Annotated in this window: 62 protein-coding genes (2 of these 62 cut by a window edge); 26 read left to right on the top strand and 36 right to left on the bottom strand. The window is 43.9% G+C overall.

Translation table 11 applies throughout. The features are described from left to right. The 3 genes from pflA to B9Y67_RS01230 form a co-directional block, all read left to right on the top strand. Positions 1–107, top strand: the 3' end of a protein-coding gene (gene pflA, locus B9Y67_RS01240; protein ID WP_085504985.1) for a pyruvate formate-lyase-activating protein. It extends 625 nt beyond the left edge of the window; 107 of the gene's 732 nt are visible here — the last part of the coding sequence; the start codon falls outside the window, past its left edge; its stop codon occupies positions 105–107. A gap of 155 nt (positions 108–262) precedes the next feature. Further along, positions 263–1,216: an ABC transporter ATP-binding protein gene (locus B9Y67_RS01235; protein WP_085504984.1), complete on the top strand. Its 954-nt coding sequence runs from the start codon at positions 263–265 to the stop codon at positions 1,214–1,216. Then, positions 1,213–1,989, top strand: coding sequence for an ABC transporter (locus B9Y67_RS01230; protein WP_085504983.1), 777 nt, complete (start codon positions 1,213–1,215; stop codon positions 1,987–1,989). The genes B9Y67_RS01235 and B9Y67_RS01230 overlap by 4 nt, the downstream gene beginning before the upstream one ends. A gap of 165 nt (positions 1,990–2,154) precedes the next feature. Here the strand turns inward: B9Y67_RS01230 and B9Y67_RS01225 are convergent, their stop codons facing one another. The 4 genes from B9Y67_RS01225 to B9Y67_RS01210 form a co-directional block, all read right to left on the bottom strand. Next, positions 2,155–2,256: a putative holin-like toxin gene (locus B9Y67_RS01225; RefSeq protein ID WP_084315779.1), complete on the bottom strand. Its 102-nt coding sequence runs from the start codon at positions 2,254–2,256 to the stop codon at positions 2,155–2,157. Between the two features lie 111 nt (positions 2,257–2,367). Then, positions 2,368–3,519 (bottom strand): trans-sulfuration enzyme family protein, encoded by a 1,152-nt coding sequence (locus tag B9Y67_RS01220; protein WP_085504982.1) that lies wholly within the window; start codon positions 3,517–3,519, stop codon positions 2,368–2,370. Between the two features lie 271 nt (positions 3,520–3,790). Continuing rightward, positions 3,791–4,153 carry an NUDIX hydrolase gene (locus B9Y67_RS01215; protein WP_085504981.1) on the bottom strand — a complete coding sequence of 121 codons (363 nt, stop codon included), beginning with the start codon at positions 4,151–4,153 and terminating at the stop codon, positions 3,791–3,793. 15 nt (positions 4,154–4,168) lie between these two features. Then, entirely contained in the window at positions 4,169–4,384 is a 216-nt protein-coding gene (locus tag B9Y67_RS01210) for an NUDIX hydrolase (RefSeq protein WP_085504980.1), read from the bottom strand. Between the two features lie 98 nt (positions 4,385–4,482). Here B9Y67_RS01210 and B9Y67_RS01205 point away from each other — a divergent pair, with 98 nt between their 5' ends. Continuing rightward, positions 4,483–4,665: a hypothetical protein gene (locus B9Y67_RS01205; protein ID WP_085504979.1), complete on the top strand. Its 183-nt coding sequence runs from the start codon at positions 4,483–4,485 to the stop codon at positions 4,663–4,665. 27 nt (positions 4,666–4,692) lie between these two features. On the opposite strand, the gene B9Y67_RS01200 is transcribed toward B9Y67_RS01205, so the two are convergent. From B9Y67_RS01200 to B9Y67_RS01185, 4 genes are all read right to left on the bottom strand, one after another. Then, complete coding sequence (locus B9Y67_RS01200) at positions 4,693–5,604, bottom strand: MBL fold metallo-hydrolase (protein WP_085504978.1); 912 nt, start codon at positions 5,602–5,604, stop codon at positions 4,693–4,695. A 206-nt stretch (positions 5,605–5,810) separates the two neighbouring features. Next, positions 5,811–6,608: an alpha/beta fold hydrolase gene (locus B9Y67_RS01195; protein ID WP_176223880.1), complete on the bottom strand. Its 798-nt coding sequence runs from the start codon at positions 6,606–6,608 to the stop codon at positions 5,811–5,813. 68 nt (positions 6,609–6,676) lie between these two features. Further along, a complete protein-coding gene (locus B9Y67_RS01190) occupies positions 6,677–7,480 on the bottom strand; it encodes a DUF2935 domain-containing protein (RefSeq protein ID WP_085504976.1) in 804 nt (267 codons plus the stop codon). A 212-nt stretch (positions 7,481–7,692) separates the two neighbouring features. Further along, positions 7,693–8,328: a DUF421 domain-containing protein gene (locus B9Y67_RS01185; protein ID WP_085504975.1), complete on the bottom strand. Its 636-nt coding sequence runs from the start codon at positions 8,326–8,328 to the stop codon at positions 7,693–7,695. 136 nt (positions 8,329–8,464) lie between these two features. On the opposite strand from B9Y67_RS01185, the gene B9Y67_RS01180 reads away from it, so the two are divergent. Together B9Y67_RS01180 and B9Y67_RS01175 are read left to right on the top strand one after the other, a co-directional pair. Continuing rightward, the gene (locus tag B9Y67_RS01180; RefSeq protein WP_085504974.1) at positions 8,465–9,052 is read left to right on the top strand and encodes a YitT family protein; all 588 of its coding nucleotides are present in this window, start codon (positions 8,465–8,467) and stop codon (positions 9,050–9,052) included. A 69-nt stretch (positions 9,053–9,121) separates the two neighbouring features. Continuing rightward, positions 9,122–9,850 carry an amidohydrolase family protein gene (locus B9Y67_RS01175; protein WP_085504973.1) on the top strand — a complete coding sequence of 243 codons (729 nt, stop codon included), beginning with the start codon at positions 9,122–9,124 and terminating at the stop codon, positions 9,848–9,850. 154 nt (positions 9,851–10,004) lie between these two features. Here the strand turns inward: B9Y67_RS01175 and B9Y67_RS01170 are convergent, their stop codons facing one another. Continuing rightward, entirely contained in the window at positions 10,005–10,805 is an 801-nt protein-coding gene (locus tag B9Y67_RS01170; protein ID WP_085504972.1) for an SDR family NAD(P)-dependent oxidoreductase, read from the bottom strand. A gap of 161 nt (positions 10,806–10,966) precedes the next feature. Here B9Y67_RS01170 and B9Y67_RS01165 point away from each other — a divergent pair, with 161 nt between their 5' ends. Beyond that, positions 10,967–11,497, top strand: a complete 531-nt coding sequence (locus B9Y67_RS01165) for a DUF420 domain-containing protein (RefSeq protein WP_254901658.1) — start codon at positions 10,967–10,969, stop codon at positions 11,495–11,497. A 657-nt stretch (positions 11,498–12,154) separates the two neighbouring features. Here B9Y67_RS01165 and B9Y67_RS01160 read toward each other — a convergent pair. Continuing rightward, on the bottom strand, positions 12,155–13,066 hold the full coding sequence (locus B9Y67_RS01160) for a DUF1002 domain-containing protein (RefSeq protein WP_085504970.1): 912 nt from the start codon (positions 13,064–13,066) through the stop codon (positions 12,155–12,157). 186 nt (positions 13,067–13,252) lie between these two features. Beyond that, complete coding sequence (locus B9Y67_RS01155; RefSeq protein ID WP_085504969.1) at positions 13,253–14,143, bottom strand: LysR family transcriptional regulator; 891 nt, start codon at positions 14,141–14,143, stop codon at positions 13,253–13,255. A 116-nt stretch (positions 14,144–14,259) separates the two neighbouring features. On the opposite strand from B9Y67_RS01155, the gene B9Y67_RS01150 reads away from it, so the two are divergent. From B9Y67_RS01150 to B9Y67_RS01140, 3 genes are all read left to right on the top strand, one after another. Then, a complete protein-coding gene (locus B9Y67_RS01150) occupies positions 14,260–15,255 on the top strand; it encodes a YeiH family protein (RefSeq protein WP_085504968.1) in 996 nt (331 codons plus the stop codon). Positions 15,256–15,354: 99 nt separating this feature from the next. Further along, positions 15,355–15,846, top strand: coding sequence for a hypothetical protein (locus B9Y67_RS01145; RefSeq protein WP_085504967.1), 492 nt, complete (start codon positions 15,355–15,357; stop codon positions 15,844–15,846). Positions 15,847–15,965: 119 nt separating this feature from the next. Then, entirely contained in the window at positions 15,966–16,490 is a 525-nt protein-coding gene (locus B9Y67_RS01140; RefSeq protein ID WP_085504966.1) for a type 1 glutamine amidotransferase domain-containing protein, read from the top strand. A 95-nt stretch (positions 16,491–16,585) separates the two neighbouring features. On the opposite strand, the gene B9Y67_RS01135 is transcribed toward B9Y67_RS01140, so the two are convergent. Then, the gene (locus B9Y67_RS01135) at positions 16,586–17,743 is read right to left on the bottom strand and encodes an acyl-CoA dehydrogenase family protein (RefSeq protein ID WP_085504965.1); all 1,158 of its coding nucleotides are present in this window, start codon (positions 17,741–17,743) and stop codon (positions 16,586–16,588) included. Positions 17,744–17,946: 203 nt separating this feature from the next. On the opposite strand from B9Y67_RS01135, the gene B9Y67_RS01130 reads away from it, so the two are divergent. Continuing rightward, positions 17,947–18,672 (top strand): YqcI/YcgG family protein, encoded by a 726-nt coding sequence (locus tag B9Y67_RS01130; RefSeq protein ID WP_085504964.1) that lies wholly within the window; start codon positions 17,947–17,949, stop codon positions 18,670–18,672. Between the two features lie 142 nt (positions 18,673–18,814). Further along, the gene (locus tag B9Y67_RS01125) at positions 18,815–19,234 is read left to right on the top strand and encodes a VOC family protein (protein WP_085504963.1); all 420 of its coding nucleotides are present in this window, start codon (positions 18,815–18,817) and stop codon (positions 19,232–19,234) included. A gap of 253 nt (positions 19,235–19,487) precedes the next feature. On the opposite strand, the gene B9Y67_RS01120 is transcribed toward B9Y67_RS01125, so the two are convergent. After that, positions 19,488–20,504, bottom strand: a complete 1,017-nt coding sequence (locus B9Y67_RS01120; RefSeq protein WP_085504962.1) for an STAS domain-containing protein — start codon at positions 20,502–20,504, stop codon at positions 19,488–19,490. Between the two features lie 248 nt (positions 20,505–20,752). Here B9Y67_RS01120 and B9Y67_RS01115 point away from each other — a divergent pair, with 248 nt between their 5' ends. From B9Y67_RS01115 to B9Y67_RS01105, 3 genes are all read left to right on the top strand, one after another. Further along, on the top strand, positions 20,753–20,860 hold the full coding sequence (locus B9Y67_RS01115; protein WP_085504961.1) for a YjcZ family sporulation protein: 108 nt from the start codon (positions 20,753–20,755) through the stop codon (positions 20,858–20,860). Positions 20,861–20,989: 129 nt separating this feature from the next. Then, positions 20,990–21,238: a hypothetical protein gene (locus tag B9Y67_RS01110; RefSeq protein WP_085504960.1), complete on the top strand. Its 249-nt coding sequence runs from the start codon at positions 20,990–20,992 to the stop codon at positions 21,236–21,238. Between the two features lie 111 nt (positions 21,239–21,349). Then, positions 21,350–21,979 carry a LysE family transporter gene (locus tag B9Y67_RS01105; protein ID WP_085505101.1) on the top strand — a complete coding sequence of 210 codons (630 nt, stop codon included), beginning with the start codon at positions 21,350–21,352 and terminating at the stop codon, positions 21,977–21,979. Positions 21,980–22,011: 32 nt separating this feature from the next. Here the strand turns inward: B9Y67_RS01105 and B9Y67_RS01100 are convergent, their stop codons facing one another. Further along, a complete protein-coding gene (locus B9Y67_RS01100) occupies positions 22,012–23,373 on the bottom strand; it encodes an amino acid permease (protein WP_085504959.1) in 1,362 nt (453 codons plus the stop codon). A gap of 128 nt (positions 23,374–23,501) precedes the next feature. Between B9Y67_RS01100 and B9Y67_RS01095 the strand changes: the two genes are divergently transcribed. Together B9Y67_RS01095 and B9Y67_RS20530 are read left to right on the top strand one after the other, a co-directional pair. Further along, a complete protein-coding gene (locus B9Y67_RS01095; protein WP_085504958.1) occupies positions 23,502–24,635 on the top strand; it encodes a zinc-dependent alcohol dehydrogenase in 1,134 nt (377 codons plus the stop codon). Positions 24,636–24,669: 34 nt separating this feature from the next. Beyond that, a complete protein-coding gene (locus B9Y67_RS20530) occupies positions 24,670–24,843 on the top strand; it encodes a hypothetical protein (protein ID WP_176223879.1) in 174 nt (57 codons plus the stop codon). 27 nt (positions 24,844–24,870) lie between these two features. Here B9Y67_RS20530 and B9Y67_RS01090 read toward each other — a convergent pair whose 3' ends face one another. From B9Y67_RS01090 to B9Y67_RS20520, 3 genes are all read right to left on the bottom strand, one after another. Beyond that, positions 24,871–25,800 (bottom strand): ComEC/Rec2 family competence protein, encoded by a 930-nt coding sequence (locus B9Y67_RS01090; protein WP_176223878.1) that lies wholly within the window; start codon positions 25,798–25,800, stop codon positions 24,871–24,873. 357 nt (positions 25,801–26,157) lie between these two features. Beyond that, positions 26,158–26,295 carry a hypothetical protein gene (locus B9Y67_RS20525; RefSeq protein ID WP_176223877.1) on the bottom strand — a complete coding sequence of 46 codons (138 nt, stop codon included), beginning with the start codon at positions 26,293–26,295 and terminating at the stop codon, positions 26,158–26,160. A gap of 319 nt (positions 26,296–26,614) precedes the next feature. Continuing rightward, on the bottom strand, positions 26,615–26,755 hold the full coding sequence (locus B9Y67_RS20520) for a hypothetical protein (RefSeq protein ID WP_157620104.1): 141 nt from the start codon (positions 26,753–26,755) through the stop codon (positions 26,615–26,617). Between the two features lie 314 nt (positions 26,756–27,069). Here B9Y67_RS20520 and B9Y67_RS01085 point away from each other — a divergent pair, with 314 nt between their 5' ends. Next, complete coding sequence (locus tag B9Y67_RS01085) at positions 27,070–27,696, top strand: flavodoxin family protein (protein ID WP_085504956.1); 627 nt, start codon at positions 27,070–27,072, stop codon at positions 27,694–27,696. Between the two features lie 322 nt (positions 27,697–28,018). On the opposite strand, the gene B9Y67_RS01080 is transcribed toward B9Y67_RS01085, so the two are convergent. The 4 genes from B9Y67_RS01080 to B9Y67_RS01065 all read right to left on the bottom strand — a co-directional run bounded on the left by B9Y67_RS01080 (position 28,019) and on the right by B9Y67_RS01065 (position 35,595). Next, a complete protein-coding gene (locus tag B9Y67_RS01080; protein WP_085504955.1) occupies positions 28,019–29,164 on the bottom strand; it encodes a glycerate kinase family protein in 1,146 nt (381 codons plus the stop codon). Positions 29,165–29,179: 15 nt separating this feature from the next. After that, on the bottom strand, positions 29,180–30,874 hold the full coding sequence (locus B9Y67_RS01075; protein ID WP_085504954.1) for an alpha-amylase family glycosyl hydrolase: 1,695 nt from the start codon (positions 30,872–30,874) through the stop codon (positions 29,180–29,182). Positions 30,875–30,891: 17 nt separating this feature from the next. Next, positions 30,892–33,543, bottom strand: coding sequence for a glycoside hydrolase family 38 N-terminal domain-containing protein (locus B9Y67_RS01070; RefSeq protein WP_085504953.1), 2,652 nt, complete (start codon positions 33,541–33,543; stop codon positions 30,892–30,894). A 69-nt stretch (positions 33,544–33,612) separates the two neighbouring features. After that, on the bottom strand, positions 33,613–35,595 hold the full coding sequence (locus B9Y67_RS01065; protein WP_085504952.1) for a fructose-specific PTS transporter subunit EIIC: 1,983 nt from the start codon (positions 35,593–35,595) through the stop codon (positions 33,613–33,615). Positions 35,596–35,782: 187 nt separating this feature from the next. Here B9Y67_RS01065 and B9Y67_RS01060 point away from each other — a divergent pair, with 187 nt between their 5' ends. Continuing rightward, positions 35,783–36,538, top strand: coding sequence for a MurR/RpiR family transcriptional regulator (locus B9Y67_RS01060; protein WP_085504951.1), 756 nt, complete (start codon positions 35,783–35,785; stop codon positions 36,536–36,538). Positions 36,539–36,615: 77 nt separating this feature from the next. Here the strand turns inward: B9Y67_RS01060 and B9Y67_RS01055 are convergent, their stop codons facing one another. After that, positions 36,616–37,515, bottom strand: a complete 900-nt coding sequence (locus B9Y67_RS01055) for a formate/nitrite transporter family protein (protein ID WP_369668730.1) — start codon at positions 37,513–37,515, stop codon at positions 36,616–36,618. 138 nt (positions 37,516–37,653) lie between these two features. Here B9Y67_RS01055 and B9Y67_RS01050 point away from each other — a divergent pair, with 138 nt between their 5' ends. Both B9Y67_RS01050 and B9Y67_RS01045 read left to right on the top strand, forming a co-directional pair. Next, entirely contained in the window at positions 37,654–38,115 is a 462-nt protein-coding gene (locus B9Y67_RS01050; RefSeq protein WP_085504949.1) for a LysM peptidoglycan-binding domain-containing protein, read from the top strand. Between the two features lie 24 nt (positions 38,116–38,139). Next, complete coding sequence (locus B9Y67_RS01045; protein WP_085504948.1) at positions 38,140–39,327, top strand: cation:proton antiporter; 1,188 nt, start codon at positions 38,140–38,142, stop codon at positions 39,325–39,327. A gap of 81 nt (positions 39,328–39,408) precedes the next feature. Here the strand turns inward: B9Y67_RS01045 and B9Y67_RS01040 are convergent, their stop codons facing one another. The 14 genes from B9Y67_RS01040 to B9Y67_RS00975 all read right to left on the bottom strand — a co-directional run bounded on the left by B9Y67_RS01040 (position 39,409) and on the right by B9Y67_RS00975 (position 51,606). Next, positions 39,409–40,629, bottom strand: coding sequence for an MFS transporter (locus B9Y67_RS01040; protein ID WP_085504947.1), 1,221 nt, complete (start codon positions 40,627–40,629; stop codon positions 39,409–39,411). A gap of 226 nt (positions 40,630–40,855) precedes the next feature. Next, complete coding sequence (gene mscL / locus B9Y67_RS01035; protein ID WP_176223886.1) at positions 40,856–41,353, bottom strand: large conductance mechanosensitive channel protein MscL; 498 nt, start codon at positions 41,351–41,353, stop codon at positions 40,856–40,858. A gap of 120 nt (positions 41,354–41,473) precedes the next feature. Further along, positions 41,474–43,123, bottom strand: a complete 1,650-nt coding sequence (locus tag B9Y67_RS01030) for a PAS domain-containing sensor histidine kinase (protein WP_085505099.1) — start codon at positions 43,121–43,123, stop codon at positions 41,474–41,476. Positions 43,124–43,222: 99 nt separating this feature from the next. After that, positions 43,223–43,672, bottom strand: coding sequence for a GAF domain-containing protein (locus B9Y67_RS01025; protein ID WP_085504946.1), 450 nt, complete (start codon positions 43,670–43,672; stop codon positions 43,223–43,225). A 12-nt stretch (positions 43,673–43,684) separates the two neighbouring features. Then, on the bottom strand, positions 43,685–44,341 hold the full coding sequence (locus tag B9Y67_RS01020) for a response regulator (protein WP_085504945.1): 657 nt from the start codon (positions 44,339–44,341) through the stop codon (positions 43,685–43,687). 13 nt (positions 44,342–44,354) lie between these two features. Continuing rightward, positions 44,355–45,011, bottom strand: a complete 657-nt coding sequence (locus B9Y67_RS01015) for a sensor histidine kinase (protein ID WP_085504944.1) — start codon at positions 45,009–45,011, stop codon at positions 44,355–44,357. Positions 45,012–45,030: 19 nt separating this feature from the next. Beyond that, positions 45,031–46,539, bottom strand: coding sequence for a nitrate/nitrite transporter (locus tag B9Y67_RS01010; RefSeq protein ID WP_085504943.1), 1,509 nt, complete (start codon positions 46,537–46,539; stop codon positions 45,031–45,033). Continuing rightward, the gene (locus B9Y67_RS01005; RefSeq protein ID WP_085504942.1) at positions 46,536–46,820 is read right to left on the bottom strand and encodes a hypothetical protein; all 285 of its coding nucleotides are present in this window, start codon (positions 46,818–46,820) and stop codon (positions 46,536–46,538) included. The genes B9Y67_RS01010 and B9Y67_RS01005 overlap by 4 nt, the downstream gene beginning before the upstream one ends. Continuing rightward, entirely contained in the window at positions 46,807–47,121 is a 315-nt protein-coding gene (locus B9Y67_RS01000) for a hypothetical protein (protein WP_085504941.1), read from the bottom strand. The genes B9Y67_RS01005 and B9Y67_RS01000 overlap by 14 nt, the downstream gene beginning before the upstream one ends. Next, positions 47,099–47,320, bottom strand: coding sequence for a hypothetical protein (locus B9Y67_RS00995; RefSeq protein ID WP_062438665.1), 222 nt, complete (start codon positions 47,318–47,320; stop codon positions 47,099–47,101). Before B9Y67_RS00995 ends, B9Y67_RS01000 begins: the two co-directional genes overlap by 23 nt. Next, entirely contained in the window at positions 47,310–47,834 is a 525-nt protein-coding gene (locus tag B9Y67_RS00990; protein ID WP_085504940.1) for a QcrA and Rieske domain-containing protein, read from the bottom strand. Before B9Y67_RS00990 ends, B9Y67_RS00995 begins: the two co-directional genes overlap by 11 nt. A gap of 12 nt (positions 47,835–47,846) precedes the next feature. Continuing rightward, positions 47,847–48,407 (bottom strand): 4Fe-4S dicluster domain-containing protein, encoded by a 561-nt coding sequence (locus tag B9Y67_RS00985; RefSeq protein WP_062438659.1) that lies wholly within the window; start codon positions 48,405–48,407, stop codon positions 47,847–47,849. Further along, a complete protein-coding gene (locus B9Y67_RS00980; RefSeq protein WP_085504939.1) occupies positions 48,408–50,576 on the bottom strand; it encodes a molybdopterin oxidoreductase family protein in 2,169 nt (722 codons plus the stop codon). Continuing rightward, positions 50,563–51,606, bottom strand: a complete 1,044-nt coding sequence (locus tag B9Y67_RS00975; RefSeq protein ID WP_176223885.1) for a hypothetical protein — start codon at positions 51,604–51,606, stop codon at positions 50,563–50,565. Before B9Y67_RS00975 ends, B9Y67_RS00980 begins: the two co-directional genes overlap by 14 nt. Positions 51,607–52,663: 1,057 nt before the next feature. Between B9Y67_RS00975 and B9Y67_RS00970 the strand changes: the two genes are divergently transcribed. The 5 genes from B9Y67_RS00970 to B9Y67_RS00950 all read left to right on the top strand — a co-directional run. After that, positions 52,664–53,962 (top strand): homoserine dehydrogenase, encoded by a 1,299-nt coding sequence (locus B9Y67_RS00970; RefSeq protein WP_085504937.1) that lies wholly within the window; start codon positions 52,664–52,666, stop codon positions 53,960–53,962. Beyond that, entirely contained in the window at positions 53,962–55,023 is a 1,062-nt protein-coding gene (thrC, locus tag B9Y67_RS00965) for a threonine synthase (RefSeq protein ID WP_085504936.1), read from the top strand. Before B9Y67_RS00970 ends, thrC begins: the two co-directional genes overlap by 1 nt. Continuing rightward, entirely contained in the window at positions 55,020–55,946 is a 927-nt protein-coding gene (thrB, locus tag B9Y67_RS00960; RefSeq protein WP_085504935.1) for a homoserine kinase, read from the top strand. The genes thrC and thrB overlap by 4 nt, the downstream gene beginning before the upstream one ends. Before the next feature lie 120 nt (positions 55,947–56,066). Continuing rightward, complete coding sequence (locus tag B9Y67_RS00955) at positions 56,067–56,546, top strand: glutathione peroxidase (protein WP_085504934.1); 480 nt, start codon at positions 56,067–56,069, stop codon at positions 56,544–56,546. 110 nt (positions 56,547–56,656) lie between these two features. Further along, a protein-coding gene (locus B9Y67_RS00950) for a flavin monoamine oxidase family protein (protein ID WP_085504933.1) crosses the window boundary here: on the top strand, positions 56,657–57,272 show its beginning. 854 nt of this gene lie beyond the right edge of the window; only the first 616 of its 1,470 coding nucleotides appear in the window; it begins with the start codon at positions 56,657–56,659; its stop codon lies off the right edge, out of view.

The raw sequence follows: 57,272 nt of genomic DNA, 5'->3' as shown, positions 1-57,272 counted from the left end.
ACAAATGGGAACACCTCGGGTTAGAGTATCCCCTCGAAGGCTATCGTCCCCCTTCCGAGCAAGAAATGGAACAGGCAGAACATATCTTACAACCCGCTTCCTTTTGAGGAAGCGGGTTTTTTTCATGACCAAGTATCAGGATCAAAAATACGATCATTGCCCCCTCCGTCTAGAGACCGATGCCATTTACCTTAAATGATTGATGTGATTTCCTTACAATTCTATATAATTTACATTAGAGGATTTGGAAGGAGCTGGATAAATGGATAGTATCATCAAGGTAGATGGCATACGAAAAATCTATGAAATGCGGAAAACGAAAGAAACCTTTGTTGCGGTAGATGAAGTTTCTTTTGAGGTGAAAAAAGGAGAAATCCTGGGTCTGCTCGGACCTAACGGTGCTGGGAAGACCACGACGATCAAGACGATCTGCGGACTGCTTGTCCCGGATGAAGGAACCGTCACTATTAATGGATTTGACAGTGTGAAAAAGCGCAATAAAGCTCTCCGTCATATCAGCGCTGTTCTGGAAGGTAATCGGAACCTCTACTGGCGAATGACTGTCGAGGAAAATCTTGAATACTTTGCAGGCAACCGCGGCATGTCAAAAAAAGCGATGAAGCCGCACATCGATAAATTGCTAGAGCAATTCCGTTTGAAAGAGAAGAGGCAAGAATTAGTCAACAAGCTGTCCCGCGGTATGCAGCAGAAGCTGGCAATCGCAGTAGCTATGCTGGCAGATACCGATGTCATTCTGCTGGATGAGCCGACTTTAGGACTGGATGTCGAAACCGGCTACGAAGTCCGGGAAATCCTGCGGTCAATCGCTAAACAAGAAGGCAAAACCATTATTATCAGCACCCACGATATGCCTGTGGTGCAGGATTTATGTGAGCGTACGGTTATCATTAACAACGGAAGGGTAATTGCAGATGAACATGTAGATCATCTCCTACAATTATTCAAAACAAGCGCTTACCAAATCAACTTGAAAGAACCGCTAACAGAAGAGCAGCAGGAGATGCTTAAGTTTGAGTTCCCAATGCACTCCTGGAAGGGGCTGGACTTACAGGTCAGCCTGGAAGAAGAACAGGAAATCTACGCTTTTATGGACATCCTGAAACGAAACCATACACCGATCGATACCATCAGCCGGACAGAAGTAAATTTTGAAAAAGTATTTATGCAGCTGGTCAAAGAGGAGGCTGCCTCATGACAACACTTTGGAATGTCATTCGCGTTAATACCAAAAAAGAATATATTGAGATGAAGCGATATTTCGCTAATACGCTGAGCCTGCTGCTGACCTTCTACATTATCTTTCTTGCGATGTTCTTCGGCATCCAGGTCATCGGTGACCCGGCAGAAGCAGGTACGAACACCCAATTCATCATCGTTAATTATATTTTCTGGTACTTCGCGATGATGACACTGCAATCGATTGGCTGGACCGTCTCGGATGAAGCGATGCGAGGGACGCTGGAACAGTTATATATGTCGCCTATGGGGGCATGGCGAATTTTACTCTCCCGGTTATCGGGGATGATATTCATCCATTTCCTGATTGTCATTTTATTGTTGTTTTTATCCATGCTCACCACTGGGGAGTGGCTGAACTTGAATCCAGCAGCAACTATCCCTATCCTGTTGTTAACGATTGCCAGTATGATCGGAGTGGGTTTCATGATCGCTGGAATGTCGATTATTTTCAAGCAGATTAGTGCATTTTTGCAAATCCTTCAATTCATCATCATGGGATTGACCTTCGTACCATTATCTGTCGCTCCATACCTCATTGCTGCTCCTTTTGTAAAAGGTGTTGATATGACGAGACAGATTATGATACTGAACTATACACTGGCTGATTTTTCAGCATCCGATTATACTTGGCTGATTGCAAATGCCATTATTTACGGAGTAATCGGCGTATCCGTCTACCTTGCCTGCGAAAGGTATGCGATGAAGAAAGGACTTCTCGGACATTATTGATTTAAAAAACTCTCAGTTGTGGTATGATGTATATAGATAATCATACAATAAAAAATAGCCGCAGCATTTGCTGCGGCCATGGATACACGCCCCCTCCGGGGGATCAGCTATCCACTACAGGAATAGGCCTCTCCCCTTCTACTTTGGCCGAGTGAATAGGGAGGTCTATTTTTTATTGATCATTTGCATGATCAATGCGAGCAAAGCGATCAAAAACGTGCCGAAAGACCAGATGACGGTCAACACTTCGTATATGCTCGTAGGCATCACCCCCCTTCCTGACAGATGGGGGCAGCCGATCCTCCCTAAAAGGACGTGCTCCACTTCAAATTATATCACGAGTCCTGATGAGAAATTTTCACCAACTTTAATCAGGACTTATGCCTCATTCAACGATTCCTCAATTGCTTCACCCAGCTGTGTCAGAATATCCTTAGCTCCTTCGATTCCAATCGAAATCCGGACGACGCGCTCATTAATACCGATTTTCTCCCGTTGCTCCTCCGTCAATGCCCGATGAGATGTTCCTTTTGGATAGGACACCGTTGTTTCCACACCTGCTAAGGAAGGTACAATTTTAATCCAGCCCAAGGATTTATAAAAACGATCCATATCGCATCGCTCATTCAATTCAATCGTAATAATAGCTCCATTTCCTTTTTCAGAAACGTAAGCAGGATAATATACATGTTTGATATCTGCATGATTGCGCAGGCTTTCCGCTACATAATCCGCGTTCTCCGATTGCTGCTTCATGCGAAGAGCCAATGTTTTCAAGCCGCGCTGACCAAGCCATGCTTCGAATGGACTCAGGTTGGCACCGAGTGCTACCATCTTTCCTCTCGCTTTTTCAATCAGTTCTTCTGTTCCGACAAGCACACCAGCTGATACATCACTGTGTCCGCCAATATATTTAGTCGCGCTATGAACGACTAAATCTACTCCTTCTTCGTATGGGTGGAGCAAGTATGGTGTTGCGAAAGTGTTATCGATCATCGTTTTCAACTGATACCGTTCTGCAATATCTACCAGGGCCTTGATGTTTTCGACGCGCAAAAATGGATTCGTAACCGATTCACTGTAAAGGAGCTTCGTATTATCCTGAATAGCTCCTTTCACTTCTTCCAGGTTATCAAATGAGGCGAGCGTTACTTCAATGCCGAATGTTTTCAATTCCTGAGTAAGTAACTGGTAGGTGCCTCCATAAGTGTCTTCGGCAGCGACAATATGCTCTCCATGCCCGACTGCCGCCAGAATGCCGCATAGTATGGCAGACATTCCAGAGGATGAAGCCATGCCTGTTGGTGCACCTTCTAACTGGGCGACGGCATGGCCCAGCTCGTCTGTGTTCGGGTTCCCGTTTCTTGTATAAAGATACGGAGCCTTCCCTTCAAAATAACCCTCCAAATCTTCCAGGTTTTCAAAAGTATAGGCCGAAGTTTGATAGATAGGTGTTGCCTTACTATTTATTTTGTCTGCATCCTGCTTAAGGCTGCTATGTACAACCTTTGTTTCAAATGATTTACTCATAGAATCTCTGCTCCCTTCGATATTAGAAAAGCCTGGCTTAGCGCCAGACCATTAGCGTCTTCTTGAAGTGTTAGAAAAACTTAGCCCCATGGCCTTATGGCGAAAGCCTAAGCGTTCCTTATACTTTGATCCTTTAACAAGGTTAAACTTTCTAAAGTGTAAAAAACCCCTTCCTAAGAAGAGGCTTATCGATTCTTTCGTTGAGGGTCTCCCCCTCCATAAGCACGCACTTTTTTGAATAGTTCGATTATATCCTCAACTCGAAAACCTGTCAAAAAGCAAATAAATTCCGGGTGGTTTTTATAATAAAAGAAAAATAACCTTGCGAGTGCGGACAGAAATCATCCAAACTGATTGTTTTTTCCAGATCGCTTAGTAAGTAGCGCCCCTTCTTACTTTCCCCTTGCAAAATCTCTTCAAAGCTCTCCAGGCTAAGCCGCATGATGTCAGATACTTCTTCTGTCACCTGAAAGTCCGGGAGCCTTTCCAGTGGATAGAAGTATACATGGCAAAACTCCCGATCGGTCATTGTTCCCGTATGTATTTCTTCCTGAAAGCAGCCTTGATATTGTAAGTCACTCGCTGCCAGCTCTATACCCAACTCTTCGTCAATTTCCCTGAGGCCTGCTTCCAAGATGGATTCATTCGATTAAATATGGCCCGCTGCGGTTATATCCAGCTTATCAGGAAAATCTTTCTTATCTTTTGATCGATGTTGGAAATAGATATAAGGCTCACCTGCGTCCACTTCTACAAACCAGCACTGGAAGGTATGATGCCAAAGTCCTTTCGTGTGTACCTTCTCCCTCTCTTCGACCCCGATCTCATTGCCTTCTCCGTCGAATACTGTCAACTGTTCCGCCATCACAACCCCGCTTTCAGCAACTATGCCAGATGTTTAGTTTGTTCATTCCGATGGAATAATAATTAATGATACCACATTTTAAAAAGGAGGTGGTCCTTATGGCAGACCGACAACAAAAGAGAGCTAAAGTGCACACCTCCAATGAGCAGGCTGAGGTTTTCACTAAAGGCGTATCCTTCTCTAAAGCATTTCTTCCCCCAAAGAAGGAACGGGAAGAGCATCCGACAGAGGGAGAAATGATGACCGGCAACCATGAAGTAGAAAATGAAGAAAAAAAGTAGCGCACAACTATAGCTGTGCGCTTTGTTTTATTGCAGTGATACTCCTTTGTCTGTATCGATGATAATATCCTTATCCTTCAGTCTGTTAAGGTGGTTAGAAATTAGCTGAATATAAAATAATAAATTTTCATCCACATTCCCATTATTAAATTGCAGTGCAAGGTCATAGCAGGATTTCGAACCATCTTTTAAGCAAGTAATGATTTTTTGATCAATATCAACGATGGTAGCAATCGCTTGTTCAATAGCTTCAAGATGATGATCCATAATCGGACCATGGCTGGGGAAAACTTCTTTAATATCTTTTTGTCTCAATGCATCGAGCGTAAACAAATACTGCTGCAAATCAATGATTTTTGTTGGGGGGCCATTTTCAATCAGCACGTCCCCACCGTATAAAACCTGAGAACCAGGATCATACAAAGAAATATGATCAAAGCTGTGACCAGGTGTTTCAAGCACTTCTAAATACTCTCCCCCCACCTCTATCACATCCCCGTGCTTCACATGTTGGGTAATGGAAAGATGTTCCGCATGGGCAAAGTCAATCTCATCCATCGACGCTTTCGTTAGCAGCTCTTCGGTAAATTGATCTGGAAGCTGAGGACGAATTCCTTCCAGCTGTTCGTACAATGTGGGCTCTTTTTTAGCTGGATATCCGGCAAATACCTGGCAATTAAGTTCATTGGCATGGCTCAGTAAAGCCCCTATGTGATCCATATCCCGGTGAGTTAGAATAATTTGATCGATATCTGTCAGTTTTATTCCAATTTCCTTTAACGCCGTTATAAGACTGGCTTGAGAATCTGATGATGGGTGTCCTGCATCAATTAACGTGACTTTTTCTTTCTTTATCACATATACAAACACGTCGCCTGGAACAGGCTGCGGGACTCTAATTCGAAATACTCCTTCTTTCACTTCCTCCACGTTGCGCATCTCGTACCCCTCCGAATTTTCCGAATATTATCACTTCTTTCATTTTAGCACAGAATTTACTGATATTGGATAAGAAGTTTGCAGGAAAAATCGACAGAAATCACTACCAAAGTCCTCCATTTATGAGAAATAAAATTAACTTTGTTAAAACACAAAAAAGACTGGCGAAATAATTTCGACAGTCTCCATTCCTCTTTTAGTAATAATCAATTGATATTCCCAGCTTGATGATAAGAATTTTTAGCTAAGGTGTCCTGTATGAAGGAGTGCAAATGATGATTGAATGTGTGCCAATGTTTGGTCGGCAATTGATGGGTAGCTTTTTCGATATGGACCAGAAGAACATCCTTGCATTGATGATAGTAGTGACTATGCTGGCGGATCCATTTGACACGGGATCCATACATCAGCAATATCGGGCAGTCTATATTGCTTAAGCGCTCCGAGCAATCGTAATGAAAAGATTCCTCATAAAAATCATACCAGCTCTTCAAATCAGCTTTTGTCATCTGTCCACTTATCGTCTGCTGGACGTTTGTATCTAAAAAGTGAGACCTGGCCAAAATCCGTATCAAAGAATCAGGACTTGTGGTGAGCCATTTCATCCCAATCCGGTATTCCATCTTTAATAGGCTCGCAGCTACTTTTGGATATCCCCCGGATAACACCAGTGCCCGTGTCCGTTCCGGGTAGGCTAAGGCAAACTCCTGAGCCACCCCACCGCCCGCGGAATACCCGCAAATGACAGCTTGACGAGTTCCGGTATGATCGAGAAGGGCTTTGATTTCCGCTGCATAACGTTCCATGGTAACTGGTTCTTTAGCTATGGAAGAATCCCCATGCCCGCTTAAATCAGGGATTAAAAGCCTGTATTGGCTGCTCAACGTATGCTGGTAGGTAAAAACCATTCGCCCCATACCTGGTGGATGGATCAATACGAGCGGAATACCTTTCCCTATATCTTCGTAATAAATCGTACAGGAGTCATATGTGAATTGTGGCATATACATTCCTACTTTTCTTCATGGTTATCAACACATGCCTTAGCTTATCCGTTTATCCTGATATTTACTCAGGTAACGACACGAGGTTTTGCCGGGTCACAGGAAGGATACTCTTCAGCTGTCGATTCCGCTACCTTAAAGAGATAATAGCACTCTTCCCGGAACATGTGATCAGCCATCAGAGCTGTGAATGTACCCAATGCCTGCTCTGATAATTCCATTTCTTCGAGTTCTTTTAAAAAGGTCTGAAACAATTTCATTTCGATTTTTGTTTCGTTGTTAAACCGAGATAATGCCGGGAATGATTCCAAGTTAGCTCTAAGATAGCCAGTCATTTCCACCGACTTCAGATATAAATCATTGAACGTTTGACGAAAGGTATCGCTTTGTTTTTTAATGTGCTGTTCCGTGGCATCCATACTGTCATTAATCGCCCCAGCATGACCAGATGCGTCCAAAAGCCATAACATGTGGTGATGAAGTTCATGAAAAATAGGCGGTACCTCACCTTTTCCCAAATATCCAATAACAAGTAAGTATTCCTCTAGTTCATTTACCATGTGATTAATAAACGTAGGCGGTAAATGAATTCCTATTTCTCCTTCAAGTAATCTTCGGATGATTGACAGCTTATATTGCCTGAAACTCCGAACATGCTCTCCCGCCTGCCGGGTAAATTCCTGTGCTTGACTCTTTGACAAATTCCTTAATTTGACTGCCATACCATCGAATATTTGAATAAACGCTTTCGCTCTTTCTATATCTTCCTTTTCTGAAGGATAAAGCGAATCACGAATGAATCGGGCATGATCTCCTAATATCTGCAGCCAGAATGAATGTTCAAATCGAGCAGCTTCTAAGTATGTCCTCAAAAAAACCCCTCCTGAGAGATAGTCCTATTCATATCTATTCAGGCAGGGGAGATTTTATTTTGAGATAAGAAGTATAAATTTTAGTTGGCTAGCTTCAGCGCCCAGACACTCGCGACATAAGCAACCCGTCTTGCGAAAGGAAAGGACACCTTCCTCCAGCCGTTTTGCTTATGCGTGTCGTGTCTTTCAGGGCGCTTGCGCTTTTCTTATGTTTATTGAAGCTGTTGTGGCGGTTCATCGGTATGCCCTTGCTGGGATACCTCGGAAAAAATATCTTCTTGCTGCATGGCAGGTGCCGAGTTGTTTGCGATGTGGGGGCTCTGAGTTCCTAGCTGGGACAGCTGCTGTTTCAGTGCCATCAATTCAAGCCTAAGATTATTCATGTCCTCTTTTGTCGCTGGCTGTTTCTGCTGTTTCAATTCAAAGCCCAGTTGACCATTCGGCTCAATCGTTGCATAGGCAACATCATTAATATTGGTGACACTGTTCTGACGCAGCTTCATTTCCAATTGATCAACAGTCAATCGGAGCTTTTTCAGCCGGTCGACTTGCAGCTCTCCATTCTCGATCACCACTTTCGAGCTCCCCGTTATGAACTTTTCTAATGGGTTCGCTTTCACTTGTACATACTCCATCACTAATAACGTCAATACCAGTATGAGACCGACAACCAACGTCGTCCAAATGTTCTTTCCAACAATCGGCTGTACGAGCAATGAACCAATCCCAATCATGATGACAACTTGGGCAAGTGTCATCTGTGAAATAGATTTTCGTCCGGCTACTCTCAAAAGCAGGGTACCACCGACAACCACAATAATTGCCTTCCATATTAAGTTAAAGTCCATCTATCATTCCCCCATATCTGATCATTTCATTACTAGTTAGTTTGTGCAGAACCACTGCCTGTCATTCTTTTATCGTAAGTAGCAGACGGACGCATATATATATAATAAACCTGTCCACAATGAAGGAGGCACCATCATGAAAGAACTGATCAAGAAAGGGATCGTAATAATTATTGGTAGTGCCTGCCTGGCATTCGGCATCAACTTTTTTCTTGTCCCGGATCATGTGCTTGATGGTGGTGTCATTGGAATCGGACTGATCTTTCATTATTTATGGGGGCTGGAAACCGGCTTGACCATTTTGTTCATAAGTATCCCCATCTTTTTGATTGCCTGGTTCAAATATCGCAATTACTTCTATAACAGTCTGCATGGTTTGCTGATATCTTCTTTCTTTATCGATCTGTTTTATTGGCTTCGGCATTTTCATTTATCCTTGGACCCTGCCATCAGCTCTATGATCGGGGGAGCTTTTGTCGGGGGCGGTATCGGCCTGATGCTTCGTTATCAGACGAGCACGGGAGGTACTGACCTGCTGGCCCAGATGCTGGCTGATTTTCTAAAAATCAATGTGGGGATTGCTATTTTTGCGATTGATCTTGGGGTTATTTTATCAGGGGGATTGCTTTTCTCTTCGCAGACGCTGCTGCTTTCTGCCATTACCATTCTTGTGGTGGCCATGACTACGATGCTCTTTACCACGCGTATGACCCTGAAAAATTGACTGTGGTAAAATAAGAGGGGCTTACACTTAAGAGAGGATGGTGCTCTTATTCGTATTTTTGATGCACACATGCATATTATCGACCCTCGCTTCCCTTTAACAGAAAACCAAGGATATGCCCCGGACCCATTTACTTGCGAAGACTATCTGGAACGAACAAAACAATGGAATATAGCAGGAGGCGCAATTGTCTCAGGTTCCTTTCAGGGTTATGGTCAAAGCTATTTAAAAGATGCCCTTTCCAAACTTGGAAAAGGGTTCGTCGGCGTAACTCAGCTGCCTGAAAATGTTACGGATGTAGAAATACTGAACTTAGATGCTGCAGGAATTAAAGCTGTTCGTTTCAATGTTAAACGCGGTGGCATCGACACTCTGACTCATTTGGATACTTTTGCAAAACGAATATATGAGTTGGCAGGATGGCATGTGGAGATGTATATAGAAGCCAAATTACTTATGGAGATGGAAGATACCATCAAACGACTCCCTGCCGTCTCCATTGACCATTTAGGACTTACAACAGCGGGATTTGACACCTTGCTGAAGCTTGTGGAGCATGGTGTAAGAATCAAAGCTTCTGGATTTGGCAGAGTAGATATGAATGTGGCTGAAGCCATCCAAGCGATCGTCCGTGTAAACCCTGATGCGCTCATGTTTGGCACCGATCTGCCATCCACACGCGCCCCACGGCCCTTCCTAGACACGGATATCGAACTAATCCAGGAAACCGTTGGAGATGAAATTGCCGAGAAAGTATTATATTCCAATGCCGCTCAATGGTATGGAAAGAAAGACTGAACAAACGTTTGATCAAGCCATAAAGGAATAGCCTGGCAGCTCCAGGCTTTATTCCTTTATGGAGTGAAATTCCTGTTTTGTGCGCGAATTATTAGAAAAGAGCGCGAAAACTTGTCTAACAGGCGCGATAAACTTAAATCTTGCGCTTTAGCTATTATCTCATGACACTGCCACCGGATATTTTCACCGATTCACCGACGATATTTTCGGCTGCATCACTGAGTAAAAAGACGATAATATTGGCGACCTCTTCCGCTTTCGTAATTCTTCCTGATGGAATTCCTTCTTCTACTACTTTCATTTGCTCTTCAAAGCTTCGGCCTTCACGCTCCCCTTTTTTCCTGATAGCATTGAGACCCATGGAAGTATCAACAAAGCCTGGGCAAACCGCATTGACGCGAATGTTGTCTTCGATTGCTTCATGAGCAAATGCCTGGGTGAATCCTGTTATCGCAAACTTTGAAGCACTATAAGCTGAATTGCCCTTGGTACCTCTCAGCCCTGACAAAGAAGATAAATTAACGACGGCTCCTGATTCCGCTTCTCGCATATTTTCAAATACGCGTTGTGTCAAAAGTACGGTTGCCGTGTAATTAAGCTCCATAATCTTTCTTAAGTCTTCCTCAGAAAGGTCTTTCACCGGCCCTCCCCCACCGATTCCGGCAGAGTTTACGAGCCCATCAATTGTTCCGTTTGCCCCAACTGCCGCTTCTACTAACTTCGAACGATCTTCTTCACTCGTCAGGTCAGCTTGTTGGACAAACACTTTCGCATCGCTTGAAATCTCCTGGCAGGCTTGTCTCAGCTCCTCCAGTTTTTCTTCCTTACGACCGGTTATAGTAACAGCAGCGCCAGAGCTTACCGCTGCCTTGGCTGTTTCGTAACCAATACCGCCAGTCGCTCCAGTCACTAAAATATGTCTTCCCTGCAAAGCATCTTCTTTGAAAACAAACATGATTACCCCTCCATTTTGATTCTATGATAATGCTTACCCTTTCTAAAGCTACTATTAACACAGTGAAAATTCATAAAATAGTAAGATTTTAAATGATGATTGTTGAGATACACTTCGATATACTAAGGGTTGGATTACATTTTAGAGATGGGGAATATAAAGTGAATATTAATAAAGAATTCAACTACGTGCCATGGGTTATAGGTTTGTCAATCGCTATCAACTTAATTGTCGTAGCTCTGTTGTTTTTACCGAAAATAGATGGTGGTACAAGTTTTGATATAACATTGCTTCCTCTGCTTAATGCCCTTCTGAATTCGTTTACGTTCGTATTTTTATTAGCAGCCTTGTTCATGATTTTACGAAAAAATGTTACCTGGCATAAGCGGTTCATTTTCGCCGCATTTACTACTACCGCTTTATTCCTGGTATCCTATTTGACTTATCATTCCATGGCCTCTTCCACTTCTTATGGTGGTGAAGGAGTACTGCAGATGATTTATTACTTTATCCTGATCACTCATATCGTACTGGCTGCCGTAATTGTACCGTTAGCCTTGCTTACTTTGTTCCGGGGGCTTGCCATGAAAGTGGACAAACACCGGAAAATCGCCAGATGGACCATGCCGCTCTGGTTGTATGTCAGCCTCACAGGAGTCATCGTCTATTTGATGATCTCCCCTTATTATTAATTTGATTCAGTTGCACACTATGTTTACTCAACAAAACGGCCGAAAAGTCGAAGACTTGATTTCGAGATAATTTGGGTCCGTTGCCGAATCAGGAGTAAGGGCGGCTGGGAAACAGTTCGCTTTCCTGTGGGGGAGCCGCCGAGCCTCCTCGGTCGTTTCACTCCCTGCGGGGTCTCGTCTGGATCCTTCTCCCACGGGAGTCTCACCGTTTCCCCGCCACCCAGCTATCAAGAAGGTTAACGAACCCATGTATTACCCGGAACAGTGTTCCATACCCCCAAGGTCCCTTTAAGTGTGATGAGGCATAAAGCTCACTTTTTACTCATTTTATAGTCTTCAGTGCTGACCTGTTTCCGTTACACATAAAAACGCAAGGAGGTCCGGGAAATTGCGAGACTCCTATGGGATGAAAATGAGCGGTGAGATCCCGCAAGGCGAAGCCTGAGGAAGCTCACCACATGCCCATGGAAAGCGAGTGATTTCCCGGACCTCCACACCGTTACTACCGTAACGGAAACAATATATCTTGAAACTGAGTCTTCAACAAAAGGGAGCTTTATGCGAAAATCACAGTGTAATTTTACAGAGCTATTAATTTAGAAAACTTAATGCATTAAGAAAAGCTTAGGGGGATTTCCCTAAGCTTTTCTTATAACCTTATCCAAATAGACTATTGAAGAATTTAGCTAAAGCCTGGATGATACTTTGCAGGAATGTGGATACTTTATCCCAGAAACCTTTATCTCCGAGTAAATCTTTTACACTGGAAGTGATATCCTCCAGCTGTTTCTGGACTTGATCAAAGTTAATATTTAATGCCCGCATTTTCTCGAACAAGTTAATCAACAGCTGACGGTCTTCTTCGCTTAACTCGATATTCAAAGAGCTTAGCTTGTCATTGACAATCTGCTCGATTTCTTCTTTAGTAGCAGGATTCCTATCTGCCATTTCCTGTTTGATCTCGGTTAACAATTGACTGACCTTTTCTTTATCGACACCTGATTTTTCAGCCAGCTCTGTCGCTACATCCAACTCTTCACTTGCAACCTCCATCCGGTCTTCATCAAGCTTGACACCCTTAGAATCATAGGCTTTATAAATTCCAGTGAGAGCCGAATGGCCGCTAACTTTTACCGGGGAAGCAACATCAACAATCGCATCCTCCACGCCGGCCGTCAACAAGGCATTGGCATACATCTCTTTTGTTACTTCAGTAATATTGTCAGGAGTAACAATATTGACCTCAAGTCCTTCTCCTTGTTCCTGCGGGGTAATCTTCACAGAAGAAAACATCCGGGAATTTGGATTGCCATTAATATAATTAGCTATGTCCTGGCCGTCTACATAAAACTCATCCACATTCTCTCGGTTTTCTACTTGTAATAGCTCTCTAACTTCGTCTTCCTGTTCATCTGTCAAGGTTTCTCCATATACTACAATCGGAACGCCAAGTTTCTCGTTGATTCCTTCATCATTATTACCATTGGTAGAAGCAGAGGTAACTGATGCCAGACCTGTACCTGTCCAAACCATCAATGCCAACAATAATATCGCTATTCGTTTTATCATCATTTCTTCTCCTTATTTTTTAAAATTGATCAGAGGTGATCTTCCACACCCATCCTATATTGTACTGATTTTTATAGATAATAGAATCAGCCTTGAGACTTATGATCCTTTCTTTATATTTGAACTGCTTCCATTTCTTACGGATATAAGAGCAAAAAGATTCACTATCTATATGAAGAAAATGACTCAAATGCTGGTGGAATACTTTTCTTTTAATGCTTTCATAAATACTTCGACATTTTTTGATAACTCTTCTTCATCCGATGTGACACAGGAGAAATAACGGTTTGGCATTTGTATGAACGGAAGGCGGATCATTAAATCTTCTCCGAATTTATTATCAATAATGGAACGTGAGATGAACGATAGTCCGAGTCCATGCTGAACTGCTTGCACGACGCCATGATTGCTGCCGATCGTTATTAATTTCCTGACATCGATGCTATAAGCACGGATAACGGCATCCATAATGTCACGAGTACCGGACCCCTCTTCCCGTCCAACCCAGGTAAGCCCTTGCAAGTCACTGAATTGAAGGGTATCTTTTTCGCGGATGGGATGATCAGGGGGAGCAATCAATACCATTTCGTCTTCTAAGAAAGGGAATGCGCGTAATTCCTTGTGCTTCACTTGCCCTTCAACAAGGCCTATATCAAATTCATGCAATAATACCGAGCGATTGATTGTCTCTGTATTATCGATATATACGTTCAACTCAATATTAGGATGTACTTGATCAAATTCTTTCAATAAGGCAGGAAGAATATATTCACCAACCGTATAACTGGCTCCAATGGTGAGAGAGCCTGTCAATTGGTTATGGTAGGCAAATACCTCTTCTTTTGTTTTTTCTACGATACCAGCTATTTGCTTTGCCCGCTGGTATACAAGCTCTCCAGTAGGCGTCACATGAAAGTGCTTAGGGGAACGATCAATTAATTTTGTCTGGAACAGTTCTTCAAGATTCTTGATATGCAGGCTGACACTTGGCTGCGAAATCATCCTTGTTTTAGCGGCCTTTGTGAAGCTTTTACCTTCTACAACAGCAATAAAAGTCCTTAACGCCTCTAAATCCATGCTCTTCACCTACTATAAATATTTTTAATGATTAACATTATTAAATTATATTTTACTAATAATAAGCCGTGACGTATAGTGATTTTAACACTAATAATAATCAGGAGCGTGCGGTTATGTCCACACAAGGTGGTAATCTATATTGGCTTATGGGGGTTTTGTTTACGGCATTGATTGCTGGGGTTGGTTTCTTGCTTGCGATGATACCTGGGCTGTCCATAATCGGCCCACTGGCTGCCGCCATCATTGTCGCCGTCTTTTACCGTCAGTTTTTTGGCTACCCGGAAAAGATACGTCACGGCATCCAGTTTTCTGCTAAAAAACTGCTAAGGCTGGCTATCATTCTATTTGGATTAAAGTTGAATATGAATGTCATCTTCCAGGATGGCCTGCCTCTCTTGATCAGAGATGTGGCGGTTATCATTTTCGCCATCGGGGTGACATTACTATTTGCAAAACTGTTCCGTGCCGATTATTCCCTCTCCTTACTGCTCGGTGTCGGTACGGGTGTGTGTGGTGCTTCTGCCATTGCAGCCGTTTCACCGATACTGAAAGCCAAAGCTGAAGACACTGCGATCAGTGCAGGAATCATTTCTTTGATTGGAACGATTTTCGCTATCGGTTATACCCTGATCGGGCCAATTCTCCCGATTGATGCGGCCACATATGGCTCTTGGGCAGGAATCAGCCTGCATGAAGTTGCCCATGTGGCACTCGCGGCTGCACCAGCAGGGGAAGATGGCCTTGCGATGGCTCTGATTGGAAAATTAGGGCGTGTCCTCCTGCTGGTACCGCTCAGCTTTCTGTTTATTTATATCATGCGAAAAAAAGGAAACCAGAATTCCGATGAAAAGGTGGCTTTTCCTTGGTTCTTGCTCGGATTCATCGCTACCAGTCTGTTAGGCAGTTATGTCCTTGGCGTATATATACCAATAAACGAAGCCGTACTCACCTTCATCTCTACAGCTACCACATTCATTCTTACCATGGCGATGGTTGGATTAGGACTGAATGTCAGCCTGGCTGCCCTCCGTTCGAAAGCACTTAAGCCAATGCTGGCTATGACCATTACCTCGCTGCTTCTATCCGGAATAACTCTGCTGATATTATAATGGCAATACATCCGGCCTATGCAGATTAAGCAAAAATACACTGTTTGTATCTCCTCCTTGTTGGGAATACTTGCTAACAAAACAAAGGAGGAGTTACTCTTGAAAGAATTTCACTTATTAAGTTTTATGGTAGCAGCCGGTATCCTTTTGGCAGGCTGTGGCACATCAGGAAATGATGATACGATTGAACCAGAAGATACGAACGATCCCGGTTCTTCTCAAGAGGAATCAGACCAAGCTGAAGAAGAAGCTAAAGAATCTTCAGGGGATACCAGCGATGCTATAGACTTAAAGGATGGCGTTGATCTCGTGATTGGTACAGTAGAGGAATTAAGCACCACAGTAGAAGAGTCCCCTGACGATACAGCTAAAATCAATGAAACAGGAAAAACATTGGAAGAGGATTGGGATAGAATCGAGAAACAAGTGGAAGAAAATTATGAAGAAGACTATAAGAACATCGAGGAAAGTCTTTACCCATTAATTGACGAAGCCCAGGCTGATGAGCCAGATACCGATAAAATAAAGGAACTGGCCCAGGAAACCCAGGATAAACTGGAAGAATTCAATAACAAACTGGAAACTTCCTAATCCACAAAAGCTGTTTCTCCCACCAGGAGGGAAACAGCTTTTTTATGGGTATCTTTCGAAAAATAGTACAGCTGTCTGTTACACTGACAATAGGTTTCAAAAGAAGAGGAGGCACCTACATGCGCTTAGAGAATAAAAAAGTGATTGCACTTGTCAGTGATGAGTTTGAGGACCTGGAACTGTGGTACCCGGTCCTTCGCCTGAGAGAAGAAGGAGCGACTGTACACATTGTCGGAAAAGAGGCAAACAAACAGTACACCGGAAAATATGGGGTACCTGTTGAGTCAGACTATGCGTTCAGCGATATATCACCAGAGGACTATGACGGCATCCTTGTACCTGGCGGCTGGTCGCCGGATAAGCTGCGGAGATATGAGGAAGTTCTGCAATTTGTCCGCCATATGGACGAGCATGAAAAAACAATCGGGCAGATTTGCCACGCCGGCTGGGTATTGATTTCTGCAGGTATCCTGGAAGGACGAAATGTAACGAGTACGCCTGGCATTAAGGACGATATGATGAATGCCGGAGCTAATTGGTCAGATGAAGCAGTTGTAGAGGACGGCCATATCATTTCCGCACGCCGCCCTCCAGACTTGCCTCCGTATGCGAAAGCATTTGCAGACCACCTTGCCAAAGGATAGAAAGGCTACAGGAGGGAGCTGTAAATTCAGCTTCCTCCTGTTAGTATTTAGCCCTCATCCTTACAATATCCCTTTTTAACTGATCACCTTAATTATTAATCGAACGCTTGATCAGCAAGCATGTTGAAAACAGCATCATCCATCGGAGGGTTATGCAGTCCGGCACGGACATCCCGGTAATACTTTTCAAATGAATAGTGTTTGGAAAGCCCCCGGCCGCCGGCAATTCTCATAGCAAGGTCAACAACTTCGTTTGCTGTGTTAGTTGCTGTCACTTTCACTGCCGCCAGTTCTGCCTGGAGCTGTTTCCTATTTTCCGGTTCCTGGTCCCACTTCTCGGCGATGGCGTACATAAAATAGCGTGCGTGCATCAGTTTCCATTCTATCTCTCCGATTTTTTGCTTGATATGGGGAACCTCAGCAATCGGGTGATCAAGACTGTTCGGTTGAAATTCTTTGGCAAACTTGATTGCATCATTGCGGGCAGCAATTGCAATCCCTAAATAACAGGCAGGAATGTGCAATAACCAGCCTTTAGGGACAGTGGACTTTTGGCTGGCACGTTCCACGAGCCGATCCTCCTTCACCGATACGTTATCCAGGACAAGGTCGTCACTTCCGGTACCTCTCATGCCAAGTGTATCCCATGTGTGGTCCACGCTGACCCCTTTCCTTCCTTGCTCAATCAAAAACCAGCCGACCTCGTTCAGTTCTTCCACATACGCCGAGACAATATAATAATCTAAAGAATCCGCCATTGTCGTAAACGTCTTTCTCCCATTAATGATATAACGGTCCCCATTACGTACCGCACGTGTTTCCGGCATCCCGCCTCGTGTCGGGCTTCCTGTTGCCGGCTCTGAGGCAGCCCGGTTCAACACTTTCTGCTCTGCAGCGATTTCAGCCGCTACCTCTTCAAACATCTTTGAATCCCACAACTGTTCATCTCTTAGTTCCATCAGGATTCCGAGATGCCATCCCACCGACAAAGCGACCGATCCATCACCTGCTGCCAGCCTCTCCTGCATTAGTACAAATTCGTATAGCGACAGGTTTTCTCCACCAAGTCGATCTGGAAGCGACAAAGAAAAATAGTTTTCCTTCTTCAGGTCAGCTAAGTTTTGTTTAGAAAACGATGCTTCCTGATCAGACACTGTGCTACGTTTCTTTACTTTTTCAGCTAAAGTATCTGCCTTTGTGTATAATCGATGCTGACGATTATTTTTAATCAGAGGTTGATATAATTTTTTCATCCACTCACCCTAACAATCCAATATTAATTAAAAGCTTACTAGAACAGTCGGAATTATGCGAATGATTTACTAAACTCATTCTTTCTTTACCATTCCATCCTTCTCATAATTCATCTGGTCCAAAAAGTACCAGGGCATTATTTGTTTTCGTTTTAGTCAGATAGGGAAAATGTTAGTCAATGTACTGGAAAGGAGTCACGAGTATGAACAACAACAGCTACCTGTTAAAGAAAGAAGAGATGAATGATCGTACGATTGTACCGGATTGGCTTCCAAAAGAATATGAAACATTCCATAAAATTGTTACTGACAAGACATTCCCTTGCTACTTCGGAATGGGAGCAGAAAAAAAAGGAGAGCTTCGCTACTCATTTCTGAACCATGATGATTGGTCCCATCTCCCCAATACAGTAGAGGATTTCCTGAAATTATTCGAAGAACCTCCATTTATCCGACATGGTTTCTTCTTATTTGTAGAACCGGAGCAAGAAGGAAAGTCGATTGAATATTATCGTGAATATTTCTGGGACATATTGAATTATTTAAATGACAACGACAAAGAACCTTGGCCGGTCGATTATCCTACTGACCCGGATCATCACTTATGGGCCTTCTCATTTTCAAGAGAACCATTCTTCGTTTTTGGAAATTCACCTGCCTACAAACAAAGAAAAACACGGAATTTAGGAAACTCTCTCGTACTCGGCTTCCAGCCACGAAAAATCTTCGAAGGCCTGGAAGGAACCAGCAAAGGAGGAATCATGTCCCGTGAAAAAGTGCGGGAACGAGTAGAAAATTGGGATCAATTACCGAAACATCCGGATATCAGCCACTATGGCGACCCCACCCACCACGAATGGAAACAATACTTCATCGGGGATGATGTAAAACCTATCACCGGTAAATGTCCATTCCACCAAAACAAATAAAACCACACAGACGCCTGGCTTTCAGGCGTCTTATTTTGTTCTTAAAGAAAATTCAACTTTATAACTCACTTTAAAAAGCAGGAAATCCTGTCTTTTCAGCGAAATTAATTTATAATCCAATCCTTCCAAAGGAGATGTTCATTTGTTTAAAATCAGTAGTATCTTCATTCCTGTATCGAACCTTAAGGAATCAATGAGATGGTATCAAGAAAACTTAGGAGCCATATTCGTGGATAGCTGGGATTTTGGAGGTCGCGGGGCCGGATTCATTTTTGAAAAAGGAGATGCCCAGATGGGACTCGTTGAAGTGGAAACCCCCCAGCCCACGGAATTCGAAGTAGTAAAAGGAAAAAAGAACAGCTACTATAACTTTCTTGCAGATGATATCCACCAGGCTCACCAAATGCTATATCAAAAAGGGGTCGTTGTCAGCAAAATTGAAGACTTTGGCGGGATGACGGCTTTTGAATTCTTAGACCCTGACGGTAACCCTTTCAGTGTGGTCAACGAAGTGGAAGGTTCTAAGTTTCATAAAACTAACCTTGAAAAGCTGAAACAATAAATCACCAGCATTTAAAAGAGTCAAATATAAAAATCGCCCCTCATCCGAGGAGCGATTGTTTTATTACATCGTCGTTCTTTTGCTTCTACGTTTGTTCATGAACTTTCGAATCATTGGATAGATGATTGGTGCATATTTGATAAATCTTCTGATAAGTCTACCCATTATTTTCACCTCATTTTGATTGATTTCGTGCTTGTTCTTTGCTTACCCGGCCAAAGCGGAAATCAAACAAAAGGTGATTTTAGCTCACTTAAACGATTCGCCGTCCATTCTGGGCAAGAGCATAATGGATGCCGTGCTGTAAGTTCTGAAAACATTCGAATTTGGATAAATCAATTTCTGTTTGAGAGATGATCCTCCCTAATTCTGCAGAGATGCCGACAATAATTACTTTCGTACCAATTAAACTCGCTGCGGTACCCATCTTCTCAATCAAACTTGCCGTGTATTTGGTAAGGTCGTTATCCAGTCCGGTCAAGTCCAGGACCAAATAGGATGCTTTATGCTCCGGCAGGTTTGTGAGTGTCTTTGTAATCAGCTCGTCCGCCCGCTCCTCGTCATAACGGCCCAGCAAAGGAACAACTACGATACCTTCCAATACTGGAATGATAGGAGAAGATAAGGTTTTGACCAGCTCTTTCAAATCCCGTGTCTTATCTTCGACCAGTCCTTCCAGGTACACAATTTGCTCCGCTTCTTTCCGGCGGGCTAAATCATGGATATTATGCTCGATGTCCACTTCTGCCGGGAAGTACTCGATAAGTGTACAATCGTGCCCTTCTAATTGAGAATACTGTACTTCATACCACATGGTCCTTCCAAAAAGTCCACTGAATATCCCCGCATAATGAGCGGGAAGAAAAGAACCTCGCTTTTCTTTCCCTTGTGCTTTATTGATTTTATGCTCCCAATCATTGGTCAGTCTGACTTCCAATGTTAGGTTTTCTTTATCAACATTTTCTATAAGGGCCTTCCCCCAGCCAGCTGATGCATATGTATTCGGCAATATTTCTGCCACTTGGTCAATTCCTACCTCTTTCCTGTTAAAGTAGTCACCTACTACAGAGCCCTGACGGAAGCCTGTACTCTCCATAACTAAATTTGCAGCTTCTTCCCCTGATACTTCTTCAATCGTATCAAAAAAAGACTTCATCGCGGAGGAAATCCAAAAAAGAACGGCATCCTCGTTTTCAAATAGAAAGCGTCCTTCTTCCAGCTCCCAGGAAAAACCCAGACCGCCGACGTTGATATTAGGCTTTTTTTCCAAACTGCATCCCCCTTCGTTTTTCTAGATGGTGTCTGCTTCTTTTATACTGCCTCTATCATACCTTTTTTTTCACTCAAATGATTCCCTATTGGCTAGATTCCACAAATTTCTTAACTTTCGATTGATCCCTGCAGTTATTCAAACGTTTGACCAAACTAGTTACTTTTGACAAAAAATCACCAAAAACAGGCATATACCCAGTACATTCATCGTATTTCAACATATACAAATAGAAAGGAGGTGCTTTTATGAGTAAAGGCTACGGCGGCGGTTTCGCGTTATTAGTCGTACTATTCATTCTATTGATCATTATTGGAGCATCCTACGTAGGAGGAGGCAGAGGCTGGGGTTATTAATCCCCTCCCCCTGTTGAAAGGAAAGTCCATGCGGTAAATCCGTGTGGGCTTTTGGCTTTTATAGGATACATATACCGGGGATAAAACAATAACGATCAGACAAATTAATATCAAAAAGGAGGATAAGACATGAACGATCAACGAGATTTTCATTCTGTCATGAATCAGCTTAACCAGGCAAAGCGAGCAGTAGAAAGAGCTCAGGAAGATCAAAGCGGCTTTACAGAAGCACAGCAGCAGGTGAAACAGGCAGAGGAAATGCTGCATGAAGCAACGCAGAACCCTTCCGCATTCAGAGGGATTGGCAATCATGAAATGCAGCGGGCTTCTGATTTATTGCGTTTAATCGAAGAAACCAATCAGGCGAATAACCGATAACTCTATCAGCACATCGTACAAGGACGATGTGCTTTTTATTTTTGTCCTACTCCTCGATGCACATGCATACACATGGTACAAGCTATGACCTACGGAAGAGGAGTGAAAATGTTGGGTGTTTTTTTCAGTTATATTTTTCTTGGTTTATCACTAGCAGCACCGCTTGGCCCGCTCAATGCTGCTCAAATTAATCAAGGAATCAAAAATGGTTTTGTGCATTCCTGGCTCATCGGGCTGGGAGCAATTGTTGCTGAAATTTGCTTTATCACCGCTGTCTTTTTTGGTGTGGTCCATTTTTTAGAAATTCCCTTCATGAAAACATTCTTATGGTCATTCGGTGCCTTTGTCCTCCTGTATACAGGATTTGAAAGCATCGCCAGCTCCCAAACGATTGAAATGGATAATAGCCGCCAGAAAGATTCCTTAGCTAAAACATTCTCCACCGGTTTTTTGATCGCTATTACAAATCCATTATCGATTCTATTCTGGCTTGGAATTTACGGATCCATATTAGCAAACACCATTAACCGATACGACCAGATTCACTTGGTTTTATATGGTGGTGCCATTTTATTAGGATTGATGCTATGGGATGTTACCATGGCAATCATTTCGAGTGGATTCAGACGAGCACTCACCCCCCGCACACTAAAACGCATTTCCGTCCTCTCCGGGTTAAGCTTGGTTGGATTTGCTTTTTATTTTGCTATGAAGGCCGTTAAAATGTTATTTCACATTTAAGCGAAACACCTCGCCTTCTTTATCTTCAAAGGCTATTGCGAATAAGTGACTAAAGTAGTATGGGAACCAAAATAGATCAGGAAGGCTCTTCCTTCCATTTTTTTCTCATCAACGAGCGCGATTACGACTAAAAATAACAGACTGATGAAAAAACCGATCCTGCTTGATCCATCTATTAATGTCCCACTGACGGCTGCCGCAATCAATAGAAACCCCATCCATCGCTTAATTTTTGCGGGACCAGGCAAGTCCATTAATTTATTATAAGAAAACAAAATGAATATCCAAGTATAAAGCAGCATCAAACCGGCAGCTGTTGTCAAATATTCATATACTTTTTCAGGCAGCAGCAAAGCGACCACAATGGAAGCGATGAGGCCAGTAATAGTTAAGACCAAGGCATGGTATGGAACGCCTCGTTTTCCGGTTTTGGCAAAAAAAGCAGGGGCATCTTTATCCTCGGCAAGTGTGGAAAGAATAGTGGTAATGGCGTATAACGATGCAACCATCGTTGAAAATCCCCCTATAATTAAGGCACCATTGAACACATGCGGAACAAAAGCCAAATCATACTTAGCTAAAGCGGTAATGAACGGGCTCTCATCGGGATTGAATTTGTCCCAGGAAACGAGGAAAACCGCTAACCCCAAAGACGCCACATAAATAACGGCAAGCAGTACAAGCATCACCTTTCCCGATTTCGGAGCTTCCTTGGGCTCTTTCAATTCGTTTGCCATAATACCCATGACTTCGATTCCGCCGAAAGCATAAAAGGCATAAATCAACGCTGCCCATAAACCCGTCACACCCGCTGGAAACAAACCTTCTCCACTCCATTCAAAAGTACGCTCTGGCCTTCCTCCATCCAGTGTCCCAGTCACCGCTAACACCGCTATGATAATGAACATGACAATTGCCGCTGTCTTGACGACTGCAAAAATATTCTCAAACCGTTCAAACCCGGAAACCCCGGTAATGATAACCCCAATGCCAAGAACGCCGAAGATAGCTGATAATAGCCATAACGGCATACCTGGAAACCAATACTTAGAAAAGATAGCCAGCGCCGTCAGCTGACTCCCCATAATCAGTAGTTCAGAGGTCCAGTATACCCAGCCAGTACTGAAGCCCGCCCACCTGCCATAAGCTTTCTTGGCATAGGTACGAAAAGAACCCTTTTCTGGATGCTCTGCCGTCATCCTTGCCAGGGCATCATATACAATATATGTCCCTGCAGCAGCCAGTAGAAAAGTAAAAATAGCTGCAGGACCTCCTTGCTTGATTGCTAAAGCGGAACCAAGAAAAAATCCCGTCCCAATCGTGCACCCTACTCCAATCAGAGTCAGCTGCCACCATGGTATCTTTTTATGTGAATCCCCTTGATTTTTATCCATGTCAAGAGCTCCTTTCATCCGCCTTAGTTTTAACCCCTCTGGTCAAAAACATTCCAACTGTCTCCCATACATAACAAACAGTAAAATAGGCTATCTTAACATGTAGAAAAGCAATTCAAGGAGGAATTATGAAAGCAGTCACCTATCAAGGCAAACATTCCGTTAATGTGAAAAAAGTAGACTTTCCTACGATTCAGGATCCCCAGGATGTGATAATTAAAATTACCTCTACGGCCATATGCGGGTCAGATTTACATCTATACCAGGGGAACTTCCCGCTGCCAATCGGGTATATCATCGGGCACGAGCCGATGGGAATTGTAGAAGAGGTTGGCAAAGAAGTGACGAAAGTGAAAAAAGGGGACCGTGTCATCATTCCGTTTACAGTTGCATGTGGTTCATGCCCTTATTGCAACAACCACCAGGAAAGCCAATGTGATAACGCCAATCCTCATTACGATTCAGGTGGGTACTTGGGGTATTCCGAGAAGTTCGGCAACTACCCAGGCGGACAGGCAGAATATTTACGGGTACCGTTCGGGAATTACACTCCTTTTCTCGTGCCAGACGATTGTGAACTGGATGATGATTCTCTGTTATTTTTATCAGATGTTCTCCCTACCGCCTACTGGAGTGTAGAAAATGCCGGAGTAAAGCAGGGAGATACTGTTATTGTACTAGGCTGTGGGCCAGTCGGACTGATGGCTCAGAAATTCGCCTGGCAAAAAGGAGCGGCACGGGTAATAGCGGTAGATTACCTGCCTTACCGGTTAAACCATTCCAAACTTGTCAATAAAACAGAAACCTTTGATTTTACCGCCCATAAAGACATGGGAGAGGTTTTGAAGGAAGTTACGAAAGGCGGAGCCGATGTGGTGATCGATTGTGTCGGTATGGATGGGAAAAAGTCGCCTCTGGAATTTACTGCACAAAAGTTAAAGCTGCAGGGTGGCACACTCGGACCTATTCAAATCGCCACGAAAGCAGTAAAGAAATGCGGAACTGTCCAAATAACAGGGGTCTACGGCGGACTTTATAATATGTTTCCGCTGGGTGCTTTTTTCTCACGTAATATTACCCTTAAAACGGGTCAGGCTCATGCAAGGTCTTTTATGGGAAGACTATACGACCAGATCGTGGCAGGTGAAATCGACCCGACGGATATCATCACCCATCGCCTTCCACTGGATGATGCTTCCCATGGATATAAAATTTTCAATGGTAAAAAAGATGATTGTATCAAAGTAGTTCTCCGGCCTTAAGGGCACTCAAATAGCTGACAAGGAGGTCATTTCAATGGATCGAAGCAGAATATGTAAAGCATGTGATGGAGAAGGATTATTGATGGATGATGAGGAATGGAAGTATACTTGCAGTGTCTGTGGGGGAAGCGGCGTCATGACACTTAGTAAAAGCCCCGAACCTGACGAGCATATGGATGTGGATGAAATGAATCGAATTCTAGAATAATCAAAAGCCCGGATGCTCATCCGGGCTTTATTCCTGTTTAGGTCCTGGGGCAAAACCAGGGTCATAGGGATCTGCTTTTATTTCATAACCCTCTGTATCGATGGAAACGACGATATCTCCTGACTCAGCTGTAGAATACAAGGCAGTCCCTAAGTGATATAGCCTGGCAACAACCTTATTTACCGGGTGTCCGTAATCATTGGCTTGGTCGTACGAGAAAACGGCAGCTTCCGGATTGACCGCATCCACAAACGCCTGCGAGTTGCTTGTAGCTGAACCATGGTGTGCGACCTTTAATATTTCAGAACGAAGATCATAGCGTTTAATCAGTTTTTTCTCATTTTTTTCATCTGTGTCGCTCGTCAAAAGAATATCGATCTCTCCATAACTTACCTTTAATACGATAGATGCCGGGTTGTTTTCCTCGGCTTCCCGATCTACATGAAGAACTTTTACCTCGACATCCGGATCCAGTTGGAGTTTTTGCCCCTTTTCCGCTACTTTAAAAGGAATCTGCTGTACAGCAATCAGCTTCAAATACTCCGCATACGTATTCGTCGTATGCGTTTTCCCGCTGTCTAACAGACTTGTTACGTGCATTTTCGTAAACACTTCTAAAAAACCACCGATATGATCGATATCAGGATGTGTGGAAACAACCTGGTCGATGACGGTGACCCCTTGCTTTTTAAGATACTGAACGACCTTCTTTCCGGCGTTTCGATCACCTGCATCCACGAGCATCGTTTTGCCGTTAGGAAATTTAATATAGATGCTATCTCCTTGCTCTACATCAATAAAGTGCACTTCCAGATGCTGCTCCTCTGCTTCAGCCTCAAGAAAACCATCATGGTATGCAGCGGCCCCTATTGTTAATGGCTCAGGTGTCGAAAAACCCAGGCAAAACAACAGAATAAGCAAACAAGCAGCACGGTTTTTATAGAAATGGCATCGCACTACCTGACCTCCCCTTCCTAAATGGATATGTGTCTGGTTAGTTTCTGTAGTTTGGCCTGAATTACACTGACTTTATTGCTTACCATATGTAGAAGCACTATCCAACATAATTTTTGGACATTAAAAAAAGAATCCCTCTTTCCACTTAGAGTGAGAAGGATTCTGCTCAACTGTTTGATACAACTAAAAACATAGGAATTAAATGGGCATATACTCCATAACGTAGTGAAATGTTTATCATCCTCAATTCCGATTTGATTGCATCACAGCAAGCTATGATGCTTGGCTGATGACTGCCTCTAAGTCATCCCCATGAAATAGTTGATCCTGTTTTATTAAATTTTCAGCGCCAAAGACTTACTTCTTTTTAGAAAACATCGTTACTTTTCCGTTCTTTTTCTGAGCTTGTTGTTTTTGTTCTGGCTGCTCTTTGAAAGCTTGATTTTTCATATCTTGCTCTAGCAGCTCACGGCCTTTGGTAAACAGGATCGTCACTTTTCAACCCTCCTTTACTATTGAGTGTACTAGGCGATTCCCCGTGTGCACATGTTAAAACTTAAAATTATATTCCATTTTTTAGTCGGATTTAAAATACGAAAAAGACCTTTACAGAAAGGTTTCCTGCAAAGGTCTTTATAATGCAATGTCAACCGCAAACATAGGATTGATCTACGTTCATGCGTATTCTCTATCAGTCTTGCCACCATCATCAGACTTTTTCTGACTGTAATTGATGACCTGCTGCGTCTTATCCCATGTTTCGTTGATCCTGCCTTTATTCACTTTTCCAAAGACCAAGCCTTCAATTTACGGCTTACTTACGCTTTTTCGCAAAAGACAAAAACTTACCACTACGAGTTTTCGCTGGACTGTTTTTTTCTGGTTTTTCCTTGAACGCCTGGTTCTTTGCATCTTCTTCAAACAGTTCCCGGCCTTTGGTAAACAGGATCGTCACAGCAGCTCACCCTCCTTTTAAAAATGTATTAGGAGATTCCCTTTTTGGACTTCGTTTCAAGTCAATGGGCAATTACCTAACCAGGCTCATAAAGACTGAAGCACTTTCTTAATTTTCAGAAGATTGAGGGTTCAATCAATTCCAAGTGCTTTATCTTTATTTAATGCAAATTTACCACGGCAGAGGAATATAACGCAATCCCAAACTTATAGGTATTTATTACCAGATTGATGACAGATTACGACAGAGAAAAAAACAAAGGATTTATCTATTATAATTCGGGAAAAAGACAAGTACATAAAGGAGTGGATACAATGACTGAACTGAAAGCTTTAATCTTGAATGCATCCTTTAAAACTAGTGACGAAGAGCCTTCCAATACGGAAGCACTCTCCAATGAATTGACAGAGATATTCGATAAAAAAGAAGTCGCCCACGAAACCGTACGGCTCGCTGACTACGCCATCAAATTTGGAGTCAGTGACGACCTCGGGGAAGGCGATGAATGGCCGAAGATTTTTGAAAAAATCAAGGAAGCCGATATTCTTGTTCTTGCTACCCCGGTGTGGGCTGGAGAAAAAAGCAGTCTTGCCAAACTGGCAATTGAACGAATTAATGGAGGGGCCTCCGTCACAAATGAAAAAGGGCAATCAATTTACTATAATAAAGTAGCCGGAACAGTGGTGACGGGTAACGAAGATGGTGCCAAAAAAGCAGCCGGTTCCATCCTCTTCTCTCTAGCTCACTTTGGTTTCAATATTCCACCGAATGCCGATGCATACTGGGTTGGAGAAGCAGGTCCAGGCCCCTCCTATATCGAAGCCAACGGCATCGAAAATGACTTTACCCGCAGTAATATTACGATGGAAGCTTATAACCTGATCCATTTAGCCAGGATATTGAAACAGAATCCAATCCCCGCAGAAGGAAACGTGATGTGAACTTCACACGCAAAAAACACTTGGTTTGATAGCCAAGTGTTTTTACATTTCCTATAAAATTAATCCACTATACTGTATGACAAGTTTCGAGAATTTCATGCGCGTTATGACCGGCTGGGAAAATGGCGATTTCGAAAATCTTATATGAGGAGGGGCGACGGGGAAGGGTGAGACTCCCGCGGGAGAAGGGGCTAGGCGAGATCCCACAGGGCGCAGCCCGAGGAAGCTTGCCAGGTCCCCGCAGGAAAGCGAATCCTTCCCCTTTGCCCCTAACTCTTACAAACATCTCGAAATCAAATAGCACTTATCGCTTATCTAGTTATTAACAAAAGAGACTTGCTTTCCAAAGGCGCATGATCTGTTCGGTTGTCTGGGTGATTTGTTGTGCGGCGATCTCAGGATTCATAGCATCTTCCAGACTTCTCGGGCCAGTCTGAATGGAGAAGACAGCATCAATCATATCATGAAGTTCAAATATATCTTCTCCCACGGTTCCTGCGATGGCAACCACTGACTTCCCGTGTTTTTTCGCCATCCTGGCTACATTTACCGGAACTTTTCCATATAACGATTGCGCATCAAGACTGCCTTCTCCCGTGATAACCAAGTCACTCGAGCTAATTTTTTCTTCCAGATCGGTAAGTGCCGCAATAATATCAAAGCCTGACTTCAACTCTGCACCTAATACACCGGCAAGCGCACCTCCAAGTCCTCCCGCAGCACCCGCACCAGGGATATGCTGTACATCACGTCCATACTTTTCTTGTATTGATTTCGCCAGCTGCTGAAGTCCATGGTCAAGTTCAGGCACCTGCTCTGCTGTAGCACCCTTTTGAGGGCCATAAATATAGGCAGCCCCTTGAGTACCATAAAAGGGATTAGTAACATCAGTAGCTGCTATGAATTGACAGGCAGCCAGTCCGGCAAGCTTATTTTCATCCGTAATATGAACGGCTTCCGTCAGCACATTGCGATTGACTCCAAGAATGTCACCAGTGGCATTCAAAAACTGAAAACCTAAGGCCTGGAGCATACCCGTTCCGCCGTCCGTCGTGGCACTGCCTCCCAAGGATATCATGATGGTTTTATATCCCCGTTCGACCGCATCTTTTATTTGCTCACCCAATCCATACGAATTCAATTCATAGGGGTCTGCAGTTTCCTTATGAATTAACGGCAGACCTGTACTGCGTGCGCACTCAATAAAAGCGGTCTCCTCACCGTCTTGTTGCAATGTGATATAACTCGTATGGACGGTTTCTCCAGACGGTCCGGTAACCGTAACAGGAATTTCCTGAACACCCAGGGAGGATAATGCCTCAATCGAACCTTCTCCTCCGTCAGCCATAGGAACGGAAATCATTTCCGCATCCGGGAATACCCTTTTTACCCCTGATCCAGCGGCCTGACCTACCTCATAAGCTGACAGTGATCCCTTAAAAGAATCGGGAGCGATCAATACTTTCATACCATCCCTACTTTCTTAATCCGCAAGTATCCATACAAACTCATATTCACCCAACGTAACTCTATCCGTAACAGCCTTATTCGTGAGTAATTCGTGTCCAGAGAATGGAAGATGGACTATTTCCGGTTCTTTCCCAGTATTCACTGCGAAGAATATTTTTTCTCCAGTATCTTCATTATAACGGACCAATCCAAAAGCCTGATCAGACAGGTCGACCACTTCCTGTGAAGCATAAGGCGAGAAGGCACTTTGCTGCTTGCGGATACCAATCATTTGCTTCAGACCGTTAAAAATCCCGCGTCTTCTAGGGTCTTCATGCAGTTCCTGCTTAATATCCTGATAGGCTAACTTTTCACGGTTGATTCGGCGTGGTATGCCTGATTCTTCCATCCCTGCCGTATCGTTAGACGAGCCAAGTAGAGAATGATAATAAATCGCCGGCACACCAATGAATGATAATAAAATGGCGTGTGCAGCCAGCGTCTTACGGATAACCTTCTCCAGTTCATCATCTTCCCCCTGATTGATAAGTGCATCCGTATAGTTGATGTTCAACTCGTAAACAGATTGACTGCCATCCGGGTTGCTTTTATAAGAAACCTCTCCTCCATTTTCCAGTACTTTGTCCACCAGCATCTGTTTTTCCTCTTCGGTAAGGATGCCCTCTGTCGGCCTCATCCCAATACCGTCATGACTGGCAAGGAAGTTAAAGTACGTAGCCTGATCAGAGACTTTCGTTATGGTTTTCGCCCATTCGGTCAGGTGGCGGGTATTGTGAGTCGTAAAACTATACAGCACTAATGGCGGCAAAGAGAACTGATACACCATATTGGCTTCATCTGTCCCATTACCAAAATAACTGATATTTTCCTGGTGAGGGACATTCGTCTCCGTGATGATCTGTACATTCGGTTTAAAATAGCTGACAATCGTATTCCAAAGCTTGATGATTTCATGAGCCTGCGGTAAATGAATACACGTCGTGCCCGACTCCTTCCAAATAAAGCCGATCGCGTCGAGTCGAATACTTGTCGCACCCTCATTCAAGAAATCTAACAGGACATCCGTCATTTCCATCAGGGCAGGGAAATGTTTGAAATTGACATCCACCTGGTCTTTACTGAAGGTAGTCCAGGCCGTCTTCACTCCTGTTTCCCCTTCATATTCATGGAACAATGGGGACGTACGTGGACGGACTACATTACTCATATCAAAAGTTTCGTCCTCTGGAATGAAAAATCCTTCAAAGTCAGGATTACCAGCCAAATATTTTTGAAACCATTCACTGGATTGGGAGATGTGATTGGCTACAAAATCAAACATCATCCGGTAGTCACGTGAGAAACTTCTTATGTTTTCCCAGCTGCCAAGTTCCGGATTAATCTTCCGATAGTCTGTAACGGAAAATCCATCATCTGAAGTGTAAGGGAACATAGGAAGCAGGTGTACATCGGTAATGGCTTCGCCCGCTTCTTCTTTCAGGAACTGATGAAGCACAGGAAGGGTCGGTCGATCATTATCGTAGATGCTGTCCCCATACGCAATCAAATAAATGTTCTCTTCGGTTAAAGGAGTGGGAGTTCCCCACTCCTTTCCTTCCCAATTTTCGATGAAGGTACGGAATTCATTGGTGTATTCCGGATGGTATTCGTTTTGATAAATCTTCTTTAAATGATCCTCAATCAGTTGGATTAATTGTTCTTTATGCATAGCTGGCATACTCCTTTTCAGGAAAGTTTGACGGTTTGAAAAGATTTTGGTGCGATGGCAACCGTCGAAGCAGTTATTTTTTCGTCTTTTTCTTCGGCCAGGTTCGTCAACTGCTGATCGAGCAGGTAGTCACTGGCCAATGTGACCGTTTCCTCTTTATCCGATGGATTGAATAACCGGACTATGATGGCATCATCGTCATGTGCCTTTTTGACAGCACTGATAAATACATTTGGATTGTCAATAGCAGCAAGCTCATGGCTGTCTGGAAGTTCGCTGATCGGATAAGGTATTTCAAACCTGTCCAATCGTTCTTCAAACGTATTAAGATTTTGTTTCTGATAGGATACATATCTGTCATTATAGTGATCGGCTAACCGGAATAGTGCTGCTTCCTCTACATTTTCGTTTTCCATATAGAGGGCATAATCAAACGTCATTCTTCCGGTCATCTGTGCGTCCGGGGTAGTGACTACTTTGTTATTGATGCCTGATGCCCGGCCCGGTCTCCAGAGCAGATCATCTCTTCCTAATAAACCGACACTACGGAATAAGGTCAATGCCAGCTGACCGGACTCAGCTATTACTTCATATTCCTTGATTCCTTTTGTAAAGGCAGTCAAATGACCTTCGGCACTCTCTACACCAGCAAATTGCTCTACGGTATAAATCGGGACTGGCGCCTCTTTATATCCTTGCTCCCTCCACGTTTCCATCCGAGGGTTAGTTACCGGCCGTTCGATGATACTATAACCCTGGTCTCCGAATGATGTTTCTGCATCCTTCACCGGTGTTTGAATCAAAGCACGAAGGCGATGATCCCTGGCCTGGTTATCCATCTCGTGATGGATGCGGATAAGGTCTTCCCCTTTACGAAGTTCAATAGTGGAATACACTGTCAATGGACGTTTTTCCTGGTTATCCTTTCGTTCCTGAAGATCAGCAGGTACGGCGGCCTGGTGCATGACAATCATTTGCTGAACTAATGATGACTTTTCAATATGAATCAATTCTGCTTCGTCTAAGAGGATGGGCTCATCTTTTGGAAGCGGAGAAAAGTCATAAGAGTCACCAGCATCCGCGACATTTTCAAATTGCAGGAAGTTTTCCATGGTCAAGTCGGATCGCTTATCTTTTAGAATCAATTTTCCTTGGTTGTTGCAAGTCACCTGGCAGTTATCGTTCTCGATTGTTGTCCCATTATCTGGCTGCAGCCGTGCGATCCCAGTCCCCTGTTTCACTCGCAAGGTGGTATAGCCTAGTCCAGGGATTTCAGCCTGGTCAACAAGTAATTGAGAACGGTAGTAGCCCGGGATTTCCACTTCCTTATCACCTTCAGCTGTTACAACGATTTTCTTTCCACCACTCAGATACTCTTGCTCCGTGACCGTCACTGGCAGTTCTTGTCCATCCATTGTCTGTAATGTGAAATCTTTTTCTTTTGTAAAAACAGTGGTTTCTACAGCTCCATGATAAGGTTTCAGGTTCGTATTAAACACCACCACAATATCGTCTTCTTTCAGTTTACTGGCGATTGCATGGGTCAGCTGCTTCTTAATCAAGTTCAACAGTCCGTCTGCCTGACGGTTTATTTTTTCCAAACGGTGCATGATGTCCTTATTCGTATCATCCGAGTTGCACCCGCCGATACTATCGTGAGCATGAACATCGAAGAGGTTTTTCCACATGATATCCAGCCATTCCTGAGGGTAACGAAGCCCTAAGTGTTTTCCGATAACGGCTAATGGTTCTAATTGGTTGATCATTTTATGCTCGACGAAACTGTTCCATTGCTTGATATCATAACGTTGAGACCGGATCGTATTATGAATACGGGAATTCTCCGTGCCAATCAGTTCACCGGTAATGGTATGGTCGAAATCGCCTTCCTCCCAGGTATCTTCCATGAAGGTTTCATAATCGGACAGCACGTAGTCATACTGCTCATCCTGTGCATTCAACTGTTGAATCGTCTCCGGGAAATGCTCGCGTACCAGAACCTGGTCCCCGCCAGCAGGAAGAAGCAGGTTATCTGTATCCTTGTTCATTTTCGCTAACTTTTCGAGCATCGGCTGCAGCCGTTCCTGATGGAATTCTTTCTCCGCATTCAAAAACTTACCAGGTCCATAGCCAAGCGGGATAAGGTTTGCTTTCACCGATTTTCCATCTGGAGATTTCCAAAGAAAATTAGTATTTCCGTCTAATTGGTCGGAATAGATGCCTCGCTGCAAAATAGCATAATCGATGTCGAAATCATGAAACAGCGCTGGGAGATAGGTATTTTGACCAAAGATATCAGGCAGGTAGCCGACATTCATACTATGGCCCATCGTTTCTGTCCCCTTCACGCCATAAAGCAGGTTCCTCACCAGTGATTCCTTATGGACGAGCAGGGAATCCGCCTGGGTATACCATGGGCCGACAAAAATTCGCTTTTGTTCGATCAGGCGCGTGAGACGTTCTTTGTTATCCGGTCTTACTTTCAAGTACTCATCAACAATAGACATTTGCGCGTCAAAGACATAGCCGTGGTATTCTTCATGTTGCTCGAGTAATTCAAGCAGATGATCAAGGTTTTCTGCTAATAGGATATTTGAATCTTCTATGGTGAAATACCATTCCCTGTCCCAGTGGGAATGAGGAACGACATAGACACGTTTCTTAGACATAACGAATCCTCCAATATAACAGTATGTTCGCGGATCTTCGTAACAAAGATTCCGCGAACATGTCTTTTTTTATGATGTTATTGTCATTCGTCCTCGTTTAATCAGCATATGACGAATAAAAATGTTGGCAAGAGCAATAAACAACGTACCGACAAGCAGTCCGATCAGGTAGGCCCAAATATTTTCGACGAGCGGCCAACCCCAGAAGGCCGGAAGCGGGAGCCACTGGACGGCGCCTAACAGGACAGCTGTGACTGCACCAAGAATCGCACCGATAATATTGATTGGAATGGTGATAATCGGATTACGGAGCATGAACGGAATAGCCCCCTCACTGATGGCAATAAAGCCAAGCAGTATAGAAGTGTTCCCGGTAACACGCAAGTTCGCATCAAAGACACGACGTCCTACTACATACTTATCAAGCACCGTAGCAAGTCCAAGGCCAATCGGCGGAATGACGATTGCCAGCACACGGGCAGTAAGCGGGAAGATTTCATCCGCTGCTAAGCCGATAGCAATAGCACCAGCCGCTTTGTTAATCGGCCCGCCCAAGTCAAAGGCAGTAGCTGCCGCGATAATAGTTGATAGAACAATTTCTCCTGATTCCTGTGAAGCTTCGATAGTATTACGTAAAAGTACATTTAAACCGCCAAATACTGGGTCGACAATGTAGAAATTCAGTAAAAAGATCGATAATACACTGATGGCAGGGATGATAAGCATCGGCTTCATCGCCTGGAAGTTTTTATTAAGCTTGATCTTCTGATTCAAGAATCGTGCAATATAACCTGCAGACAGACCTAGAATCAATGCACCGAAGAAACCGGAAGGGATACCTTCCTCAATACCCCAGAAACGATAGTGAATACCTGCTGCGAATAGACCACCGATAAAACCAGATACAATACCAACTCGGTCAGCAAGTGCATACGCCGTAAAGGCAGCAAAAATCGGGTACATAAATTGGAAAATCATAAACCCAAATTTATCGAGATGATGAAGGATCACAAACAGCTCATTGTCATGGGTTGCATAGGAAATATCATTGATTTCATTGACTAATCCGAATGGTACAGCGCCAAGCTTGGCGATACCCATCATCAGACCTGCGGCCACAATAACCGGGATCATGTAGGAAATCCCAGTCAGGATGGCCTGACCCATTTCAGCGAGCACACCTGTCTTTTTGTTGGCTGGCTGGTTCTCGCTTCCACGAGCACTTTCTGTATCATTTTCAGCTGAAACGATACCATCAGGGTTATTCAGAACACGATCGATCAACTCATCGCCCTTGCCTAATGGTTCAGCAACTCGAACCTGGATGTATGGAAGTCCTTGGAATCGCTCTTTCCCTTTTGGGGAGATGTCTGTTGCAAAGATGACTGCATCAGCTTCCTGGATCATAGTAGCAGTGTGCTCATCCTCCAACCCGTTCGCTCCCTGTTTCTCTGTAAGAACACGGATGCCTTTCTCTTTTCCAGCCTGCTCTAATGCTTCAGCCGCCATATACGTATGAGCGATGCCTGCCGCACAGGCAGTTACCGCAAGGATTGTCTTTTCATAAGTGTCTTTATCTTCCTTCTCTTTTACGGAAACCTGATCCAGAGCAGCTATAAATTGCTCGGAATTCTCGGCAGCCATCAAACGACTATAATATTCCTTATCCATTAAACGCGTGCTAAGTTCGGCCAAGAGGTTCAAGTGCGTGGAACCCGCCTCACCCTCTGGGATAGCCAAAAGGAACACCAGTTCAACCTTGTTGTTCGGGTCAATGCTTTCCCAATCATCTATAGGATTGGAAAGCCTTGCGACTGCAAAGCCTGCTTTTTTGACAGCTGATGACTTCCCGTGCGGAATTGCAAGCCCTGCCTCCATCCCGGTGGCTGACACCTTCTCCCGTGCTAAAACGGTTTCAAAATATTCATCTTTAGAGGTGATATACCCTTGTTCATACAGGGATTCTACTAAAGTCCAAATTACTTTTTCCTTTGTCGTCTCTTTCACGTCATAACGAATTAGTGATTTTTCCGTCATGTGATTTAATTCCATTTTTGCTCACCCGCCTCGTTTTTTGTAAGTGTTTTCATTATCTCTGTAATTCATTTATAACATGGGGAAAGTGCAAATGGTTATACAGGTGATGTACATTTGTACATATTAGAAGCCGCACTCGGTATGATATACTTAAGGAAACTAAGGATGACGGCGATAAGAGGTTCGCGAAGGAGTACTGATGATGGGCAAACTGCTGGAGACTTACTCTAACTATTTACCAGAGCTGACACATTCGGAGAAGCATGTCCTTTATTACATCGAGGATAACCTGGAACAGTCCAAAACGATGCCTTTGACGAAAATGGCTGATGCTAACAATGTAAGCACCACTACCATTATCCGTCTCTGTCATAAGCTAGGGTTAGAAGGTTATGCAGAGTTGAAGTACCATTTGAAAGGAATCGAAGCCAACAACCTGCCTAATGATGAAGAAGACCCTATACAACGCTACATCCGGGATATACCAGAAACATTAAAAAAACTGACACCTGAGACCATGGTAAGTATAGCTGCTTCCATGCAGCAGGCAGAACGGATTGTGATTTTATCTGTAGGATTAACCAAAACGATCGGTGAATACTTAAGTAAACGACTGATGCAGATGAATCAGTCGTCCACTTATATCTATGAATCCCATATGATCGATCTGATCAGTAACTGGATTGGACGTGACGACCTGGTGATTTTCATCTCTTCCAGCGGAGAGACAGAAACGCTATTAAAAGCAGCAGAGAAGTTATCCCACTTGAATATCCCTTCTGTTGCGGTTACAAATAATCCGGATAGTCCCCTTCCTTTATTAACAACTGAGAACATCAGCGCTCCAGTGAAAAAAGCATCTTACGAAGGCTATGATGTCTCAGCACGTTCGACACTTGTGATGCTGGCCGATCTGATTTTCGAATACTACTTGAAGCTGATCCTTCAGGAAAAATAAAAAATCACCAATCCTCGTTTGGGATTGGTGATTTTTTATTTTTTTCCTTTTAGTATAGAAGCCAGGTTAAGGGTACATTATTTTCCATTTTCTTTCTGTTTATCCAAATCCTCTTTGTATGCATAACTGAAAAGAAGTGCTACGAGCAAAGCTCCCCCAATAATATTACCAATACTTGCAGGAATTAAATTAAAGAATACAAATTCGTACCACGTATAAGATGATTCAGACAACACACCGAGACTGAAATACCCCATGTTAGCTGCACTATGCTGGAAGTTTCCTGCTACGAATAAAATGACAGGCAGTGTAGTGCCAAGCAGCTTTCCTGTAATATCCCGAGCAGCTGTTGTTAAGAATGCAGCCATTCCAATCAGCCAGTTTGCCAAAATACCTGATACGATGATTTCAAACCATCCGGCTGCTCCCAAGTCCATAAACTTCATCTTCTTATCAAGCATAAATTGCAACTCCGTATAAAACGGCTGGGATAACGAACCGGAAGATTGGATGAGCACGGCTACAAATAGTGCGCCTACAATGTTGCCTAAATAGGAGGAAAGCCAAAACTTCACCATATCCTTGTGCATTAATCCTGCGATATGAAATTTATATGTCGGCAGCATGACATTGATTTCTGTGAACAATACAGCACCTGATATAAACACCATGGCATAACCAGCGGCAAAGCCAATCCCAGTTAATAAATAATAGAGTCCTTCTGCTTCGATGCCGATTCCTAAAAGTATGGAAAAAGCAGCTCCAAAACTCATAAATGATCCGGCAGTGAACGCCAGCAGCATCTGGGCACGAAACGGTTTTGCGAGGTGGTCCCGGCCTTTTTCACCAAATTCATTTACTATTTGTGAGGGAATATAAAATTGTCTATTCGGACTTTCCGCATCGTCATTTGGCTGCTTTTCAGCCTCTTTCATTTGTTTATCGAGATTTTTTCGATCTTGTTTTCTATGACTCACAAAATATCCCTCCATCCTTCTTCCTTTTATACCCCCTCCCTTTCAGCTGTAACCTTCTGATCCTTTCCAATTTTTTATCACGAGGAGTCTGTTTTTGAATATCTGTATGATATAGGATTGAAAGGAGAAAAATTGCCTATGAATCATTACTATTGCCCGGCTTTTCCACCTCATCCTGTAGCTTGTCATATGAATCAGCATGAACTACCACCAGCACCCTGCTCTTCTCATCGCAAAAAGAATTTTTATATTATCCAGCCTGGCGACCACATCTATAACCTTGCTCACTTTTTTAATGTCCCCATAGAAAAATTGATTACTGACAATCCCGGGATTCACCCATTTTTCCTAATGCCAGGACAGGTGTTATCCATACCACTTAAACCACCGGCCGAAGACTGTCCACACATTTATACCATTAAACCTGGCGATACCTTCTATAACATAGCCATGGCCAACAATTTGAGTGTCAAAGACTTAATGACCGCTAACCCTGACATCAACCCGAATGCCTTATTGATCGGTCAGGAAATATGCCTGCCATTGTCAGAGTCGCGCTTCACACGTTTATGGCGGCTGATGACGGGAATCGGGTATTAGCATGTATTTCAGGGAGTGAGCCACATGTCTATCTCACAAATTATTTTGCTATTATTAATTGGCTATATTATATTTACAATCGATCAAAAACAGGAAAACTTCCCCGTGCCTACCGTCCTTGTCCTCATCGGTATCGGGCTTTCATTCATTCCTTATTTCTCATCCATCGAGGTGACGAAGGATATGATTTATCATGTTTTCCTGCCAGCCTTGCTGTTCACTTCCGCTTACCGGTTTCCTCCTGACGAACTCAAGAAGAATGCAGGTATAATCAGTTTTTTAGCTACCATCGGTATTATGGTGACGGTAGCGCTGCTTGGTGCTGCGATTTATGCATTAAGCGGTCCTTTCGTTTCCCTGTCGTTTTTAGGAGCTTTAATCATAGCGTCTATACTTACACCCACGGACCCTGTTTCTGTTGTGTCGATTTTGAAAAAATCGGCAGGGGACGAGAAAATTGCTGATGTGGTCGAAGGAGAATCGTTAATCAACGATGGGACAAGCATCGTCATATTCACTGTCCTTTCCGGCATGCTCACGCAGAGCAAATCTTTCAGTATTTCATCATTTCTGGGCGAATTTCTGCTCGTTTCCCTGGGGGGAGCCTCTCTGGGAATACTCTTCGGCTGGCTGATGAGTAAAGCTGTTCACTTCACTCATAACCGGCAATACCAGGTGATGCTGAGCATCATATTAGCTTATGGCATTTTTAATATTGCAGAACATGTTGGTGTTTCTGGTGTTCTGGCAACTGTATTTGCCGGCATTATGCTATCGTTTGAATACGGAAGAACCATACGGGAAGATCATTTTAAAGATACATTGGACGGCTTTTGGGGAATTGCGGAATTGACCATTTTATCATTGATCTTTTTGTTAATTGGTATCCAGGCCGCCAAGTCTTTGCTCTTTAATTCGTGGATGTTCGCCATTATCATTTTTGTTTTATCATTACTCATCCGCTTCGTCATCATTACCGGAACTACCCAAGCCTTTCCACACTGGAGGAAACGGATTACGTGGCGAGAAGCGACCCTTATTTCCTGGTCCGGATTAAAAGGAACGATGTCTGTCTTTTTAATATTAAGCCTTCAATCAAAAAGTTCTGGAGATGTGGATATGATTGTATCTCTATCTTTCGCCGCTGTACTGATTTCCCTTATCGTCCAGAGCATGGGAGTATCTCCGCTGTCTAAAAAACTGATTAATTAGATAAAAAAGGACTGTCCCATAGTCTTTTAATAGACTTAACCGGACAGCCCTTTTTGATAAAATACCATTGCCCCTAACATTTTAATGCTCCAGCTGAACTTCGGGATTTTCGTTGGAAGGCTTGATCATAAATAAGGTAACAATCACAGCCATCCCACTTAATAGCGCGAGACTCAAATATAACCCTGAAGGATAACGTTCCATTAAAATAGCGATAATAGGTGGCCCTGCCGCAACGCCTACAAAACGCATACTGCTATACAGAGAGGTAACGGTTCCTCGTACATCCTTCTCAATTCCTTCGGTAATTAATGCATCCAGACTCGGCAATGACAACCCGATTCCAAGTCCGGCAACCGACAATAATAGAAGGAGCATGATCAAACCTGTCTCATTCTTAATAAAAATCAGTGTAGAGGCTGCCGCTCCATTCCCGATGATCACTGCCCATTTCATCAGTGTTTTATTTTCTCCAATTTTCTTCCCGCTAAAATAGGAAGCAGCACATAAGAATAACAGAGGAATGGCCAGCACCAAACCTTTATAAGCTCCTTCAATTGCATATTTAGACTCTAATAAAGCAGATAAATGAAAAAGAAAACCAAATAATACAAACATATTGATACATCCAATGAAAAATATCGCCATCAGCCACTTGCCATTATGGTTAAATACCTCTTTAATGGACGCTTCGAATTGAGAAAAGTTTTTTTCTTCATCCCCTTGTTTTTCTTTAGGAACTTTCACGAACTTCCATACCAGAACAATGGCTATCAAGGAAAGCAACGGTATTGCAGCAAATGGAATAAACCAAAGAATTACGGCAAGCAATGCACCTAATACAGGGCTCAATACCTTACCAAATGTATTGGAAGTTTCAATGAGACCCAGTCCAGCGCTTACTTGTTCCTCTTCTTTATACATATCTCCAACTGTAGGGATGACTACAGGAAAAGCACCCGCTGCCCCAATCCCCTGCAGAAATCTCCCGGCGAGGATCAGCAGGTAAGGTTCTGCCATCTTCCAGGCAGCGAATGCCGAAATGATGCCTCCCACCCCAACAATAATCAAGCTTGGAATGATTACTTTTTTTCTTCCTAATTTATCCGATAAATAACCTGCAATAGGAATCAGTACGATAGCAACTACGGAATAAACGGTTATGATCAGACTCGACTGAAAAGGTGAGATATTAATTTCCTTCTCAATGATTGGCAACACAGGTATTAACATGGAATTACCTAACGTCATCACGAGGGGGATGGATGCTAAGGCAATAAGATCCCACTTTTTCTGTTCCATTTCTGCTCCTCCATCTATCTGTTTTTGAATATTAAAAAAGTGCACACGACCGATGTGCACTCAATCGAAATGTATATATGGGGGTCGTTTATCTGACTGATGTTCTATTTTAAAATGTTTGTATGGAAACAACTACGTATGTGTACTTATGATTCGCTGTTCGTTATTTTTCATACTCCGCTCCAATATCCAAAAAAAGTAAAAAGCATACCCCTTGATATGCTTTTCATTTAATGCCCAGCCGGAAACGCCTTTGTACTTCCTGGCTGGTGCTGGAATCTGTGTTTTGTTTTAATGTTGTTCCACAGTTAGGGCAGATACTTGCTTTTGCCGGAATCGATGTACAGCAATAAAGACACTCCTTTTTCGTCATAGCAGCGACAATATCCTGATTCGGTTTCTTCCAGCGATTCAGCTGCCTGACTACCAGAAAAACAGCAAAAAGAATGATAACAAAACGGATAAAAGATGATAAAAACAATCCATAATTGATGGTAGCGGCACCAGCTTCTTTAGCTGCTGCAAGCGACGGATAAGAACCGCCGCTCAAGCTGATGAATAAATCCGAAAAGTTCATTTTAGCTAAAATCAGACCAATTGGAGGAAGCAGGATATCCGTAACAAGAGAATCGATGAACCCACTGAAAGCAGCGCCCAATACCAGTGCCACCCCCAGTTCTGCTGCACTGCCTCTCATAGCAAACTGACGGAATTCATGGAACAAACGAATAAAGATCATCCCCCTCTTCTCCAGATACCACCATTTTATGTGAAACATAGACGAGCTATGATTTTTAGGGAAGGCTTTATCTGCGACTAGCAAAAAAACAAAGCCGGACTATAATTAGTCCGACTCATCGCTCTTATTAGGGATTTCTGCTATGATTTTTGTTCCTTTTTCAGGAGACGAGATAATCTCCAGCTCGCCTCCAACCGAACGCGTGCGCTCTTCCATACTGAACAGGCCGACACCGGAGGATAACTGGCTCTTATCAAAACCTCTCCCTTGATCTTCTATCATTACACGGACGACATCGTCCAGTTCACGAATGGTCACCCAGGCTCGATCGACCTTTGCGTACTTCCATATATTCGTCAGGGCTTCCTGAATGATGCGGTAGATGGTTATTTCCTCATGAGGGCCCAGCCTTTGATCAAGCACGCATTCAAACATGACATCGATATCATAGTGATCAGAGTAGCGGTTCAGAAAGGATCGAATCGCCGGCACCAGCCCGAGGTCATCCAGGACGGATGGTCGGAGCTCCCAGGAAATGTCACGTACTTCTTCAATCAGTTCCGTCGCTTCATCCCGCATCTGGTCAATCAAAGGATGTTCCATTTCTGCGCTCAGCCTGCTTATCGTAATCAAATGACTGTAAAGATTTTGTCCAAGCCCGTCGTGGAGGTCCCTTGATAGCCGCAGCCGCTCTTCTTCCTGCACCTCTATGATACGTGTCATGGCTCGCTGCAACTCTGCTTCTACACGCTTTCTTTCCGTAATCTCGGAGCGGATCGCCAAGTACTGATAAGGTTTTCCTTTCTCATTCAGAAACGGCACAATCGTTGTATCCACCCAGTAATAGCTGCCGTCTTTAGCCTGATTCCTTATTTCACCTTTCCATACCTCTCCGCTACCGATCGTTCGCCACAACTCTTTAAAAAATTCTTTCGAATGATAGTCCGAATTGATGATCGAATGGGTACGTCCAATCAATTCTTCCCGCTTATATTTTGAAATATAGCAGAATTGATCATTGACGTACGTAATGATTCCCTTTTCATTAGTAATGGCAACAATGGATGACTCATCAAGAGCAAACTTCAAATCGACCAGCTCTTGCATCGACTTTTCTAATTCATCAACGACGCGCTTAAATTCTGTGATTTCTTTTCGGATCGCCAGGTATTGGTATGGCTTACCCTTATTATTCAAAAAAGGCACAATCGTCGTATCCACCCAATAATGGGTCCCATCCTTCGCCCTGTTTTTGATTTCCCCGCGCCACACTTGACCATTGGCGATTGTACGCCATAAATCACGCATAAACTCCTTAGAGTGATAGCCGGAATTAATAATCCGGTGATCTTGTCCGATCAACTCTTCCTCTGAATACTTGGATATCTCACAAAACTTGTCATTCACATATTTGATTGTCCCTTTTTGGTCGGTGATTGCTACAATCGTTGATTCATCAAGCGCAAACTTCATATCAAGCAGTTCATTCAGTACCTTTTGCGGTTCCAGGTTGGAGATAGAACTGTCATTATCAGGATGCAAAACAAGCAGAGAGTAGTTGTTTCCCCCCATAGAAAAAGTGTTTTTACGTATGAATAATGGAAAGCGTTGTCCTTCTGTCGTCACACCAAATTGTTGCGTAAACGTCCCCGGCTCTAATGCGTCGATATTCGTCTCAGGTATCCATTTTTTAATATGGCTGCCAGTGCCACTTTCCGTGTCTGCATCAAAAAGTTTCAGCGCTTTATCATTCATCGACTCAATATAACCTGCTTGATCTATGACAATTGTGGCATCTTCTGCAGTATCCTGTTGTTTACTGTGTTGTGTTCTTGTGGTCACCAAGCTTCCCCCCTATTCATCGGTAAAATGGGAAGATAAAAATGATTCCAAATGCTTTGCAACTTCCCTGAGCTTCTGTTCTTCGTGTTCATCAAACTGGCGGGCGTTCCGGTAACCAATCAAAAGGGCGCCTTTCGGGAGACCATTCCAAACTAAAGGAACCGAATAAGCGGCAACCAGCTTTTCGGCTAACATAATCGGGTAATCGGTTATTTTCCCTAAAATAGTTTCGGGAAAATTCGTGATTCCCATGGGTGTTCCACTGGAAATCACTTTTCCGGCAATCCCCTTTCCATATCGGACGGTAATGTATTTATATTTCTCATTTCGATTTCCCATTGCATAAGGCCAGGTAATATCCGGATCGTTTCGATTCTGCAAGGCAACACCGACAAAATCACAGGGTACGCCTTGTTTCAGCCGGTCACATTCGGTGAGTATCAACTCTTTTAAAGATTCCATGCCATCACGTCCTCACTGGATCCCATAACCAAGTAATCCTTTTTTCAAGGCAAAGGACACCAGTTCCGGCCGAGTTTTCATTTGCAGCTTCTCCATCAGATTCCCTTTGTGGGTCTCGACGGTTTTGACACTGATGACCAGCTTTTCTGCAATCTCTTTATTTGAATAGCCTTTAGCTATCAATGTCAGGACTTCTTTTTCCCGCTCCGATAGAAGCTGATACGTATCGGCACCATCTTCTTTCAAATTCCCCAGATATTCTTCCATCAAGCGTTTCTGAGCGGAAGGATGAAGATAGGCATCCCCTTGACATACGGAACGAATCGCATTAACTAACTCATCGTGGGGCGCGCTTTTCAACACACAACCGGATGCTCCTGCCTGAATGGCACGGAATAAATATTCTTCATCGTCATGCATCGTAAGAATAAGGATAGCGGTGTCAGGAAGCTGTTTTTTTAATTCCGCTGTTGCAGATAAACCATCTTTTCCATGAGGCATACTCAAATCCATCAAAATAGCATCCGGCTTTTCTTCCAGAGCTTTCTCAATTCCTTCGTTTCCTTCAGAGGCTTCCCCTACCACTTCCATATCCGGTAAGGAATTCAGTAACATCTTCAACCCCATCCTTACCACTGCGTGGTCGTCCACCAACAGGACCTTAATCATCCCATAACCCCTCCTATGACTGGATTGGCAAAACGATGGAAACCGTTGTCCCTTTATCCAACTCAGAGGTAAGGTTGCATTGCCCCCCGACAAGACGCATCCTTTCCCCCATGGCAGCGATTCCCATGGAACGACCGCTTTCCATCACTTTGTTTGTATCGAACCCTTTTCCAGTATCTTTAATTTCTATTTTCACGGAAAACTCTCCCCATGTAAACGCTATTTTTGCTTTATCTGTATCTGCATACTTAGCGATGTTGATTAAAGCTTCCTGGCAGACCCGAAAAGCGGCCAGACTTTCTGGATCGGAGACCAGTTTTTCTTCCCCCTGGGAATCCACATCAATCAATATACCGAATGTATTCGTGAATAACTTAGCGTAGCTTTTCACGGCTGCCGTCAATCCTAGAGTTGATAATGTATTTGGATATAACTCGACTGACAGCAGTCTGACTTCACGGATCGTACGCTCCATCAGGCCAGACATTTCCTTCGCATAGTTTTTCAACTCCGGCTGTTCAATGCCGGATTCGATGAAATTCAAGCCCGTCTGCAAGGTATACAGATTCTGATTGATGCTTTCATGGAGCTCAAGGGCTACCCGTTTAATTTCTTCTTCCTGAGACTGAATGATATAACTGCACGCCTGGTTGCCAGATTTAAGCTCCATCTCCATCCTCCTCTATGATTTACATACTTTTTCTGGATTGATTTTCGGTAATATCACTGAACACACCGGCATATTGGATGATTTCCCCCGAGTCATCCTTGATGGCATTGATGGTCAGCCATTCTAAATAGTGTTCTCCGTCTTTCCGTTTATTCCAGATTTCTCCCTGCCAGTAGCCGTGCTTTTCTAATGATTCCCACATCCGCTTATAAAATGCCGCAGACTGTCTGCCAGACTTCAGGATACTTGGATTTTCCCCTGCTGCTTCGTCCGATTCAAAACCAGTAACCTTTGTGAAGGCAGGGTTAACCGTAACGATTTTACCATTTTTGTCTGTGACCATCATGCCGAGCGGCGTCGTTTCCATAATCTGATGAGATACAGCAAGCTTATCATGATAGTACATCCATATGACCAGAATCAAACTTGCTAAAGCGATTTGAGAAAGTGCCATGAAGCCGATGGCATAGTGTCCTGTCAAGCTGTAAAGAAGGGACAGCATCAACGGCGGGAAGAAACCTCCCAAACCTCCCATCGCAGATACAATACCGTTAGCAATTCCAGCCTGTTTGTTGAAATACATTGGTACCAGCTTGAAGATGACTCCATTCCCAACTCCGGCAGCAACGGCAATGGTCAAACTGCCAACTGTATATAGGCCGATCGATGGAGCGAAGGATAACAGCAAGGCGGCTACGGTGAATCCGCCAAACACATACATCAATAAAATAAGGGAATGGAAGCGGTCTGCGAGCCAGCCTCCAAGTGGACGCAGAAAAGTGGCGACAGCGATGAATCCGGCCGTTCTCATCCCGGCATCTACTTTATCCAATCCAAAGTTTGCGACTAGAAAGTTCGGAAGATAAACAGTGAACGCCACAAAAGAACCAAAGGTAATGAAATAGAATAAACAGAATAGCCATAGCTTTTCATTTTTATAGACACCTTTGATCTGCTTCATTAATGGAACTTTCACTCTCGTTTCCTTTTTATCTCCTAAAAAGAAGTTCAACAAGATGAAGATCCCTAAAAGTACAAGGTAAAGCTGGACCGTGAACGACCATCCGAAGTTTGCAGCAACTACCGGTGCGGCAAATGCTGTGATGGCAGTACCGATGTTACCCGCTCCGTAGATACCGTTGACGAAGCCATGACGACTTTTATCATAATATTTCGGCAAGGAAGTAACCCCGACGGAAAAGATGGCTCCACCAATTCCCAGGAACAGTCCGCCAATCAAAAGGTCGACCAAAGAGTCAGCCACACTGATGTAATAGACCGGGAATAATAACAGGATGAAACTTACCATGAAAATCAACCGTGCACCTAGTAAATTAGCTAAGTATCCAAGTGGAATTCTTAAGACGGACCCTAAAATGACCGGGATAGCAGTTACCCAGGCAATATGCTCCGGTGCAATAGCAATGTCTTCGGTAATAAAAGGAAGTAAGGATGATATCAATACCCAAACCATAAAACCTGTCACAAGGTTCATCGTTTGTAGTGGAAGTTGAATTTTCGTTTTCATAGCGGTTTCCCCTCGCTTTTAATGACATAATGAAGGCCGGCTTCCTGATCATAAGCAGACCATTCGGTTTCTGTCTGCGCTACCTCGCTGGTTAATGGAACGGCAAAAAAGTAGTGATCATCAAAATAAATTCTGAGATGAGTGTTATCGGGACAATTGGCCAGCTTTTTTACCTTTTTATCCAGCCACGGCGCCATATCTTCACCAGCTTCTCCATGAATACAAACTTTCACAGGAGCGCCTATAAATCTCTTTATATCACTATTTTCAACTGACGCCACAACTGCCACACCCCTTTTTCTCCGGTGGATAGATAAAGAACTGGTAGCCTTGGAGAGCTGTCCAGAATGTATCTCCCGCTGATTCTTCCAGATGATCGATGACTTCCTGTTCGGATTCCCAGCTGCTCATTCCTTTTACTTCAGCAACCACAACTTCAGCATCTAAAACTGTTTTATCATCCAAGTACCAGTGGAGCCGCTGTCCTTTAAAAATTTGTTCAAAACTGGTCTCTACTTCGGCAGCAAGTGTCCCGGAATTTTCTCTGATAAAACAGAAATCAAGATAGGTTTCGCTCTTCATATCCCTTGCTGCCCCCTTTGTTTTTCTCCTTTTTATATATAAACAACGCTACCGGAAACAACAGAACATTCAATCCGGCATACAGTAATGTAACCCCATAGTTTTCGTAATAATATTGATGGACCACTAACTGCGTAAACACAATATTCATCATTAAAATGGCTGCCAACAGGATAACTCCGACGTAACTACGCTTCATAACGCTTCACCCTCACTGCGTAAATAGCCTCATCCTTCACTTCCACTTCGATCCCTGGAAGCGGTCGGCGCGGCGGACCTGCTGTTGGTGCACCTGTAGATGCATCAAATTTCCCATGGTGACATGGACAGATCATTTCCTGTTCGTCCTTGACCCAGTACACCGGGCATCTGAGATGGGTACAGGCATTCTGGTAAGCAACGTATTTATTTTCACTAAGTCGGATTAGAATGGCACTATCATGTTCACTCGGAAAATGGAATTTAACAGAATCCCCTACCTTTACGTCTTTAACATCCGCGATTTTCTGATGCGGATATTCTTTATCCCCAAGTCCCATCAATTCCTTGGCAGCGACGGCTCCCCATGGCAAGGTAGAGACAGCGAAGACACCGGCAGCACCTGCTAATGTTTTCATGAACCCTCTGCGGTCGAGCATCCGTTCATTATTCCGATTGATATTATGCGTATAGTTATCTTCGTCATATGGTATCTTGTTATTGCGATCACTCATGATACTTCCTCCTTAAAAGAGTTTTTCTGTCCCTTGCAAAATTCCTGGGAGATTCACTTTGACATTGGTCGCACCTTCCAGATATGGCATGCTGGTCACCCATTTGTCATTATCCAGGTCATGACGGCGCTGCTTCTGTTCGATCTCTTCTTCTGTCAGCCATTGCAATGTATTGGAAGGACAGACACTGGCGCACATTGGCGGGATACCATCTTTCGTCCGGTCGATGCAAAGGTCACATTTGTACATCAGGTTTTGTTCTTCATCAAACTTCGGTATGCCATAGGGGCATGCGATCGTACAGTTTTGACAGCCGATACATTTTTCAACAAGTGCGGATAGGACTGCTCCTGTTTCATGAATTTGGATGGCCTGGGCCGGACAGCTCCTGGCGCAGGCAGGATTTTCGCAATGCAGGCACATCAGCGGCATCGTCTGTCGGTTCACGTGAGGATTGACATCATAGACATAATTCCTGTTCCGTTCTTCATGCCCGCCGCACTGAGTACAGGCGGCAAGGCAGGAACGGCATCCGATACAGTTTTCTAATTCGATATATAACCGTTTCTTCATTTATAGCACCTTCTTAGGTTCGAGTTTTTCCATTTGAGCTGCACATGCCTTGAACTCTGGCATTCTTGATTTTGGATCGAGTGCCGGTATCGTCAATAAGTTGATAGACTCTTCATGTCCAAAATGATAGGGAACAAATACGGTATCTTTCCGGATGGCTTCTGTCACTTTCACTTTGTAGATGGCTTCCCCTCTCCGGGTATACAGCCGTATTCTTTCGTCGTGCTCCATATTGTATTTACCAGCTGTCTCTGGGTGCACCTCTACATACGGTTCCGGGCACATATCTTTCAGGAATTGAATCCTTCTTGTCTGGTTGCCGGACAAGTAATGGTATACGACACGGCCCGTCGTCAAGCGAAGCGGGTATTCCTCGCAAGGTTCTTCTGCCGGAGGACGATAAGGTAACGCACAAATTTGTGCTTTTCCGTCCGGATGATAGAATTTCTTATCCAGGAACATGTGTGGTGTTCCTTCATCTCCCTCATCTTTACACGGCCAGAACACGCCATCCTGCTTTTCGATCTTATCCCAGGTAGCACCGTAGTAATCTGCGCTTCCTCCCTTGGAAGCTAATCGGAATTCTTCCGCCACATCTTTTGCTGTCTTCAAGTGAGCGAAGTTTTCGCCCTTGCCAAGCCGTTCTGCCAGTTCTACTTGCATCTGCCAGTCAGGCTTTGATTCACCTAATGGCTCCTGTGCTTTATTAATTTTGATAATCCGTCCTTCAATGTTGGTTACCGTGCCTTCGTCTTCTGACCAGGTAACGGAAGGAAGGATGACATCAGCGAATTCGGCGCTTTCTGATAAGTAAAAGTCAGCACAGACCATAAAATCAAGATTCTTCATGGCATTACGAACAAAGTTTAAGTTCGGCGCTGATACAGCCGGGTTGGAACACAGAAGGTACAACCCCCGTATTTGTTTCTGATCCATCAGTTCGAACATTTCATAAGCAGATACACCTGCTTTTGGCATTTCTTCCGGTGTAATCCCCCATACGTTACAGACTTCCTGGACATGCTGCGGGTTGGTAATTTTCCGGTAACCTGGCAGCAAATCGGATTTCTGACCATGTTCCCGTCCACCCTGACCATTGCCCTGACCTGTGAAAGTCGCGACCCCTGATTTCGGACGACCGATCTTGCCAGTGACAAGCGCCATGTTGGTGTAGCCAGATACGTTGTCGACGCCTTTATGCTGCTGTTCGATCCCTCGTGCAAACATGACGACTGCATTTGGTGCTTTCCCATAGATCTCTGCAGCTCTTTCTATCTTCTCTGGAGCAACACCAGTCAAGTGACTCGTATATTCCGGAGTGAATTGTTTAACCAGTTCTTTCGTTTCTTCAAAACCGTTGGTATGCTGGTTGACGAACTCTTCATCTGCATAACCTTTTTCAACTAATAAATGAACAATTCCATTTGCTAAAGCAAGGTCTGTCCCTGGCTTCAAATCCAGGTGAAGGTCAGCTCTTCTGGCAATCGGGGTTTCCCGAGGGTCAACGACGATGATGTAGCCTCCGCGTTCTTGTACATTCCAGATGCGGAACATGGAAGTCGGATGGCACTCTGCTGTGTTGCTTCCCGCAATGAACAGGCAGTCTGTTTCATGAATATCTGTCCAAGGAAGTGTGGAGCCGCGGTCCACACCGAAAGAGCGAAGAAACCCGCCGGCTGCACTGGACATACAGAACCGGCCATTGTAGTCGATGTAGCGGGTACCCAAGGCGACACGTGCAAATTTACCAGTCAGATAACACTTTTCATTGGTCATGGACACCCCGCTGAATACAGACAAGCTGTCTTTTCCGTAATTTTGCTGCAGTTCACCAAACTTCTCAGCAATCAAGTCGTAAGCTTCTTCCCAGCTCGCTTCCCGGAACCCTTCTTTTGTTCCTTTCAAGGAAGCATCATCACGAATCAGTGGACGAAGGATGCGGTCCTTATGGTTCGTCTGCTGGTAAGCCGTAACCCCTTTCGGACACATTTTCCCGACCGTTACCGGCCAATCGTAACGAGGTTCCACGCCGATGATTTTATTGGTGGCTGTATTCACCCGAAGGTTCATGCCACATTGCATCCCGCAATAGCTGCAGTGTGTCTTGATCAGTTTCTCATTCGGGTGTTCCACATTCTCTATCTCTTTAAAAAATTTATCCCTTTGCATTTTGGTTGGCCTCCTTGGTTTTCACCTCATGGGTCGGAAATCCTGCGAATCTGGAGATGCGGTACTTACGGCGGCATGGGAGACACAATTCTGCTAAATTGAATCCGTCCTTCTCCATCGTAAAATCTATCTCGTTCGTACCCAGGACATTGACGACATCCTGTGACTGTTCCGTTGATACAAATTCATCTCCGCAAACCTTACACTCTTTCATCGATTGTTCGCCATAATGTTCACGGTAATTTCTTGCAAAAACACTAAGCGGACGGAATGGAATATGAGCAAGCTTCCCGAAAGGCAGATAAATCAATGTCACAATGACGGAATACTGGTGGATGAGCGACATAGCGTAATGCCCTGCTCCATGTAAAAACACGTTCATGAAAGTCAAAATCAAACCGGTGATACTGATGAAAAGCAATAAGTATAATGGTAGAAAGTCATACAGAAATTTCTGTTCTGCTCTCGCCTGCATATTCTTTAAGCGGCGGTACAGCGCCATGCATACCCCGATAATTACCATGATGGCTGTGATATTAAGAGCATTATAAGAAAGAAAAGCGATAACGCCATCAGCCGGCACAGTAATGAGATCCACTCCCATGGCAACGATAGTATAATAGCCGCTTTCCTCCATCGTGAAATACATCCACCCAAAAACGAGAGGAAATGTAACCAGGCAGGATAAAATAACACCCCAGCCAATCAGCAAGTGCTGGGTCCATCGGTAAATTCCCCTATTCCAGATGAATTCGTACGTACCAAGATGGTTGACGGAAGTTTTCGGTGTAGATTTACGGAACAAAAGCTTGATCCCTTTTTTGATGATAATCTTTGTTGGCGGTCTTTCTCCCCAGGCAATGAAGCGGTAGAAGAAGCCTGCGATGAATACGAAAGTACCTACCATATATCCGTACAAGTTCAAGTCGACATGTGTGAACATCCTCGTTCCGATGAACATCAGCACCAGGATTGCACTGACAGTAAGGAACATGGACTTTGCAAATTTCGAAGCAAATGCATCATTAATGGAATGAGTTGCTTTCATTGGTTTTCTTAACACTGTTTCAGCCATTTTTAATTCCCCTTCGCTTAACTTTTTTATGTGTTTGTGTGATCCCTGTAACTTGTTAATTTAATTATAGAAAGCGAAGGAGTTTTTCGTAATCGGGGAAACCCCCCATCCTCTCGGGGAAATCCCCCTATTTATTTTTTATTTGAGAAAACTGCACAGATAATCGTTGTTTAGTTTTGGAGAAGGTTTATTCAATTAAAAACCCAAAAAGTCGAAGACTTGATTTCAAGATACCAAGGGTTCTTTACCATAATAGAGCCAGGGTTGGCTGGGAAACTACTCGCTTTCCTGCGGGGAACCGGCAAGCCTCCTCAGTCATTTCACTCCCTGTGGGGTCTCGCCTGGCTCCTTCTCCCGCGGGAGTCTCGCAGTTTCCCAACCAACCCATCCGAAAGATGAGAGAAATGAACCCCTGCCATAGATGAAGACGTCTTCCACCTATAATTGGAAGTATGATGCAGGTGACAAGAAAACTTTTATAAGTAGCTCTCCCTTTTGTTGAATCCTAAATATCGATGTTTCCGTTTTTCCCATAAACGCAAGGAGGTTCGGGAAATTGCGAGACTCCGATGGGAGGATAGTGCATGGTGAGATCCCGCAGGGCTTCAGCCCGAAAAGTGTTATACTTTAGTCCTTTTTAACATATTTAAAATTTCTTAAAGTATAAAAAAAGCAGGAGCCGGGCTGTTCGCCTGGCTCCTGCTTTCATTAATTACTCTTATTAAATCATAGATAAAATTGCACCGATTACCACAATTGCACCGATAATCATTAAAATTGTACGGATCATTCATATTCATCCTTTCTTCTGATCACTTTCTACTAATAGCTTCCCTTATTTATGGATAAGTTAAACCTTTTTATATCAATGGGAAAATAAACCAATTTATATAGGAAGATCTTTTTAAAAAACTTTCTGAAAAAGGGTTGTAAAACGGCCTGTTCATTACTATAATGTCCTTTATACGTAAACGAATGTACTTTCTAAAAATACAAAAGGAGGACAAAGGACATGACACAAACAATCTCGATAGGCCTGCTCGGATTAGGCACTGTAGGAAGCGGGGTCGTGCATATTATTGACCAGCATCAGGATAAACTAAAACACCAGGTCGGATGTAATGTAGAAGTCAAACACATCCTGGTCAACAACCCGGACAAAAAGCGCGATGTCGTTTTAAACGGTGCGAGATTGACCACCAATCCTGATGACGTGCTAAATGATCCAGAGCTTGATGTCATCATTGAAGTAATGGGCGGAGTCGAGACGACGAAAGACTATATTGTCCAAGCCCTCCAAAATAAAAAACACGTGGTGACAGCCAATAAAGACCTCATGGCTGTATACGGGAGCGAATTACTGGCAACAGCATCAGAGAACAGCTGCGATTTATTTTATGAAGCTTCCGTTGCTGGCGGCATACCAATCCTCCGCAGCCTTGTGGAAGGGTTATCGTCAGACCGCATCACAAAAATGATGGGAATTTTAAATGGTACGACTAACTATATTCTGACAAAAATGACTCAGGAGGGTGCTGCCTACGACGACGTCTTGAAAGAAGCGCAAGCACTGGGATATGCCGAAGCAGACCCCACTGCAGACGTGGAAGGAATCGACGCAGCCAGAAAAATAGCTATCCTCGGCACCCTGGGTTTCTCGATGCACCTGGAATTGGATGACGTATCGATCGAAGGAATATCCAATGTTTCCCAGGAAGACCTTGAATACAGCAAACAGCTCGGTTATACAATGAAACTGATCGGTATCGCTGATCGTTCCGGTGATAAAGTAGAAGTAAGTGTACAGCCTGCTTTGTTCCCCGAAAACCATCCACTAGCAGCCGTAAATGATGAATTCAACGCTGTATATGTGCACGGGGAAGCAGTTGGTGAAACCATGTTCTATGGTCCGGGGGCGGGAAAGCTCCCAACCGCAACGGCCGTAGTCTCCGATTTAGTTGATGTCATGAAAAATATCCGGCTCGGTGTCACAGGTAACAGTGCTGTCTTGCCGCAGTTTGAAAAGAACCTGAAGGATGAGGATGAAATCCAGGCGAAGTATTTCATACGCTTGCATGCCAAAGATCAGCCTGGAACATTTTCTGCTTTAACAAACCTATTTTCCAGCTATGGTGTAAGTTTAGAAAAAATTCTGCAGCTGCCTGCCAAAGAAGAAGACATAGCAGATATTGTCATGACGACTCATACCGTATCAAAGAAGAACTATCAATCTATTCTACAGCAGCTGCATGATCTGGATGTCGTTTCTGAAATCAAAAGCAGTTACCGTGTCGAAGGAGATGAACGCTGATGAACTGGAAAGGCCTGCTTCATCAATACGAAGAATATTTACCAATCAATGAAAAAACACCGAAACTATCCTTGTGGGAAGGCAATACGCCATTGATTGCTCTCGATGATTTATCAGAAAAACTTGGCGTGGAGCTGCACGTGAAATATGAAGGTCTTAACCCCACCGGATCGTTTAAAGACCGCGGAATGGTGATGGCAGTTGCCAAAGCGAAGGAAGAAGGCAGTGAAGCGGTCATGTGTGCATCGACAGGGAATACCTCAGCCGCTGCTGCCGCCTATGCCGCCAGAGCCAACATGCGCTGTATCGTCGTCATACCAGATGGCAAAATTGCGATGGGTAAGATGGCACAAGCCGTCATGTATGGCGCAGAAATTTACGCCATTAAAGGAAATTTTGATAATGCCATGCAAATGGTGCGCAACCTGAGCGAGGAAGCGCCGATCACCCTCGTCAACTCTGTCAATCCATACCGGATCGAAGGACAGAAGACAGCGGCCTTTGAAGTATGTGAACAACTGGGCACCGCTCCTGACTACCTTTCCATACCAGTCGGAAATGCCGGTAATATTACGGCGTACTGGAAAGGGTTCAAGGAATATCATCAGCAAAATAACACCGGCCTGCCAAGCATGCACGGATTTGAAGCAGAAGGTTCAGCTGCTATCGTACGAAACGAAGTCGTCGAAAACCCGGAAACACTGGCTACCGCCATCCGGATAGGAAACCCGGCCAGCTGGGATAAGGCACTGGTTGCTACGGATGAGTCTAAAGGGAAAATCGATTCGGTCACGGATGAAGAAATTCTGGAAGCTTATCACCTTCTCGCACAGTCTGAGGGAGTTTTTGCGGAACCGGCTTCCTGTGCGTCCATAGCAGGTTTAAAGAAAGACATCGAAAACGGTCATATCAAAAAAGGTTCTAAAGTTGTCGCTGTATTGACCGGGAATGGACTAAAGGATCCAGACTGCGCCATTGAGAACTCCACTTTGAAACCGGTAGTTCTTCCAAACGAAGAAGAAGTGGTGTTCGATCATATTTTAGGACGTGTCAAACCATGAGTGCCAGCGGGATGTTCACGATCAAAGTCCCGGCCAGCACTGCTAATTTAGGCCCGGGATTCGACTCTGTCGGTCTAGCCGTCAACCGATATTTGACACTGGATGTGGCGCCGGACAGCCAATGGTCTTTCGAACCTGAAACCGGGAACTTAAAAGGACTGCCCGCAGGGAAGGATAACCTGATTTATCAGGTCGCAGCATTTGTGGCAGAGAACCATAAAAAAGGCTCACTCCCTCCTGTCTCCGTTAAATTAAGCAGCGACTTCCCCATGTCTAAGGGGTTCGGAAGCAGTGCTGCTGCCATCGTAGCCGGCATCGAACTTGCTGACTATCTGCTGGACCTCAACCTTTCATTGAAAGAGAAAGCACGATATGCAAGTCTTTATGAGGGCCACCCTGACAATGTCGCCGCTTCCCTTTACGGCGGGCTGGTGATTGGATGTCACCAGGAAAAAGACACACATATTGTTTTAGGCGGACGTCCGGAAGTTGATATCGTCGCTGTCATCCCGTCCTATGAAATGAAAACAGATGCTTCACGAGGACTTTTGCCAGAAAGCTTTCCTTACGCTAAAGCTGTGGAAGCCAGCAGCATCAGCAATGTACTGGTCGCTGCCCTTCTGCAGCATGACTGGGAGCTTGCTGGAAAAATGATGACCGAAGACTTATTCCATCAACCCTATCGAGTCCAGTCGATTCCGGAATGGGACACAGTCATGACATTAAAAGAATCATTACCAATCTACGGAGTAGCTATCAGCGGTGCCGGTCCGATTCTTCTCTGCTTCACCCCACCTGGAAAAGGAGAAACAGTGAAACGCACACTCGCTTCCTCCTTTCCAGGAGAAGCAGTGGTGGAGCTATTACTTCCCGCTGAATCAGGAGTCACCGTCGATAGCTATAAATGCTCGGCAGCAAAATAACATACAGCCAGCGTTCAGGAGAATGATCCTTCGCTGGCTGTATTTTTTATGTAAGCTGCTTTATCTTTTGACTTGCCTGTTGAATGCTGATAGGTTTTGAATTAAAAGGGAGGCGTTATCATGAGCAATGTGCATGATTTTTCAGCAATAATGATTACGGGAGAAGAAAAGTCCCTGGCCGATTTCAAAGGAAAAGTGCTGCTAGTAGTCAACACAGCCAGCAAGTGCGGGTTCACACCCCAGTACGAAGGCCTGCAAGAGCTATACGACAAGTATAACGAGCAAGGATTTGAAGTGCTAGGATTTCCGAGCAATCAGTTCATGAATCAGGAACCTGGAACGGAACAAGATATTCAGGAGTTTTGTAAGGTCAATTACGGTGTCAGCTTTCCGATGTTCAGCAAAGTTGATGTAAAAGGAAAAGATGCCCATCCACTTTTTCAGCATCTGGTACAAGAAGCCCCCGGAATGATTTCCGATCAGGTCAAGTGGAACTTCACAAAATTCCTCGTCGACCAAAACGGCAATGTCGTCGATCGCTACGCACCCCAAACAAAACCAGAAGATATAGAGAAGGATATACAAAAACTATTGAACTAGAATGTAAAGACGGGCGCGCGAAGTGCTCGTCTTTTTCTATAATACCTCTCCCTTTTTCTCCTCATACAAGACCTCCCCTTAACATATTATGTAAAATGGGAGGTGGACGAATGAAAAAAAGAGCATATCAGGAACTTAACTATCCAGAAGATATGATTAAACTATTAAGAGAAGGGCTGCAGCCAAAATCACGGCCAAAAAAAGTAGTGATAGCCGGTGCGGGAATGGCTGGTTTAACCGCCGCTCTTCTATTAAGACAGGCTGGACATGAGGTTACTATACTGGAGGGAAATGACCGTATCGGAGGAAGGGTTTTTACACTTAGGCAACCCTTTCACCAAGGCAACTATATAGAATTAGGAGCCATGCGTATTCCCGATAACCATGCCCTCGTTTTCGAGTACATACGCCGGTTCAGACTGCCTGTAGCTAAATTTGTCAATACCTCTCCCCACGACCTGTTTTTTGCTAATGGTCGTATCGTGACACGTAAACAATATGAAGAGAATCCGGATTCGTTATATTTCCCTGTGGAAGATTGGGAAAAAGGAAAGACAGCTACAGAGCTGCTTCTATCTGCTGTCCAGCCATTCCTCGAATTATACAATGCAAGCAATGAAGAACAACAAGAAGAGCTGCGTAAAAAATTTGCCCGTTACTCTATGGGAGACTTTCTAAAGAATAACCCGCTCGGTCAATCCATGTCGGTAAACGCTATTAGAAAAA

Source organism: Thalassobacillus devorans, assembly GCF_900176565.1.
In the GTDB taxonomy this organism is placed as follows: Bacteria; Bacillota; Bacilli; order Bacillales; family Halobacillaceae; genus Thalassobacillus; species Thalassobacillus devorans_A.
Note: the sequence above shows the minus strand (reverse complement) of the source record. Positions and strands in the feature narration are given on the sequence as shown.

Bases quoted from the DNA above. Each gene is read 5' to 3' on its own strand.
- B9Y67_RS01235 (WP_085504984.1), top strand. From the start codon at position 263: ATGGATAGTATCATCAAGGTAGATGGCATACGAAAAATCTATGAAATG.
- B9Y67_RS01230 (WP_085504983.1), top strand. From the start codon at position 1,213: ATGACAACACTTTGGAATGTCATTCGCGTTAATACCAAAAAAGAATAT.
- B9Y67_RS01225 (WP_084315779.1), bottom strand. From the start codon at position 2,256: ATGCCTACGAGCATATACGAAGTGTTGACCGTCATCTGGTCTTTCGGC.
- B9Y67_RS01220 (WP_085504982.1), bottom strand. From the start codon at position 3,519: ATGAGTAAATCATTTGAAACAAAGGTTGTACATAGCAGCCTTAAGCAG.
- B9Y67_RS01210 (WP_085504980.1), bottom strand. From the start codon at position 4,384: ATGGCGGAACAGTTGACAGTATTCGACGGAGAAGGCAATGAGATCGGG.
- B9Y67_RS01205 (WP_085504979.1), top strand. From the start codon at position 4,483: ATGGCAGACCGACAACAAAAGAGAGCTAAAGTGCACACCTCCAATGAG.
- B9Y67_RS01200 (WP_085504978.1), bottom strand. From the start codon at position 5,604: ATGCGCAACGTGGAGGAAGTGAAAGAAGGAGTATTTCGAATTAGAGTC.
- B9Y67_RS01195 (WP_176223880.1), bottom strand. From the start codon at position 6,608: ATGCCACAATTCACATATGACTCCTGTACGATTTATTACGAAGATATA.
- B9Y67_RS01185 (WP_085504975.1), bottom strand. From the start codon at position 8,328: ATGGACTTTAACTTAATATGGAAGGCAATTATTGTGGTTGTCGGTGGT.
- B9Y67_RS01180 (WP_085504974.1), top strand. From the start codon at position 8,465: ATGAAAGAACTGATCAAGAAAGGGATCGTAATAATTATTGGTAGTGCC.
- B9Y67_RS01175 (WP_085504973.1), top strand. From the start codon at position 9,122: ATGCATATTATCGACCCTCGCTTCCCTTTAACAGAAAACCAAGGATAT.
- B9Y67_RS01170 (WP_085504972.1), bottom strand. From the start codon at position 10,805: ATGTTTGTTTTCAAAGAAGATGCTTTGCAGGGAAGACATATTTTAGTG.
- B9Y67_RS01160 (WP_085504970.1), bottom strand. From the start codon at position 13,066: ATGATAAAACGAATAGCGATATTATTGTTGGCATTGATGGTTTGGACA.
- B9Y67_RS01155 (WP_085504969.1), bottom strand. From the start codon at position 14,143: ATGGATTTAGAGGCGTTAAGGACTTTTATTGCTGTTGTAGAAGGTAAA.
- B9Y67_RS01150 (WP_085504968.1), top strand. From the start codon at position 14,260: ATGTCCACACAAGGTGGTAATCTATATTGGCTTATGGGGGTTTTGTTT.
- B9Y67_RS01140 (WP_085504966.1), top strand. From the start codon at position 15,966: ATGCGCTTAGAGAATAAAAAAGTGATTGCACTTGTCAGTGATGAGTTT.
- B9Y67_RS01135 (WP_085504965.1), bottom strand. From the start codon at position 17,743: ATGAAAAAATTATATCAACCTCTGATTAAAAATAATCGTCAGCATCGA.
- B9Y67_RS01130 (WP_085504964.1), top strand. From the start codon at position 17,947: ATGAACAACAACAGCTACCTGTTAAAGAAAGAAGAGATGAATGATCGT.
- B9Y67_RS01115 (WP_085504961.1), top strand. From the start codon at position 20,753: ATGAGTAAAGGCTACGGCGGCGGTTTCGCGTTATTAGTCGTACTATTC.
- B9Y67_RS01110 (WP_085504960.1), top strand. From the start codon at position 20,990: ATGAACGATCAACGAGATTTTCATTCTGTCATGAATCAGCTTAACCAG.
- B9Y67_RS01100 (WP_085504959.1), bottom strand. From the start codon at position 23,373: ATGGATAAAAATCAAGGGGATTCACATAAAAAGATACCATGGTGGCAG.
- B9Y67_RS01095 (WP_085504958.1), top strand. From the start codon at position 23,502: ATGAAAGCAGTCACCTATCAAGGCAAACATTCCGTTAATGTGAAAAAA.
- B9Y67_RS20530 (WP_176223879.1), top strand. From the start codon at position 24,670: ATGGATCGAAGCAGAATATGTAAAGCATGTGATGGAGAAGGATTATTG.
- B9Y67_RS01085 (WP_085504956.1), top strand. From the start codon at position 27,070: ATGACTGAACTGAAAGCTTTAATCTTGAATGCATCCTTTAAAACTAGT.
- B9Y67_RS01080 (WP_085504955.1), bottom strand. From the start codon at position 29,164: ATGAAAGTATTGATCGCTCCCGATTCTTTTAAGGGATCACTGTCAGCT.
- B9Y67_RS01075 (WP_085504954.1), bottom strand. From the start codon at position 30,874: ATGCATAAAGAACAATTAATCCAACTGATTGAGGATCATTTAAAGAAG.
- B9Y67_RS01070 (WP_085504953.1), bottom strand. From the start codon at position 33,543: ATGTCTAAGAAACGTGTCTATGTCGTTCCTCATTCCCACTGGGACAGG.
- B9Y67_RS01065 (WP_085504952.1), bottom strand. From the start codon at position 35,595: ATGGAATTAAATCACATGACGGAAAAATCACTAATTCGTTATGACGTG.
- B9Y67_RS01060 (WP_085504951.1), top strand. From the start codon at position 35,783: ATGGGCAAACTGCTGGAGACTTACTCTAACTATTTACCAGAGCTGACA.
- B9Y67_RS01050 (WP_085504949.1), top strand. From the start codon at position 37,654: ATGAATCATTACTATTGCCCGGCTTTTCCACCTCATCCTGTAGCTTGT.
- B9Y67_RS01045 (WP_085504948.1), top strand. From the start codon at position 38,140: ATGTCTATCTCACAAATTATTTTGCTATTATTAATTGGCTATATTATA.
- B9Y67_RS01040 (WP_085504947.1), bottom strand. From the start codon at position 40,629: ATGGAACAGAAAAAGTGGGATCTTATTGCCTTAGCATCCATCCCCCTC.
- B9Y67_RS01030 (WP_085505099.1), bottom strand. From the start codon at position 43,123: ATGAATGATAAAGCGCTGAAACTTTTTGATGCAGACACGGAAAGTGGC.
- B9Y67_RS01025 (WP_085504946.1), bottom strand. From the start codon at position 43,672: ATGGAATCTTTAAAAGAGTTGATACTCACCGAATGTGACCGGCTGAAA.
- B9Y67_RS01020 (WP_085504945.1), bottom strand. From the start codon at position 44,341: ATGATTAAGGTCCTGTTGGTGGACGACCACGCAGTGGTAAGGATGGGG.
- B9Y67_RS01015 (WP_085504944.1), bottom strand. From the start codon at position 45,011: ATGGAGCTTAAATCTGGCAACCAGGCGTGCAGTTATATCATTCAGTCT.
- B9Y67_RS01010 (WP_085504943.1), bottom strand. From the start codon at position 46,539: ATGAAAACGAAAATTCAACTTCCACTACAAACGATGAACCTTGTGACA.
- B9Y67_RS01000 (WP_085504941.1), bottom strand. From the start codon at position 47,121: ATGAAGAGCGAAACCTATCTTGATTTCTGTTTTATCAGAGAAAATTCC.
- B9Y67_RS00995 (WP_062438665.1), bottom strand. From the start codon at position 47,320: ATGAAGCGTAGTTACGTCGGAGTTATCCTGTTGGCAGCCATTTTAATG.
- B9Y67_RS00990 (WP_085504940.1), bottom strand. From the start codon at position 47,834: ATGAGTGATCGCAATAACAAGATACCATATGACGAAGATAACTATACG.
- B9Y67_RS00985 (WP_062438659.1), bottom strand. From the start codon at position 48,407: ATGAAGAAACGGTTATATATCGAATTAGAAAACTGTATCGGATGCCGT.
- B9Y67_RS00980 (WP_085504939.1), bottom strand. From the start codon at position 50,576: ATGCAAAGGGATAAATTTTTTAAAGAGATAGAGAATGTGGAACACCCG.
- B9Y67_RS00970 (WP_085504937.1), top strand. From the start codon at position 52,664: ATGACACAAACAATCTCGATAGGCCTGCTCGGATTAGGCACTGTAGGA.
- thrC (WP_085504936.1), top strand. From the start codon at position 53,962: ATGAACTGGAAAGGCCTGCTTCATCAATACGAAGAATATTTACCAATC.
- thrB (WP_085504935.1), top strand. From the start codon at position 55,020: ATGAGTGCCAGCGGGATGTTCACGATCAAAGTCCCGGCCAGCACTGCT.
- B9Y67_RS00955 (WP_085504934.1), top strand. From the start codon at position 56,067: ATGAGCAATGTGCATGATTTTTCAGCAATAATGATTACGGGAGAAGAA.